Raw genomic sequence first — 57,671 nt, 5'->3', positions numbered from 1 at the left:
ATTCATATTTACCACTTCCTGTAGAGGTACAGGTAGGCGGAGCAACAGTATTCGTGCTTCCTGTTGATCGTTTTGAGCATTATTGAGCATAATACCGGTGCAATCCCATGATAAGGACGGTAGATACCTTTGAAAATCAATCCGGGCTACAGGCCCCTAAAAAGCGAGCTGCCGACTAACGAAGAAGGTAGAAGGCCCGTTCAGCAAAAATCATTCACTGATGTATTCCATCAGCAGGGTGAACAGAAAACGATAGATGAGCTTAACCGCCAGATTAAAGATATCCAGCAGCAGGGCGATCGGCTATCCAAATCCATGACGGTCCGCGAGCTGGCGATTTACCGCAATATGATCAAAAAGTTTCTGGAGGAGACTGCGCGCCGCGGAGTCATTCTGAAGGATACGAAGGGCTGGGACCGTCGCGGCAGGAGTAAAAGGTATAAACTGCTGGAGGAGATCGATGCCGCGCTGCTGAACTTGGCGGATGACTTGCTGGAAAGTGAGCATGGCCGTATTGATCTGCTGGGACGGGTTGGAGAGATCCGCGGAATGCTGATTAATCTTGCTTTTTAAAAGAGTTGGAGGAATTTATGCCTTTTCATGATATATTAGGCCAGGAGGATGCCAAACGCCTGCTGCAAAATGCATTGCGCAAAGAAGCGGTCAGTCATGCCTATCTGTTCACCGGACCTTCCGGGAGCGGACAAATGAAGACAGCACTGATGTTCGCGCAAGCCATATTTTGCACCGTACTCCAGGACGATGCCTGTGGTGAATGCCTGGAATGCCGCAAGGTTGAGCATGGCAACCATCCGGATTTAACCCTGCTGAAGCCCGAAGGGGCAAGTCTTAAGATCGATCAGATCCGTGAGCTGCAGCGTGTTTTTTCTTACCGATCGGAAGGAATTAACCCGAAGGTTTATATTATAGAAGGAGCGGATAAAATGACGGTGCAAGCCGCCAACAGTCTGCTCAAATTTTTGGAGGAGCCACCTGCTCCGGCAGTAGGCATTTTAATCTCCGATAATAGCAGTTCCCTGCTACCAACGATTCAGTCAAGGACTCAGCGTATTCCGTTTAGCCCGCTGCATCCGGATATTATGCTCCAGGCGTTATCCGGCGAGGGGGTTCCTGTGCCGCTAGCCCGGTGTGCAGTATCGCTGACTTCAGGTCTTGATGGCTGCAGGGAACTTTTGGCACAGAATTGGTTTGCAGAAATGAGAAATCTAGTGTTACAATTAGCTAAGGAGTCTTTGGGCAAAGGCAGCACTGCGGTAGCAACCGTAGGGCAGAAGCTGTTCAAGGCCGGGCTCGGTGAACATTTGGATATTCTTTTCAGCATGTTCCATCTTTGGTTTAAAGATATGCTTTACTTCCTGTACCGAAGACACGAAAGCATCGTTTTCATAGATCAGTTAGACTTTATTTCCAGACATGCCCGTCAGCGGAGTACGGAACAATGGGTGGCTTATATGGAATTCGCGGCGGAGAGCAAGCGGAGGCTCCGGTCCAATGCCAATGCCCAACTGTGTCTGGAGCAGTTCTTAATCCGACTGGAAAGTTAAAGGGTTAGTTATGATATATCCTCTATATGTCGCTTCAGCCTGGAAGTATGGGTTTAACGGATAAGGAAGGACAAGCATGGATCATCAGAGAGCGGACTTGCTTAAGGGTTCCTTTACCGGCAAACAAGGGGGTTAATTTTTGTACAGCGTAGTAGGTGTCCGCTTCAAAAAAGCGGGTAAAATATATTATTTTGATCCGCTTGATTTCCCGATTGAACGCGATCAATGCGTTATTGTTGAGACGGCAAGAGGGGTTGAATACGGTAGAGTTGTCGTTGGCAAAAAAGAGGTGCAGGAAGCGGATGTTGTATTGCCTCTCAAGAAGGTCATGCGTATTGCCGGAGAAACCGACGCACGTGTGGTTGAAGAGAACAAAGGTGCAGCCAAGGAAGCTTTTACCACCTGTTTAAATAAAATTCGCGATCATGGGCTCAAAATGAAGCTAGTGGATGTGGAGTTCACGTTTGACCGCAATAAGATTATTTTTTATTTCACTGCCGAGGGACGCGTCGATTTCCGCGAATTGGTCAAGGACCTGGCAAGTATTTTCCGTACCCGGATCGAGCTGCGGCAGATTGGTGTGCGTGATGAGGCTAAGATGCTGGGTGGTCTGGGGCCTTGCGGACGAGTATTGTGCTGCTCCTCCTGGCTTGGAGATTTCGAGCCGGTGTCGATCAAGATGGCTAAGGATCAGAACCTTTCGCTTAATCCGACAAAGATCTCGGGTTTGTGCGGACGGCTGATGTGTTGCCTGAAGTTTGAGCATGATAATTACGAAAGCACGAAGGAAGAAATGCCGGCGGTAGGCAAGATTGTCGTAACCTCACTCGGTGACGGCAAGGTGGTAGGAATTAATGCCGGAACCCGCACGGTTCATGTACAGCTGTTTGAAGTGGGCAAAGTTAAGGAACTTCCAATGGATGATGTTGTCGTCAAGTAAACCATATAAGGTTACTTTCGGGGTGGAAACTTGGAGAAGATAAATATATTTGCACACATGCAGGAGATGGAAGCGCAGATGGAAAGCATGCGCGCAAGTCTCGGAGATTGGAAACAGACGGTTAAGGAACTGATGGAAGCCAATCAAAGGCTTAGTCTGGAGAATGAACAGCTCCGCAAAATATTGAAGAGGGACGCACCTTTGGACCCTGCCGTTGATACTGCGGAGGCGGAAGCTCTTTTGGCCGCCAGAGAGGGAACAGAAGAGGTAGTTGGGGAAGGTTATGACAATCTGGCCCGGCTGTATCATGAAGGCTTTCACATCTGCAATGTCTATTTCGGCCATTTGCGCACAGAAGGTGATTGTCTGTTCTGTCTTTCTTTTCTTAATAAATGAGGATATCCAGCCGTAGGAGATTTACGCCTACGGTTTTTTTTGAATTTAAGGGCGTAGACTGATGAAAGAAAGGCACAGGCTCAGGCAAAACTAAGCGTATGCTTCCGAAGCGAGTTTTGTTTCGCAGGATTTCATTGAAGTATATGCTCAGGCAAAACTAAGTCTATGCTTACGAAGCGAATTTTGTTTCGAAGAATTTCATTGAAGCATAGGCTCAACAAAACTTTTAGGAGATTACAATGACGAATTTTTCTAACGAAATACCTGTTCCTCTACTGCTGCCAACAGAGCGGGTGGATGATTTATTGACTCATGATCTGCGGATTATTCAGAGTGATGAAGTGTTCAGCTTCTCAATGGATGCCGTACTGCTGGCCCGGTTTGCGGGTATACCGCCACGCGGCAGAGTACTTGATCTTTGTACTGGCAATGGAGTTATTCCGATACTGCTCACTACACGAACCAAAGCTTCTATAGAAGGTATTGAAATTCAGCCGCGTCTGGCGGATATGGCACGCCGTAGTGTAGCCTTAAATGGACTGCAGGAGCGGATTAAGATACAAGAAGGGGATTTACGCGAACTGCATAATGAGGCTGGATACGGTGTATACGATGCGATTACCGTTAATCCGCCGTACATGCCGCTTAACGGAAGCGATCTCAAGTTGAATACACATCAGGCGATGGCCCGCCATGAGCTTGGCTGCACGCTGGAAGAGGTGATTCAGGCATGTGTAAGACTGGTTCGCACCGGAGGCAAGGTAAGTATGGTACACAAGCCACAGCGTCTGGTAGATATTATCAGCCTGATGAGACAAAACAGACTGGAGCCGAAGCTGATTCGTTTCGTGCATCCAAGAGCACATTTGGAAGCCAATATGGTATTGATTGAAGCTGCACGCGATGGAAAGCCTGAGGTGCGTTTACAACCGCCGCTGATCGTATATAATGAGGACAATCAATACTGTCCAGAAATTATGGATATTTATTATGGAAACAAAGAGGGTAAATGATGACTATAACATGCCAAAGCAGCTTTCAAAACAACAATGATGGAATTAAACCGCCAGGATGCGGTTGTCTTTATCTGGTCGCTACGCCAATCGGCAATCTGGAGGATATGACTTACCGTGCAGTCCGCACTTTAAAAGAATGTGATATTATTGCCGCCGAGGATACAAGACAGACGCGTAAGTTACTGAGCCATTTTGAAATTACGCCTTCCATGCTGTTCAGCTATCATGAGCATAATAAGGCTGCCAGTGGACCGGAACTGATCCGCTATATAATAGAAGGTAAAAATTTGGCGCTTGTCAGCGACGCCGGTCTGCCGGCAATTTCCGACCCTGGAGCAGATCTTGTAGCATTGGCTGTCAGCCACCATATTCCGGTCATTCCAATTCCCGGAGCTAACGCGGCTTTGTCAGCTTTGATTGCCTCCGGCTTGCCGACTACAAGCTTTACCTTTGTCGGGTTCCTGCCCAGGGAGCGTAAGGATATCCGTAGTGTATTATCCGCTGTTCGTTCTGTGCAGGGGACTTTGCTGTTTTATGAATCTCCGCACCGGGTAGCCAAAACCTTGGTTCATCTGCAGGAGGCATTCGGCAACCGCCGGGTGGTGCTGGCCCGTGAACTGACGAAGCGTTATGAGGAGTTTCTGCGCGGCACGATTGAGGAATGTTCTGCTTGGCTGGCCGAACATCCGCCGCTTGGCGAATATGTAATCGTGGTTGAAGGGGAAAGCAAAGAAGAGGCTGAGATTGCTGAATCCTCCTGGTGGCGTGAGCTCAGCATTGAGCTGCATGTCGCTCACTATGAAAACGCAGGAATGGCACGGAAGGAAGCTATGAAAAAAGCCGCCGCAGACCGTGGCTTGGCCAAACGCGATATTTACAATGCATTGTTGGACAGGGAGTAAAGGGCGTTTGCCTCCGTAAGCGATTCCCGCAGGGAGAGCGGGCAAAAGCAGAAAAAGCAGCTCACCAGCCAGCAGCCAGTAACCGCTAAAGTCACTGGCCCGTGCCACCGTAAAGCGATTCCCGTAGGGAGAGCGGGCAAAAGCAGAAAAAGCAGCTCACCAGCCAGCAGCCAGTAACCGCTAAAGTCACTGGCCCGTGCTACCGTAAAGCGATTCCCGCAGGGAGAGCGGCTTTATCGCCCAACCGTTGCAGGGCAGCGCCTTCGCGCAGCCGCCATAGGCGCACGGCCTATGGCGAAATCCCTCGGATGGCAAGGCCCTGAGGGCGTGCCCGAAAGAGGGCCGGTCCACCGTCACAGTTACTCCTTTACGCGCGGCCACAAATTAGACAAGCTTCCGGGTGTCCAGAGGGCCGGGGCCCTTGGGGCCCTCCCTGTAGGGAGGGTTTGGGAGGGTAAAAAAGCATAAAAAATACCTCCCGCATCAACGGGAGGCCAAGGAGATATAAAAAGGTTAGAATTAACAATTTGATTAGTTCCTATTATAACCTATTTGTTCTAGTTTGTCACAGGGGTAGGGATAGCAGAAATGCATTCATGACAAACTATTTTTCCTTTGAAATAGGTTACATTCTCAGCATTGCCGCAGAAAATGCAAGCTGGCTCGTATTTTTTAAGCATGATCCGCTCACCGTCCACGTAAATTTCGAGCGCATCTTTTTCTCCAATGCCCAGGGTACGGCGCAATTCGATCGGAATAACAACCCGTCCAAGCTCATCTACTTTTCTTACAATTCCTGTTGATTTCATCATTACAATCGTTGCTCCTCTCAATGTTCAAAAGCGTCATTATTCGACATTGTTCACCGTTTTATGATATTTATAATACCAACCATTCCCAAAACAGTCAACCTTTTTTGAGGCTAATTTTAAGGAATTTTTTAATAAAACTTTTATATCGCCTACATTACACATAAATTCATACAAATGCAGATAAAATTAAATTGTCGATTTGTAAAACGATAAAATGACACAATTCGACAAAGTGCGACATAATTCATTATTATACTACCTATTACCTCTTATTTCTAATTATATTATTCGAAGGAGTTGAACACATGAAGCAACCGCTGACAGAAGAGAAGGTTTTCAAAGATCCGGTTCACAACTATATTCACGTGCAGGACACAATTATCTGGCGATTGATCAATACCAAGGAATTTCAGCGTCTGCGGCGCATCCGTCAGCTTGGCACCTCCTATCTAACCTTTCACGGTGCAGAGCATAGCCGATTTTCACACTCCCTGGGTGTCTACGAAATTACACGCCGTATCATTTCGCAGTTCGAGCGAAGCGGGTATAAGGATTGGATGCCGGAGGAGAGCCTGCTTACTCTATGTGCAGCGCTGCTGCATGATTTGGGGCATGGCCCGTTCTCCCATTCTATAGAAGAAGCCTTTGAAATGAACCATGAAGACTGGACCTGCCGGATCATTCTGGAGGACACGGAGATCACCGCGATTCTGCGGGATGTGGCAGAGGATTTTCCCGGCAAGGTAGCATCGGTAATCTCCAAAACTTATGAGCATGAAATTGTAGTCAACTTGGTTTCCGGCCCTCTGGATGCTGATCGCATGGATTATCTGCTCCGCGATGCATACTACACGGGAGTAAACTATGGGACGATTGATATTGACAGGATTCTAAGAATGCTGCGCCCATACCATGGAAGGGTAGTGGTTAAGGAGTCAGGGATGCACGCCATCGAGGATTACTTAATGTCGCGCTATCAAATGTACTGGCAGGTATATTTCCACCCGGTCACACGCAGTTCCGAAATTATTTTGCGGCAAATTTTCCGCAGAGCCAAAGAACTGTACCAGAGCGGTTATGAATTCCGGTTCATGATTGATCCTTTAGGTGATTTGTTCCGCGGAGAGGTCACGGTGGAGCAATATCTGCTGCTAGACGAAGCTATGATCCAGACCGCCTTCATGCAGTGGACTTTGGAGAAGGATGAGTTGTTAAGCGACTTGTGCAGCCGGTTTATTCATCGTAAACTGTATAAATATGTAGAGATGGAGAACCTTGATTCCGAGACGATTGACGAAATACGTCGCAGCTTTGCCGTGGCAGGGCTAGATGCCGATTATGATCTGGAAATTGATTTTCCAACAGATTTGCCCTATGATGTGTTTCGTCCGGGACAAGGCTTTGACAGCAAGCAGATTCTGCTGCTTGACCGCCATGACAAACTGAGGGAGATCTCTGAAGTTTCAGATATCGTACGCTCCATCAGCGGAATTCACCGCGGCCGTTATCACCTGTATTTTCCACAGGATAAGCTGCAGAAAGCCCTTCCAATGCTGCCTACTTCAATCGCAGAAATCTTTGCAAAGTAATCCAAAAATACTTGGAATTCATCATAGAAATTATGACAGAAAAGGGGATGTAACATGCAATTGTTCGACACGCACACCCATCTGGATGCTCCGCAATTCGACGAGGACCGCGAAAGGGTAATCGCCAATGCGCTCGAGGCAGGAGTTACCAAAATGATTAATATTGGCTTTAACAGGGAAACAATCCCAACGACCATGAAGCTTGCTGAAACCTATGACTATATTTATGCAGCCGTCGGCTGGCATCCGCAGGATGCCATAGACATGAGGGACGGTGATCTCGAGTGGATCGCCTCACTGTGCAGTCATAAAAAAGTAGTCGCCATCGGAGAAATTGGGTTGGATTACTATTGGGACACCTCTCCCAAAGAGGTACAGCATGAAGTGTTCCGCAAACAAATCGGACTAGCCCGTGAACTGAAAATGCCGATTTGTATTCATAACCGTGATGCTCATGAAGATGTGGTGCGTATTCTCCGTGAAGAGAAGGCTGATGAAATAGGCGGAGTGATGCACTCCTTCTCCGGAAGCTGGGAAATAGCCAAAATGTGCCTGGATTTAGGCTTTCACCTGTCCTTCGGCGGCCCGATTACATTCAAGAACGCCAGAGTGCCAAAAGAGGTGCTGGCCCAGACTCCGATGGACCGGCTGCTGATTGAAACGGACTCGCCTTATTTGACACCGCACCCTTTCCGGGGCAAGCGAAATGAGAGCGCACATGTGAGATTAGTAGCAGAGGCTGCCGCGGAAATAAAAGGGATTGATTTACAGGAATTGGCGGAAATTACGTATGCGAACGCACTGGAACGATTTGGAATTGTCTGAAATCGGGAGTAAAAGCGGTGAAAAATGAAGTATAGCCGATATATTAAACTTTTTTAATTTAAAAACGGCTGAATATTACAATATTTTAATCATTTTTTTGCGTAAACGTGGTTGAATCGTCCTTTACAACATGCATCAAAACAGGATATCATCTTTTCAGTGCAGTGAGCTGTTGTTACTGTGACAGTCACTGAATCATGGATCGTCTCGCTGAGTCTCCGTATGGAGAACGGGGGAACCAATAATGCCTGCCGCATGTCCGTACATAGAGTACAACACAGAAATGCCGCAGAATTTATTTGATTTCTTCACGTGGTCTTTGGGGTGAATTTGAGGGCAACCGCCGTGAGCGGGTGACCTAAGATAGGGCGTCTCTCTTATGCCCGAACCCGACAGCTAACCCCGTAAGCGCAAGTAAGAGAGGAAACCTCGTGCATAAACATTCCCGCGTATTCTGACATCCGGAGAAGCCACGAAAGAGTCCTCTGTGAACTCTTTTTTGGGCTTTTTTTGTTTTGAATAATGCGAATGTTCCCAGCATACTGTTATATAACAGGTATCTGGAGTAATTATGCCGGGCAGGCGATCCATGAGCAGGAAACGCTAAAGCAATGCGGGCGTATCCTGTTGCAATCTCAAACCTAGTTTCGTCAGCAATCATTCAGTCACCTTGATATACAACTTGACGACGGGGCTATGTAAGGAGGATGGAGAGAGTGGGCGTATTCCAACCAGAAGTATCCCATGATTCGCAATCATCCAGCAGGTCTTTCGCATTACGGTGGAAGCAAGTGAATCCTCGCTTACTTTCGCTTGCAGGTGCGGTATCAATCGTTATCGCGCTGCTCATTCTGCTGTACGTACACGGTCAGAGCAAGAAAGAGATATTTTTAGTAATAGACGGGAAAGTACAGACGCTGGAAACGCGCGAAGCGCTGCTCAGTGATGTGCTGGCTAAGGAACAAATTTCGCTGCAGCCGCATGATGAATTATCTATTGGCCTTAGTGATGAGATACAGGACGGCGACCGTGTCGTGATCAATCGTGCACAGAAGTTTAGTCTCACTGCGGATGGAGCAACAAAAACAATGTACACCACCGAAGACACTATCGGTGACGCCATTAGCAAACTGGGTTTAAGCCTGGAGAGCAGTGACAAAATATACCCTTCGCTTGACACCACAGTATCGGCCGGCATGGAAATTAAAATTGTCCGCATCAACAAGCAAATTGTAGAGCGGAAGCATAATTTGCCATTCCAGGTCATTAAGACCTCAGATCCTTCCCTGAACAAGGGGACCGTAAAAGTGGCACAGTTAGGCGCACCAGGCGTCATGGTCCAGCATATCGAGAAGGTCTACCAAGATGGAGAACTGGTCTCTATGCGCATGATTGGCAAGGAAGTACAGACGGTTACCAAACATAAAATTGTTTATGTTGGTACGAAGCCCCTGCCAAAGCCCGTTGTAGCTGCTGTGACAACTTCCAAAAAAAGTACGGCATCCAAAACAACCAAAGTTTCCGCAAAAAGCAGTAACGTCGTGCACAAGGCAGGCGTAGATTTCCAATACAAGAAGATGATCAAAAATGTGTCGATGACAGCCTATTCTTCGGAAGAGCCAGGCATTGGGACCCGCACGGCTTCTGGCACACGCGTAACAGAAGGCCGGACAATAGCTGTGGACCCGAATGTAATTCCTATCGGCTGGTGGGTGTACATTGAGGGATTAGGGTTTCGCCGAGCAGAGGATACCGGCGGTGCCATCAAAGGCAACAAGTTAGATGTTTATTACGATTCACTGAGCCATGCCCGTAATTTCGGCCGCAAGTCCCGGACTATTTATGTGATCGGTCCAGTGAAGCCGGAGTTGAATTAACGTGGTCCGCTTTTGCAAATTAACGGTTTATAAGCTATAGTGAGGGTAGCACTGACAGAACGGGCTGCCGCTCATCACTTATACATTCTTTAGCCAAAAAGAAGGGGAGCGAATCCTCTTCTTTTTGTGTTTTACAGGAAGGAGCAACGTGTATGATTAAGGAATTAATTGTGGTGGAAGGCAAGAGTGATACGGTTGCCGTCAAGCGGGCGGTGGAGGCCGATACGATAGAGACTGGCGGTTCAGCGGTAGACCGCAAGGTTATCGCCAAGATAGCGCTGGCAATGGAACGCAGAGGCGTGATCATCCTTACGGATCCCGATCATGCCGGCGAACGCATCCGCAAGATTGTTTCCTCCAAGGTGCCAGGCTGCAAGCATGCATTCATCCCGGAGAAGGATGCCACACGCAAGGGGGATATCGGTGTTGAGAATGCATCACCGGAAGCGATCCGTCATGCGCTGCAGCATGTACATACCTCCTTTGAGGGGGCCCCTGCCCTTATTGGGCTGGAGGATCTTATGGAGGCGGGCATGCTGGTGCATTCGCGAGCGGCTGAGCGCAGGATGGCGCTTGGCAACGTGCTTGGCATCGGGTATTGTAACGGCAAACAGCTATACAAGCGGCTGGCTATGTTTGGCATCACGCGGGAAGAATTCTCCGGAGCTCTCGCACAAATTGATCAGGGAGGCATTACCTCATGAGTGGCAATAACAAGATCTCATCGCCAGTACGGACCAAAGAAATTATTCAGCGCTACGGTTTTTCGTTCAAAAAAAGTCTGGGACAGAACTTTCTGATCGACCAGAATATCCTTGATAAAATAGTGGACGCAGCAGAATTAACTGACTCTGCGGGCGCCCTGGAGATTGGTCCGGGTATCGGAGCACTTACTGAACGGCTGGCCATGGCTGCGGGTGCGGTGACTGCTGTAGAGATCGACCGCAGACTGATTCCGATTCTGCGGGATGTACTGTCTCCGTACCCGCATGTCAAAATTCGCAATGATGATGTGCTGAAGGTAAACCTCCAGGAACTGTTCACAGAGGATTTTGCAACCGTCGACAAAGTAAGTGTGGTTGCCAACCTGCCGTATTATGTGACAACTCCTATACTGATGAAACTGCTGGAAGAGAAACTTCCGCTGGATAATATCGTGGTAATGATCCAGAAGGAGGTTGCTGAGCGTATGGCGGCTTCTCCGGGCGGCAAAGAATATGGAAGCCTCAGCATAGCCGTGCAGTACTACAGTGAGCCTGAGCTGGTCTGTATTGTGCCGCGTACGGTCTTCATCCCGCAGCCGAATGTGGAATCTGCTGTAATCCGGCTGAAGGTCAGAGAACGTCCTCCGGTGGATGTAGCTGATGAGAAGCATTTCTTTGAGGTGGTCCAGGCTTCCTTCACCCAGCGGCGTAAGACAATAGCAAACAATCTCAAGGCCCGCTTCTTCCCTGGAGAAGGCCGTGAACGCCTGGAGGCGCTGCTGGCTGAGGCTGGCATAGAGCCAACCCGCCGCGGGGAGACGCTGAGCCTTGCGGAGTACGCCCGGCTTAGCGCTGTGCTGCTGGCGGCAGGAATCGCCTAGAGTATGCAGCGTGAAACATCGCGCTTTATCTTTTGAAAATGCGGCTGTTGAAGAACCAACCATGACCTTTGCCCATACGATGGGGATAGAGGTGGTGTTGTCATGAATTTAGGAGACTTGGTCGTCCGCAAATCTTATGGTGGAGATGTAACTTTCCGGGTGGAGAACATCGTGCAGAGTGGAGCTGTAATCAAAGGCACAGAATTCCGCCTTTTGGCGGATGCTCCCCTGGACGACTTGGTTCAAGTGCCGCCTACCCGTATTACAGAACGGGGACAGCAGGCACAGATCAAAGCAAAGGAATCATTGACAAGGTTGCGTAAGGACCGTCAGGAACAGAGCCAGCGCAGCGGAGAAACTGTTGCCGGAGGCTGGCCGCAATCCCCCAAGGAGGCGGCTTATTTCGAGGTGCCGGGCAAAGTGCTGCATTTGGACGGCGATGCGCTTTATTTGAACAAAAGTCTTAGCTTGTATGAACAGCTGCGGATTCCCGCGGAAGGGCATCATGTTCATGAGTCCAAAATGGCGGAGACATTATACCGGCTTCTGCCTCGTGTGCGTCCGGATATCGTAGTTATAACTGGCCACGACGGGGTGCTGAAACAGCCGCATACTTATGATCTCTATAGTCTTAGCAGCTACAAAAATTCGCAGAACTTTGTGGCTGCTATTGGGGTTGCAAGGGAATATGAACGGAACTTTGATGCCCTGACCATTGTGGCGGGAGCCTGCCAGTCGCATTTTGAGGCACTGCTGGGGGCGGGGGCCAATTTTGCCAGCTCACCGGGGAGAATCCTGATTCATGCGCTGGATCCGGTCTATATAGCAGCCAAAGCCTCTTTTACCTCGATCCGTGACACTGTCAGTCTAGGCGATGTACTGAATCATACCATCAGCGGCAACCAGGGAATGGGCGGAATAGAGACACGCGGCAGCTTCCGGATTGGAATGCCTCGCCTGCAGAATCTTTCCGCGCTGAAAGTTACCCCGTCGGCGATATAGTATCATGGTCCCGGAATAGCCGTACGCAATAATTTTCCAGAATGGCAGGAACAAAAAAAGGAAAGGATAAGCATAACGCTTTTCTTTTCCTTTTTTTGTTGTGGAAGCCGGACAGGCGGCGACAGCCTCCGGTATATTATTACCGATAACAAGGCGCCTCGGCTGGGAGTCTTTCGTTCTAAAAAAATTCCGTTGACAACTTTTTTGGCATCATCTATAATTATTTATTTGCTTTGACAATGTTTGTGAAAAGTTGTATAATGGACAAGGAAAGAGGTGGTCGTCAGGTAATGGCTAATAACGCGCTGTTGGAAATTAAACGCAGTCTCGAAGCTCACGTCGGTCATAAGATCACGTTGCGTGCAAACGGTGGACGTCGTAAGACCGTTGAACGCACCGGTGTCCTGGAAGAAACGTACCCTTCTGTATTTATTGTCAAACTGGATCAGGAGCAGCAAACCTTCAAGCGTGTCTCCTATAGCTATGCCGATATTCTTACGGAGTCTGTGGAGATCACAGTTTGCGAAGACGATGGGCAAATGCGAATTATGTATATTAAGGCTTAAGTGTTACGGACAGTCTCCTATGGGGGCTGTTTTTTGTTTTGTGAATATAACAACAGTGTGAACGGTTTCTTCGCGGGTTGAATGATCATTGCCCCGGTACAGCATACTAAAGGAGCAATAAGCTAATCATCTACTACCCTAAGGAGGAATTCCGCTAATGAGCCGCAGAAAACGAGGCATGATGTCGGAGGAACTGAAGACGGAATTGGCTAAGGAGCTTGGATTCTACGAAACGGTAGAGCGGGACGGCTGGGGTGGAATCCGGGCCCAGGATGCAGGGAATATGGTGAAGAGGGCGATTCAGCTTGCCGAGCAGGCTGCCCGGAAGTCTTAACCGCTTATGTGCTGAAAAATGGTAATAAAAAAGGGGAACCGTCCTTGCGGCGTTTCCCTTTTTGGCCTGTCCAAACTTTTGATAATGGACTTCGTTACAAGTTTCTCATATAATATGTTAAGTTGTTTTTACGGGAAAAGCTGAAGGTGGGTGAACGCCTTGAAAATGTATGAGAAAGCGCCGGCCAAGATCAATTTGATGCTGGATGTGCTTCACAAGCGGCCTGACGGATTTCACGAAGTGGAAATGATTATGACCATGGTGGATCTGGCGGACCGTTTGGAGCTATCAGAGATGAAGAGAGACTCGATTATTATATCAAGCCAGGCGGGATATATTCCGCTCGACGAGAAGAACCTTGCCTTTCAGGCTGCGAGGCTTATTAAAGACCGTTATAATGTGAAGAGCGGTGTACATATCCATCTGGACAAAAGAATTCCGGTCGCTGCCGGCCTTGCCGGCGGCAGCAGCGATGCGGCAGCAACGCTGCGCGGCCTGAACAGGCTCTGGCGCCTTGGTATCCCGGCGCAGGAGCTGCAGGAACTGGGCGCCGAGCTGGGCTCGGACGTGCCGTTCTGCGTCACAGGAGGCACTGCCCTGGCAACGGGGAGAGGCGAGCGGCTGACTCCGATTGAGAATCCGCCGCAGTGCTGGGTCGTCCTGGCGAAGCCACCGATTAATGTATCGACGGCTGAGGTGTACGGACGTGTACGGGCGAATGACATTGCGGTGCATCCGTCGGCAACGCGGATGCAGGAGGCCATTGCAGCGGGCGACTTCAACGCAGTCTGTGCGGGGCTAGGCAACGTCCTGGAGGATGTGACGCTGAAGCTCCATCCAGAGGTGCAGCAGCTGAAGGAAGCCATGATGAAGCTGGGTGCAGATGGAGTGCTGATGTCCGGCAGCGGACCGACCGTCTTCGGTCTGGTATCCAAACAGTCGAAGGTAGCCAGAATTTACAATGGACTGCGCGGATTCTGTAAGGAAGTTTACGCGGTACGTTCGCTGAGCTGAAGAGCTTCCAGAGAAACGGCTAGCAACTGTCAAAGGCAGAGCAGCCGTTTCTTCTTGTGTAAATCCGTACAAAAGTGATATTATTTTATAATAATATTCGGTTTTGGCGAGGAGCATTCCGTGAAAAAACTTAAAAGAAGCCAACGTTTGGTAGACATGACCCAATTTTTGCTTGAGAAACCGCATGACCTGCTGTCGCTGTCAACATTTGCAGACCGGTATGGTGCGGCAAAGTCATCCATCAGCGAAGATTTGGCTATTATAAAAGAAGTATTTGAAGGCGAAGGCATGGGTGAGCTGCAGACACTGGCCGGAGCGGCAGGCGGGGTGCGTTATATTCCTAGAATGCCAACAGAGATGGCGCTGGCTTTCGTTAACCGTTTGTGCGGACAGCTGGAGCAGAGCGACCGGATTCTGCCCGGTGGTTATTTATATATGTCTGACTTGCTGGGGCTGCCTTCTCTGATGGAACAGGCCGGAAAGATCATTGCAACGGCTTTCTACGGGGTAGAGATTGATGTAGTGATGACCGTGGAAACCAAAGGCATTCCGCTGGCTTATGCAACAGCTGCACAGCTTGGGCTGCCGGTGGTGCTGGTGCGCCGTGACCATCAGGTGACCGAGGGCTCTGCGGTTAGCATCAACTATGTATCGGGCTCGCACAAGAGCATACATACGATGTCGCTCTCGAGGCGGGCGCTGCGTGAGAAGTCGCGGGTGCTGATCGTGGATGATTTCATGAAGGCCGGCGGTACCGTACGCGGTATGGTCGATCTGCTTGGCGAGTTCAATGCCGAAGTGGCCGGTGTAGGTGTACTCGTGGAATCAGGTGCGGTGGAGACGGAAGAACGTCTTTTGCATGACTATGTATCTCTGGTGAAGCTGAATGAGGTGGATTCCAAGGTGCGGCGGATTTCAGCGTATCCGGGTAATTACTTCTCCTCCTGAGCTGGACAGTTACTTTGCGTTAAGAAACAGTAAAATGTCGAAATCGTAAGGGATTATTAGAAAACCCCGCGAATGGTGTCGAAATCAATGGTTGCGCAAAAATAATCTTCATTATCAGGCATTTTTTGGAATCAAAAAGAAGGAATTCGCTTTGCTGTGTGGAATTATACACCAAGTCTCTGATGGAAAAAGGTGGTGAACACACACATGCAAATTACGGATGTCAGACTCCGCCGCGTCAACTCTGAGGGGAGAATGAAAGCAATCGCATCCATTACAATCGACAACGAGTTTGTTGTTCATGACATTCGAGTCATCGACGGTAATAACGGGATGTTCGTTGCTATGCCCAGCAAGCGTACACCGGACGGCGAATTCCGCGATATCGCACACCCGATTTCTTCGGGAACACGCGAGAAGATTCAATCTGCGGTTCTGGCCGAGTACGATCGCGCCGCTACGGAAGAAGAAGAGGTCATCGAAGAGGGAGCTTAAGCCTTAAGCTGACTCTGATGTCCAGCTGCCCTCCCAGGGCGGCGTAAGGTCAAGCCGTTTTTAATTGGGGTTCGAAGAAAAGGGAACCATGCTCACATGGTTCTCTTTTCTTTTTTCCCGATATGAGATATATTCAGTAGTGAGCTCAAGAAGTGGGAGGTTGGCATTCTTGAAAAGAATGGCTGTTGTACTTGCCGCAGGTCAAGGCAAGCGCATGAAATCTAAATTATATAAAGTGCTGCACCCCGTCTGTGGCAAACCGATGGTAGGGCACGTACTTGATACAGTTAAAGCGACCGGAAGCCAGCGTACCGTCGTTATTGTCGGATATGGCGCAGAGCAAGTAAAAGCCCATATAGGCCAGGATGCGGAATATGTGCTGCAGGAAACCCAACTGGGTACCGGTCATGCCGTCAAACAGGCTAAGGATCTTATCGGCAGCGAGGAAGGCACAACCATCGTGATTTGCGGTGATACACCGCTGGTCATGGCGGAAACGCTGGAAGGGCTTATGACACTGCACGAAGGGCAGCATGCGGCAGCAACTGTACTGACTGCTGTGATGGATCAGCCTGCAGGCTATGGACGGGTTATCCGCGGGGAAGACGGCGGTGTACTGAAGATTGTGGAACAGAAGGATTGCACCGCTGAGGAAGCAGCTGTAGGCGAAATTAATACAGGTACCTATTGTTTTGATAATGCCAAGCTGTTCGCGGCGCTGGAGAAGGTCACCAACAGTAATAACCAGCAGGAATATTATTTAACAGATGTAATCGGCATACTTCGGGCACAGGGTGATATCGTTCTGGGATATCAGGCTCATGACGCTGCGGAGTCTATCGGCGTTAACGACCGTTTGGCTTTATCCGAAGCAGAAGGTTACATGCGCCAGCGCATCAACCGGCAGCATATGCTGAACGGTGTAACCATCATTGATCCGGCTTCCACCTATATAGGAGCCGATGTCATCATTGGATCAGATACCGTGTTATATCCGGGTACCCAGCTGAAAGGCAAAACCGTCATTGGTGAAGATTGCGTGATCGGGCCTTCCAGTGAAATCGAAGACTGCGTGATTATGGACGGCGCTGAGGTGAAGCATTCCGTACTGAATCAGGCACAAGTCGGCGCACGGACTACCGTTGGGCCTTTTGCCTATTTGCGTCCGGGCACTGTACTTGGTGAGGAAGTCAAAATAGGCGATTTCGTGGAAATTAAGAATGCAGTGATCGGCGACGGCTCCAAAGTATCGCATTTGAGCTATGTCGGCGATGCCGCTGTAGGTAAGAATGTAAATGTTGGCTGTGGTGCAATTACTGCCAATTATGACGGATTTAATAAATCCAAGACGACAATTGAAGATAATGCCTTCATCGGCAGCAATGTGAATCTGATTGCACCGGTCACCGTAGGCAAAGGCGCTTTTGTTGTTGCAGGGTCGACAATCACAAGATCTGTTTCGGAGAATGATTTGGCCATTGCCAGAGTAAGACAGGAGAACAAGCCGGGATATGCCGAGAAGATCCGCTCCCGGGCCAAAGCAAAGAAAGACCAGTCAAGTCAATCGTAAGGGCCACTGCCAAAGCGCCGGATAGAGCTGAGATCTCTTTACCGGCGCTGCTTGGAAGCTAAATTCCGTCACGGAGGGTTTATATTTTATGACTTATTGCGATTCCAAATTAAAGATTTTCACCTGTAACTCCAATCCTAAGCTGGCTAGTCAAATTGCTGATTATATCGGAATTCCGATGGGTGAATCACATACCACAAGCTTCAGCGACGGGGAGATTCAGGTCAAGCTGTCTGAGAGTGTCCGGGGCTGCCATGTCTATATCGTACAGTCGACTTGTGGTCCGGTTAACGACAATTTGATGGAGCTTCTGGTTATGGTAGACGCGCTCAAACGCGCTTCCGCGAAAAGCATCAATGTGGTTATTCCTTATTACGGATACGCTCGTCAAGACCGCAAGGCGCGTTCCCGTGATCCAATTACGGCCAAGCTGGTAGCGAACCTGATCGAAAAAGCAGGAGCTCACCGTGTTATCACGATGGACCTTCATGCCATGCAAATTCAAGGCTTCTTTGATATTCCGGTGGATCATCTGCTGGGTGTCCCGATTCTTGCCCAGTATTTCCGTTCGAAGCAGATCCAGAATCCGGTTGTGGTCTCCCCGGACCATGGGGGTGTTGTGCGGGCTAGAAAGCTTGCCGATTTCCTTAACGCACCTCTGGCGATCATCGACAAACGCCGTCCGGAACCCAATGTCAGCGAAGTCATGAATATTATCGGTAACATCGAAGGCAAAACAGCGATTCTGATCGATGATATTATCGACACGGCCGGAACGATTGTACTGGGAGCCAATGCCTTGATGGAAGGCGGCGTGAAGGAAGTTTATGCTTGCTGTACCCACCCGGTATTGTCTGGACCTGCGCATGAACGTCTGGAAAATTCACCAATCAAAGAAATTATCGTGACGGATACCATTCCAATCCGCAGCAGCAATCCGACCTCGAAGCTCAAAGTGTTGTCCGTGGCTCCACTTATGGGTGAGGCGATTATTCGTGTTCATGAGGAGCTGTCCATCAGCAAATTGTTCGAAATCGAATAGTATTCGGGTAGTGCTCTTGTAGTGATATGACTGCCGTTCCCGCCTATATTCAAAAAGGGTTACACCTCCGTAACGGAAGATGTAACCCTTGTCGGCGTGATGACCCCCAGCTTTGCTGCGGCATTAATACCCTGGCCGGGAGATAAAGGTGAACAGGCTGCGGTTGTAAAGAGTTCCTTGCAGCTCAACAAAGCCTTCATCCGCCGCTGTAACTACACCGATGGCTACGTGCACATTGTCTCTGTAAATTTCGACAGGCACAGCATATTGGATGTGGTACTGGAAATGGCGCTGAAGCGTTAAGATGTCGCCCTGATGTGGCATCGTTCATCACCTGTCTTTGGAGTAAAGTGGCCCTAGGCTGCTCTAGAAGTAAGCCTAATAAAATTCATTGTACCAAAAACGGAACTCTTCTGCTTAAGAGAACCGGATGGAAAGGATAGGCCATCATGAAATGGATTGTTGGACTCGGAAATCCGGGACCGCAGTACGCCAAAACCAGGCATAACGTCGGTTTTATGGCGCTTGACGAGCTAGCGGCCAGAAACGGAATCACCTTTAACCAGAATAAGTGCAAGTCCGTAATCGGTGAGGGCGTCATCGGGGGAGTCAAGACAGTTCTGATCAAACCCATGACCTTTATGAACCTGTCCGGAGAAGCGGTTCGTGCATATATGGAATATTATAAAGTGAATTTAGAGGATATGATCGTTGTCTATGATGATCTTGATACAGAAATCGGCAAAATCCGGCTGCGTTATCAGGGAAGTGCCGGAGGCCATAACGGAATCAAGTCGATCATACAGCATACAGGCACGCAAAGCTTCAACCGTGTGCGGATGGGGATCTCCCGTCCTGAACCGGGCTTTGCTATTGTAGATTATGTGCTTTCTACCTTTCCCAAGAAAGACGGAGACAGGCTGAAGACCATGATCCTGGATACCTGTGATGCCCTGGAGTTCAGCCTGCAGCATACCTTTGAACAGACCATGGCCAAATTCAATGGCTAGCCGCCCGCTCCCGCCGCATCTTTAGGCTAAATACGGCCGGGCCGGGGCATACTGAAGGGTATATACTAACTTCAGGAGGCATATAGATGGCAATACACTACGTATGCAGGCACTGCCGGACATTTCTGGGAAGCATCAATAGAAGTAATATCACAGAAGCGCAGCTTGGTCTGCATTCTTTGACCCCTGCGGAGCGCAGAGATATCATAGCGTATGATTCAGAAGGTGAGATCACGGTAAAGGTTACTTGCGATTACTGCAAACAGGCCTTGGAGAACAACCCTGAGCTCAGCCTGCTGTCCAGTCCGCTTCAGTAAGGTGGAAGCGCCTGTCTCTATCGTCATCCGCAAGCCTTGGCCTTATCGCTGAGGCTTGTTTTCAATTCTAATCATAATAGGTGCGGCGGCTTAGGCTGCTGTCAGCCTGTTCAGTAAGAGAGGTGTCTTTTGTTGTTACAAGGTCTTATAGAAGCTTTTTCCAAAGATCCTGATTTTCAGTCTGTCACCCGCGGTGTTGCCGTAGGGATGAAGGAGCAGCTAATATCAGGTTTGTCCGGTTCGGCCAGACAAATTATGCTGGCGGCGCTGCATGAAGAAACCGAACGGCCGCTGCTTATAGTCACCCATAATATGTTCTCGGCCCAGAAGATGGCTGAGGATTTGCAGGAAGCGCTTTCTCCGGATCGCGTGCTGCTTTACCCTGCCAATGAGCTGGTTGCCGCTGAAGCGGCTGTCTCCAGCCCTGAGACGCTCGCTCAGCGGATAGATGTCCTGACCAAATGTGCGCAGGGCTTCCGTGGCGTTGTGGTTGTGCCTTATTCCGGCGTCCGGCGTCTGCTTCCATCGCCGCATGTGATGGCAGAGGCACAATTAACCGTTTCACAGGATGGAACCCTCTCTCTCGATGATTTTCTAATGTCAATGATTATGATGGGTTATGAACGGGTTGAACGGGTAGAGAACCGCGGTGAGCTTAGTGTTCGGGGGGGCATTGTCGATTTCTATCCAATGACCTCTTCACTGGCTTATCGGGTAGAGCTGTTTGATGATGAGATCGATTCGATCCGAACCTTTGATCCTGCAGACCAGCGATCCATCGACAAGGTGCGCAGTGTGAAGATCACACCGGCTAAGGAGATCATCGCAGACCAGTCCCGCCAGGATTCGGCAGCCTCTGAAGCGGCTGCGATGCTGGAACGCCAGCTTGAGAAAATGACCGACCGGCAGGCAAAGCTACGTTTGCGTGAGGAAATGGGCCGGGAGCTGGAGATGCTGCGGCAGGGCACCTATTTCCCTGAAGTCTATAAATATATCAGTCTGTTATATCCTGAACGCTGCCATTTATATGATTATATGGCACAGGATACTCTCCTTATTATGGATGAGCCGGCCAGACTGCTGGAAACGGCGAAACAGCTGGAGCGGGACGAGTCAGAATGGAACCTGCATTTGCTGCAGAACGGCAAGAATCTGCCTGATCTTCATCTTTCTGTAGATAATGAGGCTATCATGTACCGCCGCCCATTCCAGAGTCTGTTCATGTCGATTTTCCTGCGCCAGGTTCCACATATCCAGCCGCAGAACATCCTTGGATTTATCAGCCGCGGCATGCAGGATTTCCACGGCCAGATGAATGTGCTGAAATCGGAGATGGAGCGCTGGCATAAGTCGGGTGTGCAGGTCGTGATGCTGGCGAGCAGCGAGGAGCGGATGGAACGGGTCCGCCGGGTGCTGTACGATTATGGCATCGAAGAGCCTACTATTGTCCACGGGAATCTGGGCTCCGGTTTTGAGCTGCCTTCCATTCATCTTGCCGTGATCACTGAAGGAGAGATGTTCTCCCAGAAGCAGCGCAAGGCGCGCAAGGTTTCCAAAGGAATTGACAATGCAGAACGGATCAAGAGCTATACCGAGCTCAAAATCGGCGATTACGTGGTACATCAGAATCACGGTATCGGCAAATATATGGGGATTGGCACACTTGAGGTCAGCGGAATTCACCGGGATTATATGCATATTCTATATGCCGGTGGCGATAAGCTATCTGTACCGATTGACCAGATAGATCTGATTCAGAAATATGTCGGATCGGAAGATAAAGAACCGAAGGTATACAAGCTTGGCGGAAACGAGTGGACGCGAGTTACTAATAAAGTGCGTTCTTCTGTTCAGGATATCGCGGATGATCTGATTAAGCTGTACGCCGAACGCCAAAGTGCTCTGGGTTATGGTTTTGAGAAGGATACGCAGGAGCAGCGTGAATTCGAGGAAATGTTCCCGTATGACGAAACCCGAGATCAGCTGCGTGCTATCGAAGAGATCAAGAAGGATATGGAGCAGAACCGTCCGATGGACCGGCTGCTATGCGGAGACGTTGGCTATGGCAAGACGGAGGTGGCGATCCGGGCAGCCTTCAAATCAGCGATTGAAGGCAAGCAGGTTGCCGTGCTGGTGCCGACCACAATCCTCGCGCAGCAGCATTATGAAACCTTCCGTGAGCGGTTTGCCAATTATCCGCTGAACATTCAGGTGCTGAGCCGCTTCCGCAGCCGCAAAGAGCAGAATGAGACCATTAAGGGTGTCCGGCAGGGAACGGTAGATGTAGTAATCGGCACACACAGGCTGTTGTCGCAGGATATGGTCTTTAAGGATCTCGGTCTTTTAATTGTTGATGAAGAGCAGCGCTTTGGTGTAACCCATAAAGAAAAACTCAAGAAGCTCAAGACCAATGTCGATGTGCTCACCTTGACTGCAACGCCTATTCCACGGACCTTGCATATGTCGATGCTTGGCGTGCGGGATTTGTCAGTCATTGAGACACCACCGGAGAACCGCTTTCCCGTGCAGACGTATGTGGTTGAACATAGTCAGACGCTTACCCGGGAAGCGGTGGAACGTGAGCTGGCCCGTGGAGGACAGGTCTATTATCTTTATAACCGCGTTCAAGGCATTCAGGAAATGGCCGCCCAAATCTCCATGCTCGTTCCGGAAGCAAGGGTCGGCATTGGCCACGGCCAAATGTCGGAATCGGAGCTGGAGAAGACCATACTCGATTTCCTTGACGGAGAATACGATGTGCTGGTGAGCACAAGTATCATTGAGACTGGGGTGGATATTCCGAATGTCAATACGCTTATTGTCCATGATGCCGACAAAATGGGGCTATCGCAGCTCTATCAGCTGCGTGGACGTGTAGGACGCTCTAACCGGATTGCCTATGCCTATTTCACGTATCAGCGGGACAAGGTGCTGACTGAGGTCGCGGAGAAGCGCCTGCAATCCATCAAGGAATTTACGGAGCTTGGCTCCGGCTTCAAAATTGCCATGCGCGACCTTTCCATTCGCGGAGCGGGCAATCTGCTTGGTGCGGAGCAGCACGGGTTTATCGCTTCCGTCGGTTTCGACCTGTATTCGCAAATGCTGGCGGAAGAAATCCGTAAGCGTAAGGTCACTGTACTGGGAGAAGAGGATACTTCGCTGAAGCAGGGCAATACGGTCATTGATTTGTCAATTGATGCGTATCTTCCATCCGAGTATATCTACGACAGCATCCAGAAGATCGAAATTTACAAGAAGGTTGCGGCGGTTTCCACTTTTGAGGACGCTGGGGAATTGGAGGATGAACTGCTTGACCGCTTCGGAGAATTGCCGGAGGCCGTAGTCAATCTGCTGTCCGTAGCCCGTCTCAAGGTATATGGAAAGCTCTATGGATTGGAATCAATGATCCGTCGTGGTGACGATGTTTCGTTGAACTTCCATGAAGGGAGCACCGGGGCCTTTGATACGGCCAAGCTTGCCAAAGTTGGAAATAGCTTTGAAAGACGTGTACAATTTGATAGGGATGCAAAAGCCAGTATCCGCATCAAGTCGAAGGATCTTGACGATAAGGCGCTGCTTGATCTGTTAGAGCAGTTTCTGGCAGCGGCCAAACAGTCTCTAAAATTGAAGGGAGAACTACATGATGTCGTTAAATAAAACAAAATCCTGGAAAGTGCTGCTGGTCTCACTGGCAGCGGCTCTTTCTTTCTCTATGCTTTCTGCTTGCAGCAGCAACAACAATAATAAAAATAATAATGCAGCTGATGATAGCAGCACAGCGTACGCTACCTACAAAGGGGGAACCATTACTGAGAAGGAATTCGATTTAGACACCCGTGTCATGAAATTCCTCTCCCCGCAGCAGGCCCAGTACCTGGAGATTGATACCTTCAAGGAATCTATTCTGAACCAGGAAGTGGCCTTTGAGCATCTGGCCGGCAAGGCAACAGATGAGGCTAAGAAGCAGGCCGAGAAGGAAGCCGATGTGCAATTAGCTGATCTTAAGAGCCGTTTGGGTGACACCTTTGATAGCGTATTAAAGGAGCAGAATCTGAAGGAAGACGATGTGCGGACTTATATGGTGCGTGTGCTTACGGTTTTTCAGGATATGCTGCTCAAAGTAACCGATGACCAAGTAAAGAAGGAATTTGAAGTAATCAAAGGCGATTTCACTGTAGCTACTCTTCGTCAGGTGTTGATCGGACTGACCGACGCCAACAAAAAAGAGCGTACCGAGGAAGACGCACTTAAGCTGGCTAAGGAGGTAAAGGCTAAGCTTGACGGTGGAGCGGACTTTGCGGAAATCGCCAAGCAATACACCGACGATACCGCGTCTAAGGAAGCTGGCGGCCAGCTGAAGGAAGTATTTCTGGGCAATTATTCGGAGGAGTTCAAGGCAGCAGCCCAGACACTGCCGCTGAATACAATCAGTGATCCAGTGCTAACAAAATTGGGTTATTACATCATTAAGGTGGAGAGCCGTACAGAAGCAACCTTTGACAAGCTGACCGGTGAACAAAAGGAAGCAATCAAAAGCTCGCTGGCTTCGCAGAGCGTGGAGTCCTTCCTCGAAAACAATCTGAAAGACCTGGAAATCAAAATCAATCTGCCGAAAAGCTCCGCTGCTGCCTCTGAGTCCGGAACAAACAGCGGAACTAAAGCTACAGAAGCTCCAAGTGCCTCACCAGAGGCTACACAAGAAGCCAAATAAACCATTTGCACGGACAAGCCATCCTGACGCTTCAAAGCGAGGGATGGCTTTATTTTGTAAATTATAATGTATAATTATGTTAAAAATAGCACATAACGGGGAGGGGTGCGCCGGAAGTCTGCGGATTAAGGATATTTAATGTTATACCTTCCAGAGGATGTATAAGGAACTGGGAAGAGATGAATACTATGGTCAGATATTACGATAAATCACTGGGATTATCCATTCCCTTAATGGACAGTAGTTGGACCATACTTCTTAAGAAAGCGGGGCAACATGTGAAATGAAAGCTACTGGAATTGTACGTCGTATTGATGACCTCGGTCGAGTTGTTATCCCTAAAGAAATCAGACGCACACTACGTATTCGTGAAGGGGATCCGTTGGAAATTTTCGTCGATCGCGACGGTGAAGTCATACTGAAGAAGTATTCCCCCATTGGTGAGCTGGGCGATTTCGCCAAGGAATATGCAGAGTCGCTTTATGAAGGCACCGGGCATATTACAATGATTACTGACAGGGACACTTTTATCGCCCTTGCCGGAGGCTCCAAAAAGGATTATCTCGAGAAACAGGTGGGTGTGCTTCTGGAGAAGGTAATGGACAGCCGCAAGACCGTGCTCGAAACGAATGCAGGCAGCTATGACATCGGTAAAGATCATGCAGAATTAATATCGAGCTATGTAGCTGCTCCCATCATCTCAGGCGGGGACCCCATCGGTTGTGTAGTGCTGCTGAACAAGGATGATTCGGTAAAAATGGCGCAAATGGAAATCAAAATGGCCGAAACGGCAGCCGCTTTTCTGGGCAAGCAGATGGAGCAGTAACAGCTTTGATACTATGGACCCCGCTTTCCTTTTGGTATGATACAAAGGGAGGGCGGGGTTTTGACATTCCATTTTGGAAAAGATAAGAAGATGCGGATTGCAGAAAAATGCGGCCGTCCGTGTAAATGCAACCAAAACCGTTTCTACTTACGCGCCTCCATGCGTTATAATATAGAAATTCATCCCATTATGGCAGTTATCGCTGTAGAAGCAGGTACTTTTATGAAATCTGGTACACAAGGCTCTAAATTACTGCAAGGCGCATTTATTCTCAGCGCAGCAGCCATTCTCTCCAAACTGATCGGTACGCTGCAGAAAATTCCGCTGCAAAATCTGGGGGGAGACGCCGTGTTCGGCATATACAACACGGTTAATCCCCTGTACACGATGCTTATAACGATAGCTATGCTGGGTCTGCCGTCTGCAATCGCCAGATTCGTGGCCGAGTCCTCGGCCGACAGAGATGAAAGCGAAGGCCGGAGGGTTCTGCTGCTGTCAGCGGCCATTACAGTCATCAGCGGCCTTGTGATCGGGGCCCTTGCCTATCTTGGGGCTCCGGTTATCGCCGGGTGGGTCGGCAACTCCCATGTCATTCCCGCGCTGCGCTGCAGCGCATTAGGGCTTGCTGTTGTTCCGCTTATGGCCGCATTGCGCGGTTATTTTCAGGGACTGCATAATATGGTCCCTACCGCGGTGTCGCAGGTTGTCGAGCAGTCGGTGCGGGTAGCTGTTATGATCGCACTGCTGCTGTATCTGACCGGGAAGGGAGCAGATGCGGCCACCATCGCGGCGGGTGCGCTGATTGGCTCGGCTGGCGGCGGAGCGGCCGGTCTGATTGTCATGCTGCTGTATTGGCAGAATTACCGCCGCCGTGTGAGCGTAGCGCAGCAGTCGGCTGAGCTGGCGATATCAGCTGCCGCTGAAACCGCCTGGACCCGGAGTTCTGCTGCGGACAATATCCGGGAGCAGACAGGAGCCAAGGCCCGCAAGCTGCTGGGCTATGGTATTCCAGTCATGCTCGGAACGCTGGCTATACCGCTTATCGGGCTGGTCGATGTATTTACCGTCCCCCGTTTGCTGTCGTCAACTGTCAGTGAAGCGGCGGCGATGGCGCAGTTCGGCATCTACAATCGCGGCCTGCCGCTTGTTCAGATGGTAACGATGCTGGCCACTTCGTTATCAGTGGTCTTCATCCCGGCACTCGCGGAGGCGAAGCACCGCGGAGATCTAGGGCTGATCCAGACCCGCTGCAGCCTGTCGCTGCGCTGGTTCTGGCTGCTGGGCCTGGCCGCTTCGGTTGGCCTGGCCGTCCTTGCAGAGCCGGTCAATGTGGCTCTGTACGGTGATGCTGTCGGCAGCGGCACGATGACCTGGCTGGCCTTTACCGCCGCTGGCGGTACGGTCAGCATCATCTCCTCCGCGCTGCTGCAGGGCCTGGGCGCCGTGCGCGCGCCGGCGATACATCTCTTGGCCGCCGCGGTGCTCAAGGCGGCCCTTAACCTGCTGCTGATTCCGCAGCAGGGCATTACCGGCGCAGCCATCGCCAGCGTGGCCGCACATCTCTTCGCAGCAGCGCTGAATGTGCTGCTGCTGTACCGTATGGGCCATCTGCGGCTGCGCTTCGCAGATGCCCTGGTGAAGCCCGCGCTGCTGCTCGCGGGCCTTGGCCTGGGCGCCGCAGCCGTAAGCCTCGGCGTTGGCAGTGCGGCCGCAGCCATCGGCTTCGGCGGCGGGCGTACCGCAGCCCTGGCGCAGAGCCTGCTCGGCGTGCTGGCAGGCTGCGCCGTCTTCGCGGCCGGCGCTGTTGCCCTGCGGCTGCTCAGCGAAAGCGAGCTGCGCCAGCTTCCGGGCTTTGGCCCGCGGCTTGCGGACAAGCTGAAGAAGCTGCGCCTGTTCCCTTAAGGCGCAGCTAGGGGTTCCAACCGTTATCTCTTAAGCATGAGATTACTATATTGCAGTACATACAAAGCTGCCTTAGCCTCAGCGGCAAGGCAGTGCAGAAGGAGTGGAGACAGGTATGAGCGCAACATTAACCGTGGTTGGCCTCGGTTCCGGCAATCCCGACCGGCTGACCCTGGGCATTATCAAGAAGCTGCAATCCGCATCCGCCGTTTATGTCCGGACCGCAGAGCATCCGGTGATGGCAGCTTTAACAGAGCTTGAAATAGCTTCCCAGTCCTTTGACGGGCTGTATGAATCGCTGTCCTCGTTTCCTGAGGTGTATGAAGCCATTACGGCGAAATTAATCGAGGAAGCGCGTTCCGCACCGCAGGGTACGGAAATTGTCTATGCCGTCCCGGGGCATCCCATGGTTGCAGAATCGGCGGTATCCCTGCTGCGGGAGCGCTGCCCGGGCGCGGGAGTAGAACTGCACATTCTCGGCGGGGAAAGCTTTCTCGATGAGGCATTCGTACGGCTTGGCTTCGACCCGATTGAAGGGTTTCAGCTTCTGGATGCTTCCGGTATCCGCAGTTCCCAGCTTCAGCCGGAGCTGCATACGCTGATCGGCCAGGTCTACGACAGCTTCACGGCTTCCGAAACCAAGCTCTGTCTGATGGATTGTTATCCGCCGGAGTATGAGGTAATCGTAGGACATGCTCTTGGAGTGGATAAGGAAGAACGTATTCTCCGGGTACCGCTGTATGAGCTGGACCGCCTGGAAGGGTACGGCAATCTCTCGCTGATTTATGTTCCGGCCAACCGCGCTGAAAGTGCACGAAAACGCACATTCGCCCGCTTACATGAAATTGTCGATACGTTGCGCAGTCCGGAAGGGTGTCCATGGGACCGGGAGCAGACGCATGAATCACTGCGCAAAAATCTGATTGAGGAAACCTATGAGGTTCTGGAAACGATTGATGAGGATGATCCGGACCATATGAAGGAAGAGCTGGGCGACCTGCTGCTGCAGATCCTGCTTCATTCCCAGATGGAGGAGGAGCAGGGCACCTTTAATGTCTATGATGTCATTGAAGGATTGAATGACAAGCTGATCTTCCGCCATCCGCATGTCTTCGGCGATAAGAATGCTGCAGATGCCGAGGAAGCGCTCCAGAACTGGGAGGGCATGAAGGCCGAGGAAAAACGGCTTAAAGGCGTAACACCGGAAGCAGAATCCGCGCTGAGTGGTGTTCCCCGTGATTTGCCTGCGCTGATGAAGGCCTACAAACTGCAGAAAAAGGCCTCAAAAGTAGGATTCGATTGGGACAACGTTGGCAATGTGCTGGCTAAAATCCGCGAAGAGGTTGATGAGCTTCAGGAGGCTATCGAATCCGGCGCACCGGCGGAGGAGCAAATGCTGGAGCTGGGGGATTTGCTGTTCGCCGCGACCAATGCTGCACGCTTCATCGGTGCGGACCCGGAAGAGGCGTTAACCCGTACCAACCGCAAGTTTGTATCTAGATTCCAATATATTGAGCAGCAGCTGCTAAGCCGGAACACCCGTCTATTGGACAGCAGTCTAGAAGAGATGGAAGCGTTGTGGCAGGAGGCAAAGGTCAAGGAGCAAAAAAATTGATTCTGAGCATCTCTAATATAGGCGTCGCTTTCCCAGCCTTTTGCAGTATAGGGGCTGCAGGAAGAGGCAATGATGTGAATGGGGCTTAACTCTCTGGTTTGGAATGCGGTGAGAGGTTTATAATGTAATAGTGCCTGAGCCTGGACTGCTCTCTTAATTTTAAAAAAATAGAGTGTTTGCGGCAGGAATTTCGGGCGGCATCCAGAATATCTTAAAGACGAAATGACGATTCGCGGCATATCCTAGCAGCTTATCGCGTTTCATTTATTTTTTTGTATCCTAGGAGGAACTTCAAATTATGAACAAGACAGATTTGGTAAACAACATTTCCGAAAAAAGCGGATTGGCAAAGAAAGATGTAGAAACCGTATTGAACGGCGTGCTGGGTGAAATTACAGATGCACTGTCCAAAGGCGATAAGGTCCAATTGATCGGCTTCGGTACTTTCGAAACCCGCAAACGTTCCGGCCGCACCGGCCGCAACCCGCAATCGGGCACACCTATTGAAATTCCTGAATCCACTGTACCGGCCTTCAAGGCTGGCAACAAGCTTAAAGAAGCCGTCAACTAATGCGCCTGGACAAATTCCTGAAGGTATCCCGTTTGATTAAGCGCCGCACTGTGGCCAAGGATGTGTCCGAACAGGGCCGGGTGCTGATTAATGGGAAGGAATCGAAACCGAGCAGTACGGTAAAGATCGGCGACGAGATTACAGTGCAATTCGGTCAAAAGCTAGTAACGGTCAAAGTGGAGAAACTGGTGGAAACGACCCGCAAGGATGAGGCCGCCGGCATGTATACGCTGCTCCGAGAAGAGCCTGTTGCCAAAAGCAACGGTCTCGACTGGTAAAAGCGCTGTAAGGATAAGCAGATCACAAGCAAGAGGGTGTTCCTGTAGCCAGAAGTGGCCGGAATACCCTCTTTGTTTTTAATAATAATAGAACTCTGTTGGCTTCGTGCAGGAGTTCTATCGGTCTTTTGAAATTCTAAAAGCCTCTGTTCTATAACCTCTTCTTCCACCATAGATTAGAAACAAGAAGGAGGGGTACATGCTATGATCGAGCCAGTCAAAGTCAATAAACAGCACGATCTGCACATGCGCAGTCGCAAGCAATTGGAGCTAACAGGCGTGCAGAATGTGGAGAGCTTCGACAGCGAGGAGTTTCTGCTACGCACGGAACTTGGCCATCTCACCATTCGCGGAAATCATTTACATATCAAGAATCTAAGTCTGGAGAATGGGCTTTTGTCTCTGGAGGGCAACGTCCATTCCCTGATTTACCTTGATCCCGGAGCACAGAGTAAAAACAAAGGCATCCTCGGCAAACTGTTTAAATGAATCCCGCGATTCAGTGGATCACCCTGCTTTACATGATGCTGGCCGGCACAGCCATGGGACTGGCCTATGACAGCTACCGGGTGCTGTCGCTGAAATTAAGCTTTCCCAAATGGCTGAATGCGCTGCTGGATCTGCTGTATTGGATGTGGGCGGCACTCCTCGTCTTCCGGATGCTTTATGCCGGGAATCAGGGACAATTGAGGTTTTATGTCTTTCTTGGCCTCTTTCTAGGCGTATGGATTTATTTTTTACTCTTCAGTGTTACGGTGCGGCATTTTGTGGTAATGTTAATTCAGTCGATTCAGTATACGTGCAGGCTGCTATGGAGAGCTGTAGAAATCGTAATAGGCATGCCGCTTCGCTGGCTTTGGCGCCTCCTGAGGGGGACGCTGCTGCTCTTGTGCCGGATCCTGTTATTTATCCTGAAGCTGCTGCTGCGTCTAACGAAGCCAATTTGGGTACTTCCAGTAAGATGGATCTCTCCGTCTTTGTCCCGGCTCTATCACAGTGCCTGGATGGTGAGATTGTCTGAGTGGTTGACTGCATGGTGGAAACGCTGAGATTGAACTGGGGGTAGGCTGCATGAACAGATTTTCTGCAGAAGAGAAGAGTAGCAATAACAAAGGCTTGGCTGCAGGCGCGAAGAGAAGAAGATTCATATGGGCGGTCATGGTTACAGTTTTTTTGGGCTGGGCCGGTTATATTTTCTTTGCCCAGAGTGCGGCAATTGCGGACAAGAGTGAACAGCTGGCCAAGAAGCAGGCGAGCAGCGAGGGAGTTACGGCTTCTCTCAATCAACTGAAATACGAAGTGTCACGACTTAACGATGACGAGTATATCGGCCAATTGGCGCGTAAATGGTACAATATGTATCCGTTAGGGGAACAGCCTATTCGTCCCGAACAATCAGGACAATAAAGCAGGCCAAAAGAGGCTTTCGCTGTGTTGCCTTGCTTTGCTCTTTACTGTATAATCAAATCACCGCAGACTGGATGGACTTTATATTCGTCTGTATATTTTTAAGGGAGGATCATTTTATTCTATGGCAATTGAAGTGGGCACCAAGTTAGAAGGCAAGGTGACAGGCATCACGCATTTCGGAGCATTTGTGGATCTGTCAGGAGGTGTCACAGGTCTCGTTCACATTTCGGAAATCGCCGATAACTACGTCAAGGATGTTAACGATCATTTAAAGATTGGTGATGTAGTAACTGTCAAGGTGATCAACGTTGACAAGGACGGCAAGATCGGGCTTTCCATCAAGCAGGCTGTAGATAAGCCGGCATCGGAAGTACGTCCCCCTAGAGCTCCAAGACCAGAACGTCCAAGCGGTGGAGACCGTTTCGGCGGCGGTGGCGGCAGTGGTGGAGGCGGCGGCGGTGGTGGTGGTTTCAATCGTGAACGGGGAGGGCGTCCATTCAAGCCTGCAGCCGGTAAACCTTCATTCGAGGATAAAATGTCACGCTTCCTGAAAGACAGCGAAGAACGGATATCTTCGATCAAGAAGAACACAGAAGGAAAGCGCGGAGGCCGTGGAGCCAAACGCGTATAATCTACTTGCACATCATAAATAACCGCAGGGGCTTTCGCCCTTGCGGTTTTTTTGTCGTTGCCCGGCAAATTGCCGACAGCATCTATCTCATTCTCACATAACACCAGAGCAATCGCTGACGAAAATCTGCCGCTGGCCTCTGCACAGTCTTGCGGCAATCCGATGGTCGAGTCTATCAATCCAATGCCCCGCATGGGATCGAGAGGCTTCGCGGGTGCTTTGTCGGGACAGGCTTTTTTGTCGGAAATTTTTTACAGTTTGCTCTCTGTTTCTGACAAACTTTCTTAAGACCCCCGCTATATAATGAGAACCATAAATTCTTAAACGGGTGGTGCAGAGGAATGGATAAAAGCAATGTGGTCAATTTGCCGGAGTGGACAAAAGCGGGAAGCAAAGACAAGGAGCAGAAGGAAGCCTGGGGCATGCGTCTAAAGAGCTGGGGTAGGAATCAACCGCTGCTTCAGTTTTTAACAGTGAAGAAATGGATGTTCCTGTTGAGCTTAATGGGCTTTATGCTGGGACGGGCAATGATTTTGGACGAGCTGTCACCCTTTGCTGTAGCTTACTTTGCTGTCATTGTGTTTATGCGTAAAGACTCCATACTTCCGGTGGCTGCAGCCACGATCCTCGGCAGTCTGTTCACCCCGTTCCCCGGAGCTGTAGTGATTGCCGCAGAGCTAATTATCTTCTACCTGCTGTACAAAGGTTTTGAGAGCTTCCAGCGGATTGATCTGTCCTATGCGCCGCTGATGGTATTTGTATCCTCATTTATGGTCGGACTGTTCCGGATTATTATGGGTCCCTCGATTGCCTGGTACCCGCTGATGATGTCGACACTTGATGCGCTGCTTGGCTTTGTGCTTACACTGGTATTTTTGCAGGCGCTTCCTTTGTTTACTTACAAGCAAAGGAGCCGGGCGCTGCGGAATGATGAAGTTCTCTGCTTGATTATTCTGCTGGCTTCCGTCATGACCGGCCTTGTGGGCTGGACCATAAACGGCTTGTCGCTGGAACATATTCTGTCACGCTTTCTTATTCTATTGTTTGCTCTCGCCGGTGGAGCTCCGCTCGGTGCTGCCGTCGGGGTAGTCACCGGCCTGATCCTCAGCCTGGCTGATATCGGAGCCATTTATCAGATGAGTCTCCTGGCTTTCTCCGGAATGCTGGCCGGGATGATGCAGTCCGGGCGCAAAGGGGCAGTCTCGATCGGGATGCTGCTGGGCTCAACTATACTTTCGGTCTACTTCTTGGGCCCGGGTGATGTGATGGCTTCAACTTGGGAGACTTGCGCTGCCGTGCTGTTGTTTCTTCTAACACCAAAGGGGATTATTTCTGCCATCGCCAAATATGTGCCGGGCACACCGGATCACAGCCGGTCACAGCATGAATATGCCCGAAGAGTGAGAGATATTACAGCAGACCGGGTAACCCAGTTCTCGCAGGTATTCCAGCAGCTGTCGAGCAGCTTCGGGCAGATTCCCCGGGCTGGGGAAGCCGGTAAAAGTGAACGTGAAATGGAAGACTTCATGAGTACCGTAACTGAGGGTGCCTGCGCCGGCTGTATCCGGCGTTCGCATTGCTGGGACACGAAGTTTTATCAGACGTACAGGTATATGACAGATATGATGACGACCGTAGAAGAATGCCCGGACATCACCGCAGCCCAGCTTCCGCCCGAGTGGAGCCGGATTTGCGGCAAGACAGGGGAGGTGCTGGAAGTGATGAAGGGCCAGTATGAGCTATACCAGCATGATATGCGCTGGAAAAGACAAATATACGACAGCCGCCAATTTGTTGCCGAGCAGCTTTCGGGTGTATCTCAGGTGATGGAGGATCTGGCGAAGGAGATCAAACGTGAAGGCCAGGCAATGTACCGGCAGGAGGCCCAGATCCGTGAGGCGCTGGAGAAACTGGGGTTGTCCATTCATTCGATTGAGATTTTAAGCCTTGATCCCGGCCGGGTAGAAATAGAAGTGGTTCATGCTTATACCCGCGGCTTTGATGAGTGCCGCAAGATGGTTGCGCCGCTGTTATCCGATATTCTGGAGGAGAATATTGCAGTCGTAAGTGAAACCGCAGTGCATCCCCGCGAGGGACTGTCGATGGTCACCTTTGGATCTGCCAAAGCTTATGAGGTGAATACTGGAGTTGCGGGGGCAGCCAAGGGAGGCGATATGTTCTCCGGCGACAGCTTCAGCACCGTAGAGCTTGGAAATGGCACATTTGCTGTTTCCATCAGCGACGGGATGGGTAACGGAGAGCGTGCCCGGATGGAGAGCAGTGCCGCGTTATCTATGCTGGAAAAGCTGCTGCAGTCCGGTATGGACGAGAAGCTGGCGGTAAAGTCCGTAAATTCCATTCTGCTGCTGCGTTCTCCGGATGAGTTCTATGCGACGGTGGATATGGCGCTGATCGACCAGTATTCGGCGCATACTACTTTTATGAAAATCGCGTCTGCGCCTTCCTTTATCCGCAGGGGGAGCGAAGTTATCCCGATTACTTCGAGCAATCTTCCGATCGGAATCATAAAAGACATTGAGGTGGATCTGATCAGCATGCAGCTGCGTCCGGGTGATATTCTCATTATGATGACCGATGGTATTTATGATGCGCCCGGATATGCCGTTAATAAAGAAATATGGATGAAGCGGTTAATCCAGGAGCTGGAGGGAGATGATCCTCAGGATATGGCCGACAGCCTGCTGGAAAAGGTTATCCGTTATCAAGGCAATGAAATCCATGATGACATGACCATTATCGTCAGCCGGGTCGATCATTATCATCCGGAATGGTCCAGCCTGCATATGCCTGGCATCGGCCGGATGGAGCGGCCGCGCACGGTCAGCTAGTAAGGTAATCTATCATCTAACTCACGTTATTCTTTCGTGAGCTATATATGGAAGCAATGGAGTATCCTAATTCGGCGGGGCCTCATCTACTCCGCCGCCCTTTGCGCAGCCCCGTTTCAAAAGCCGCTGGCTCAGCGGCGTTCTTTTTCAGATTTCAAACATAACGTGAATCTATGGGACGGAGAGGAATTTTGGAGCTGGAGAAGCGTCAGCGTTCGCCTTTGTCCCCGGATTTGCACCATGTGGCCAATTCAATAAATCCGGGGACAACAGCGATCGGAAGCCCAAAAGTTCCTCGCAGTTCCCCGAGTTCACTATTGTTTTTATCTGAATATCTCCGCTAAGCGGCGTTTGAAATCTCTCAACCTTGGATATGCTAGAAACAGATAACAAGGCAAAGGGGAGTGAACGGTCATGAAGCAAATTCTGCTCATTACGGACGGATGTTCCAATGTGGGGGAGAGTCCGGTGATGGCTGCGGCGCATGCCCGGCAGGAGGGAATCACCGTTAACGTGGTTGGCGTGGTCGATTACGGAACCATTGGCGAGCTGGGAAGCCGGGAGATTTCCGATATTGCCAAAGCAGGGGGCGGACTGAGCCGGATTGTCGGAACGCCGCAGCTGGCGCAGACCATCCAGATGATGACCCGCAAAACTGTGGTTCAGACCATTCAGCAGGCGGTTAATAAAGAGGTAAAAAAAATACTCGGCGAAGGCTCGCTGGAAGAGCTGCCGCCGTTGAAACGTTCGCAGGTCGTTACCGTCGTAGATGAGCTGACAGAAACTTCGCCGCTGCGCATCGCACTGCTGATTGACGCAAGCGCAAGTATGAAGCCTAAACTGGGAGCCGTAGAGGATGCTATCCGTGATTTGGCCCTCAGCCTGGAAGCGCGGGAAGGAAGCAGTGAGATTTCCGTGTTCCATTTTCCCGGGCGCTCGAGCAGTGAGGAGGCCATGCTGGATATGGACTGGACGAGTAATGTGTCGCAGGTCCGCTCGCTGTTCTCCAAGCTGAAAATGAGGGGAGCCACGCCTACAGGTCCGGCTATTTTCAAGGTGCTCGAATATTACCGTTGTGATACACTGGATGAACACCGTGACCGCCTTCCGGGCAGGGATCACGATGAAAGAGAAGGGATGATTGGTGGGTATGTCGTCTAATCCGCCCTACCCTGCCGGTACCGTTATTAGCGGCAAATGGCGGGGGAACCGTTATGTCATTGAACGGATGCTGGGAAGAGGGGCCAATGGAACCGTATATCTCGTGCAAAGAGAAGGCAGACGGGAGCGGTATGCGCTCAAGATCGGAAACGATACGCTTGAGCTGCAGTCGGAAATCAACGTGCTGACCTCGCTGCAATCCTGCCGGAAGCGAAGTGAGTTTCGCGCCCGCCGTGAATCTACGCTGTCCTCTTACCTGCTGGAGTCGGATGATTTCAAAGATGGAGAGCATACCCCTTTTTATGTGATGCGCTACGTTGAAGGTAAACAGCTGCACCATTTTTTGGCTAAAAACGGGATCTCCTGGCTGGGTCTGGTTGGACTGAAGCTGTTAGAGAAGCTGCAGACGCTGCATGAATGCGGTTTTGTGTTTGGTGATCTCAAGCCCGAGAATGTAATGGTATCACATTACGGCGAAGCCGAACTGATCGACTATGGCGGCGCAAGTCCCATGGGACGCAGTGTGAAGCAATTTACCGAATGGCATGACCGGGGATTCTGGAATGCAGGCAGCCGTACCGGCGACGAGAATTATGATCTGTTTGCTTTTGCCGTTCTCTGCCTTCGTTTGCTTAATGAAGACGGGCTGAAAGCCGCTGCCCAGCAGCTGCCGCAGACAAGAAGCGTCGATGAACTGATTAAGCTGGCCAAAAGTTTGCCTGACAGGAAGCTCTCCTCTTGGCTGTGTCTTGCACTAAAAGGCGGATTTCCCGGTTCGGCGCAGGCTGCTGAGATCTGGAAGGTTCATATATACGGAACGCGCAAACAGCCGAAGGATGCCATGGCGACCCCGCGCTGGCTAAAAAGTGCGTTTGGGTTATCGTTATTTGTGCTGGCTTTTACGATTTATTGGGTATTGCGTTTTTGATCTCATACATATACCGGAATGCTGGCCATGCCGGTCAAAGATTGTGTAAATGATAGGGCAAGAAAGGGAGCACCGTATGGAGCAAATGAATGAGCTTGTGGAATCCGTATTGGAGTCTGCAGCCGAGCACAGGCTGTGGGCGCCCCATGACACCATAGTAGTCGCAGTTTCCGGAGGGTCGGACTCTGTGGCTCTTTTGCGTATTCTGCATGAAATATCTGTGAACCGGATACCGCTAAAGCTGGTATGTGCCCATGTAAACCACGGGTTCAGGGCTGAGTCGGTTGAGGAGGCGGAGTTCGTCCGGCAAATGGCCCGGGAGCTGGGGGTGCCTTTTGAGCTGGCCGAATTTGATATCCCTTCCCTCGCCAAAGGCAGCGGGCTTGGCCCCGAGGGGACGGCACGCGAGAAACGATATCAGTTTTTGATCGAGACTGCGCACCGCTATGGCGCACGCTCTGTTGCGCTGGCACATCATGCCGATGATCAGGCGGAGACGGTGCTTATGCGCCTGTTGCGGGGCAGCGGACCTTCCGGTCTGGCCGGAATGCGCTGGAAGAGGACAGAAAAAAAGGTGGAACTCATCCGCCCCTTCCTGCGTATTAACAAAACGGCTCTTGTCGGGTTATGCCGGGATGAAGGGTTTCCCTACGCCGAAGATGCCAGCAATCTGCTGACCAAATATAAGCGGAATGTCATCCGGCTGGAGGTGCTGCCTTCACTGGAAAAGTACAACCCGAAAGTCAAACAGTCGCTTCTGCAATTGTCCGAAATTGTCGGAGCCGAAGATGAATTTATGGAGGCGAACGCAGCAAGATGCTTCGATGAGCTGGTTTTGATGAAGCATGGAAAATACACCTTTAAGAGAGCTTTGTTCGCGGCCATACCCTCCGCTTTACAACGGCGTTTGATTAAACTAATATTAAATTATCTGTCGGCGGATTCATCGACCCTGGATTTTTCCAAGATCGAGGCTGTACGCCGGGGAACGCTGCAGGAACACCCCACCGTATGGAGTTTAGATTTGGGTGGAGGTCTGATCTGTGTGCGGCAATATGATACAATTTTGTTCTCGTCCAAGCCTCCGCAGCGGAAGGTTAGTTATACATATCGGATGTCTTTGCCTGATTCCCGGCTTTTGCTGACGGAACTAGGAAAAGTAATGACGATGACGGTGCTGGAGAAAGAAACTTTTTTAGTACAGGGGGAGGACTATGGGAAGATGTCGGCTTGGTTTGACAGCGATGAGCTGGTCCTGCCGCTGACCATTCGTTCCCGATTGCCTGGAGATACCATAAGGGTTATGGGATTAAACGGAAGCAAAAAGGTAAAAGATATTTACATTGATGATAAAATACCTTCTTCCGAACGCTCTGAGATTCCCCTTGTTTGTGATGGTTTGGGCAATATCGTCTGGATTCCGGGCGTTAGGCGCTCGATGCATGCCGCAGTAGGGCGGCACACGGCCTCGGTTCTTCTCTTGTCTCTGGAGGATATGGAGCAGCACGAAGAAGCGTAATGGTCGAAGTTAGTCTTTCATAGTATAACTTAGGAGGTTCGCAAGTTGCAGAACGATATTCAGGAAATCTTGATCAGCGAAGAAGAAATCCAACAAAGAATCAGGGAGCTCGGCGCCCAGCTGAGCGCAGAATATGCAGGACGTACGCCATTGGTAATTTGTGTGCTGAAAGGCGCGTTTATCTTTATGGCGGATTTGGTTAAAGTCATTACAGTACCTGTTGAGATGGATTTCATGGCTGTATCCAGCTATGGAGCATCCACCAAATCTTCCGGTGTAGTCAAAATCATCAAAGATTTGGATGCGTCAGTTGAAGGACGCGATGTTCTGATCGTCGAAGACATCATCGACAGTGGTCTTACACTCAGTTATTTAATTGAAATGCTTCAAGGACGCAATGCTGCTTCCATTTCTGTGGTTACCCTGTTTGATAAACCGACAGGACGCACCGTTAATCTCGAAGCTGCCTATACCGGCTTTGTGATTCCTGACGCTTTCGTAGTCGGCTACGGACTCGACTATGCCGAGCTGTATCGGAACCTCCCTTACGTCGGTGTACTGAAGCCTGAAATTTATTCCAAATGAACTAATCGACAGCCTTAGATCCACGGATCAGATTTCCGGAGCACTGAGCATTTGAGGACTCTGGGCAGGCTATGGTACAATAACTTGAGCGTTGTGAGAGGAGGTAGGGGATGAATCGGTTCATCCGGAATTCTGGTTTTTATTTGATTTTATTTTTAGTCGTGGTGGGCATTGTCCAGTTTGTGAGCAATGGAAATGAATCCGCCGATTTCCCTAGATACGATGAGTTAAGGCAGGAATTGAAAGACAATAATGTGAAGAGTATGACGATTCAGTTTGAAGGCAATGCTTTTGCCGTTACTGGTGAATATAGAGAGCAGCCGTCAGATGCCAAATCGAAAAATTTCTCCACATTTGTTCCTCCTACAGACAAGGCTCTTGATGAGCTTATTGGGGCCAGCGACCTCAACGGTGTAGAGCTGGTTACGAAAAAAATGGAAGGTGACAGCATTTGGCTGACATTCCTTTCTTCCATCATTCCGCTGGTTATTATGTTCATCCTGTTCTTCTTCCTGTTCAATCAGGCACAGGGTGGCGGCGGCAAAGTAATGAATTTCGGCAAGAGCAAGGCCCGGTTATATAATGAAGAGAAGAAGAAAATCAGCTTTGAGGATGTTGCAGGGGCTGATGAAGAGAAGCAAGAGCTGGTGGAAGTCGTGGAATTCCTCAAGGATCCGCGTAAATTCGCAGCTGTTGGCGCGCGTATTCCTAAAGGGGTTCTCCTTGTAGGTCCTCCAGGGACCGGTAAAACCTTGCTGGCCCGCGCAGTTGCCGGTGAAGCAGGCGTTCCGTTCTTCAGTATTTCCGGTTCCGACTTTGTGGAAATGTTCGTGGGTGTCGGTGCTTCCCGTGTACGTGACTTGTTCGAAAATGCCAAGAAGAATGCACCATGTATCATCTTTATTGATGAGATCGATGCAGTGGGTCGTCAGCGCGGCGCCGGACTTGGTGGCGGACATGATGAACGCGAACAGACACTTAACCAATTGCTTGTAGAAATGGACGGTTTCGGCGGCAACGAAGGCATTATTATTGTCGCAGCTACCAACCGTGCAGATATACTTGACCCGGCATTGCTTCGTCCGGGACGTTTCGACCGTCAAATTACAGTTGACCGCCCAGATGTTAAAGGCCGTGAAGCTGTACTTAAAGTTCACTCCCGCAACAAGCCGCTTACGAAAGACGTAAGACTTGATGTTATCGCCAAACGCACTACCGGATTTACCGGTGCCGATCTGGAGAACCTGCTGAATGAAGCGGCTCTGCTCGCTGCACGCCGCAACCGCAAGGATATTACCATGCGTGAGGTAGATGAAGCGATTGACCGTGTAATTGTAGGTACCGAGAAACGCAGCCGCGTGATCAGCGACCGTGAGAAGCGTATTGTAGCTTACCACGAAGCCGGTCATACGATTGTGGGTTACTTCTTGGAGCATGCAGACATGGTTCACAAAGTTACGATTATCCCGCGCGGACGCGCAGGCGGATACGTCATTATGCTTCCTAAAGAAGACCGCATGCTTGTTACGAAGCAGGAATTGCTTGATAAAGTAACCGGACTCCTCGGTGGACGTGTTGCCGAAGAGATGTTCATCGGTGAAATCGGCACAGGCGCATACAGCGACTTCCAGCAGGCTACGCGTATTGTCCGCAGCATGATTATGGAATACGGTATGAGTGATAAGCTGGGACCTATGCAGTTCGGTACATCCCAAGGCCAGGTCTTCCTGGGCCGCGATATCGGGCATGAGCAGAACTACAGTGATTCCATCGCTTATGAAATCGACCAGGAGATGCAGAACTTTATCCGTAGCAGCTATGAACGCTGCCGGGAGCTGCTTACCAAGCACTCCAAGGAAATGCACCTCATTGCCAACACCTTGCTTGAGAAAGAAACGCTGGAACTGGATCAGATTAGAGAATTGATCGAGCAAGGCTATCTGACTGAAGACGGTAAACCGGAAGAGACTCCGGGTGTGACACACGAAGCCGGTGAACCCGTTATTGATTCTATTGGTGATGTGCGTGTCCGCATTCAAGGCAAGGACGACACCTCTTCTACAATTCCTGATCTGACCAAGGATATTCCGAATAATCCGGAGTCCGGGGATGGAAATGATTCTAACGACGGCAATAAAGACGGCGGCGGAGGCCTCGTCTAAAGAGCCCCTAAACTGAATGAAGCTACGTAAGCTCGTCCGGAGAACCTTAAAGTTCTCCGGATTTTTTTCGCCTTTAGGCTTCCTACCGTACAGCTTGATCGACTCCCGGTTACATTGACAGAGGGTGGAACCTTGTGTACATTAGTGATTAAATATTAAATAAATGGATAACTATCTATAGCAGAGCTGAGTGGCTGTGCAGATCCGCAAGGAACATATAATCTATTCGAAAGTAGAGCCGGCGTACGCCGTGAAGAAATAAGGGGGAGAATTAACCGTGGAAGCTCTGGCGCTTGAGCGCAAGCAGGAACAAAATCGCGAACTTCGTGTGCGCCTCGAACAGCTGAAAAAAGAACGGAATGCAATCATTTTGGCTCATTATTATCAGCGTGATGAAATTCAGGAGGTTGCCGATTTTCGGGGGGACTCTTTTTTACTCGCTCAAAAAGCAGCGGAGACCGATGCAGAAGTGATCGTCTTCTGCGGTGTTCATTTCATGGGGGAAAGCGCTAAGATTCTGGCGCCTAACAAAACTGTGCTTATTCCTGATGAACGCGCCGGTTGTCCGATGGCCGATATGGTCAATGTGGATGGCTTGCGCAAGCTGAAAGCACAGCATCCAAATGCTAAAGTGGTGACTTATATCAACTCGTCGGCTGAAATTAAAGCAGAGACTGATATTTGCTGTACCTCTGCCAACGCTGTGAAGGTCATCGAATCACTCGATGCGGAAGAAATCATCTGGGTGCCGGATAAGAATCTGGGTCAATACGTCCAGGACCAGACGGGCAAGAAGCTGATTATCTGGGAAGGCTATTGCAACACTCATGATATGCTTACCGTTAAAGATGTAGTGGAAATGAAAGCGAAATATCCGGAAGCCGAGTTTGTGGTGCATCCGGAATGCCGCCCTGAAGTGGTTGCCATGGGCGATTATGTAGGCAGCACCACCTCGATTCTTGAATATTGCCGGAAATCGGACCGCCGGCAGTTCATTGTTGGGACAGAAGACGGTACCGGATACCAGCTCCGCTTGGATAGTCCGGATAAGGAATTCCATTTTGCAACGAAATTTCTAGTATGCCCTAATATGAAGGTCAATAATTTAAAGAAACTGGTCAAATGCCTGGAGACGATGAAGCCGCAGATTTACGTACCGCCTGCTGTCGCCGACAAAGCCAGAACTTCCCTAGAGCGCATGCTACAAGTCCGGTAGCATGCGCTACTCTTTCGTTGAAACAGGTGAAAAGCGGTCATGATTCCACAGTATTTGGTTGATTTCGACCTTCGCGAGCTTCCTACAATAAAGACGGATTGCATTGTTATCGGTTCAGGTATCGCCGGATTGTTCACGGCTATTAAAGCGAGTGAAGACCGGCATGTCATTATGATTACTAAGAAATCGCTGATGGAGAGTAATACAAGATATGCTCAGGGAGGAATTGCCGCTGTAATAGCCGAAGATGACTCTCCGGCATATCACCGGCAGGATACACTAATGGCTGGTGCAGGGCTCTGCTCCTCGGCTGCTGTTGATGTATTGGTGAATGAAGGACCGGGCGGGGTACATGAGCTGATCCGGCTCGGCACCGTATTTGACAAGGAAGATGGCATATTGGCTTTGACTCAAGAAGGAGCACACAGCCACCGGCGGATTCTGCATGCCAACGGGGATGCTACGGGCTTTGAAATTGTGCGTGCACTCTCTGAACAGGTTACTGAACATGACAATATTGAGGTATGGGATGATCATTATGTCATTGATCTCGTTACCGAGGGCGGCGAATGCCTTGGGGCACTGGTACAGCGGCCGGGTGGAGGCAGATTGTTCCTGCAGGCTGATGCAACGATTCTATGCTCCGGGGGGGCGGGACAATTGTACCGCTATACTACTAATCCGGAAGTTGCAACCGGAGACGGCGTAGCCATCGCTTACCGGGCCGGAGCCCATGTGCGCGACATGGAATTTATCCAATTCCATCCAACGGCGCTTAGTTATCCGGGAGCCCCGAGGTTTCTGATCTCGGAAGCGGTACGCGGCGAGGGCGCTGTGCTGCGCAATATCAATGGAGAGCGGTTCATGGAACGATATCACGAGCTGCTGGAACTGGCACCCCGCGATATCGTGGCCCGGGCCATTGTCAATGAGATGGAGCTGACCAAATCAACCTTTGTCTATTTGGATATTACGCATGAATCGGCCGATATGGTCAAACATCGTTTCCCCACGATATATGAGACATGTATGGGCTACGGACTGGATATTACAACGGACTGGATTCCCGTGGCTCCTGCTGCGCATTATATGATGGGGGGCATTAAGACCGATCTCAACGGAGAGAGCAATATCTCCCGTTTATTCGCCTGTGGTGAGGTGTCTTCCACCGGGGTACATGGCGCCAACCGCTTGGCTAGCAATTCTTTGTCCGAGGCCATTGTGTTCGGACGGCGGATTATTGAACGCATTCGCCAGCTTCCTCCGCTCCGGCGGGAGACGATTTCGGCAGGTAGTCAGCAAGGCCGTGTTGAGTCTCCTACACAAGCTATTGTGGAGCGGCGGCTTAAGCTGCAGAAGGTAATGGTCCGTTACGCCGGATTGCGGCGGAATGAAGAGATGTTGTCTAAGGGGCTGGAGGAATTGAAACGGCAGCTGCCGATTTTTGCTTCGGCGCTGACCAAACGTGAGGAGTACGAGTTCGCCAATATGCTGACCTGCTGCCTGCTGATTACGGAATCGGCTTTGGCGCGGGAGGAGAGCCGCGGAGCACATTACCGTGAAGACTATCCGCTGCGGAATGATGCAGAGTGGCAGAAGCATCTGCTCCAGATTCGCGAACTGGGAATAGTGGAGGAATTAAGTGATGATGTTTAATGGATATAATGAAGAGCTGGTACAGGCAATTAAAGGCTGGCTGCAGGAGGATGTCGGTTCCGGGGATATAACGACCCGTACGACGATACCTGCAGGCCATGAGTCCAAGGGTATTATTCACGCCAAAGAGGACGGCATTATCTGCGGAATCCCTGTAGCGGAGCTTGTGTTTGAGATTGTAGATCCGTCGCTTGTGTTCACGGCACTGGTGCAAGAAGGCCAGAGTGTGTCCAAGGGAACGGTCATCGCAGAAGTTGAAGGCAGCACGCATGCGATCCTCACGGGGGAACGGCTGGCACTTAATTTAATGCAGCGGTTGTCCGGCGTGGCTTCACGTACCGCCTCCTTCGTTCAGGAGCTTCATGGCTTGCCGACGCGTCTGGTGGATACGCGCAAGACAACACCCGGTCACCGGATGCTGGAGAAATACGCTGTACGGGTCGGTGGTGGAGCGAATCACCGGTTCGGATTATATGATGCGGTAATGATTAAGGACAACCACATCAAAGGCGCTGGCGGAATCCGTCAGGCTGTAGGACGTGCACGGGCTAATATTCCGCATACAATGACGATTGAAGTAGAGACGGAAAACCTTGAGCAGGTGGAGGAAGCACTTGTTGCCGGAGCCGATATCATCATGCTTGATAATATGTCTCCTGAGCTGATGAAGGAAGCTGTGAGAAGAATTAAGGCCAAATCGCCTCATGTCAAGACTGAAGCATCGGGTAATGTATCTTTGGAAACGGTTCGCCGTATCGCGGAGTCCGGCGTTGATGTAATTTCAGTGGGCCGTCTCACCTATTCTTTCTCCAGTCTGGATATCAGTCTGGACCTGAATGCGAAGAAGGAGGGCCCGCTGTCATGATGCTCGCCGTCGATATCGGCAATACCAATATTGTTCTCGGGGTGTACCGGCAGCGTGAGCTGCTGCACCATTTCAGGCTTAATACTGCACGCCAGTCCACTGTGGATGAGTATGGAGTTCTGATCCATAATCTATTCAGCATGTCGGGACTTTCGGTGAAGGATATCGAAGGGGTTATTATCTCCTCGGTAGTTCCGCCGCTTGTTCAGGTCATCGTGGAGATGTGTGTGAAATATATTGGCAAGGATCCGCTGCTGGTAGGTCCAGGAATCAAGACAGGGCTTAACCTGCGCTATGAGAATCCGCGTGAGGTAGGTGCTGACCGGATTGTTAATGCAGTTGCTGCCATTGAGCAATATAAATGTCCGCTAGTTGTTGTTGATTTCGGAACTGCGACTACCTTCGATTGCATTGACGCAGGTGCCAATTATCTTGGCGGGGCGATTGTGCCGGGACTCGGCATTTCTACGGAGGCTTTATATCAGCGGGCTTCCAAACTTCCGCGGATTGAGCTGGAGAAGCCGAAGAAGGTAATCGGACGGAACACAGTCCACGCTATGCAGGCAGGGATTATTTTCGGCTATGCCGGGCAGGTTGAAGGGATTGTAAGGCGCATTAAGCTGGAAATGAATGCGCCGGTGCTGAAGGTCATCGCTACGGGTGGACTTGCCCCGCTCATTGCCGGTGAAACGGATTGTATTGATGAAGTGAATCCAATGCTGACGCTGGAAGGTTTGCGTATTATTTATGACCGCAACAAATAAAATAAAGAAGCCTTAAAGGGCAGGAGATAGGAGGAGTATGCACCCGATGGATAACAAAAAGGACCGGCTGGTCCGGGGAACGGCGCTGAATGGCAGAGTCAGAGCTTTTGCTGTGCGCACGACAGCGCTGGTTGATGAATTGCGGCGCAGACATGATACGTATCCAACGGCTACAGCCGCACTGGGCCGTACAGTTACCGCTGCAGCCATGATGGGCGCAATGCTCAAAGGTCAGGAGAAACTCGCCGTAATGGTCAAAGGCAATGGACCGATCGGACAGATTACTGCAGAATCAAATGCTTTTGGAGAAGTACGCGGTTATGTGACCAACCCGCATGTTCATCTGCCGAGCAATAGTCTTGGCAAGCTGGATGTCGCAGGCGCCGTGGGTACGGAAGGGTTTATTGATATCAGTAAGGATTTAGGCATGAAGGAGCCTTACCGGGGAAGTGTGCCGATTATTTCCGGTGAGCTCGGAGATGATTTCACGTATTACTTTGCAGTTTCCGAACAAACACCGGCTGCGGTGGGTCTTGGTGTGCTGGTTGAAACCGATAACTCCGTGCGCGTAGCCGGGGGATTTATTGTACAACTGCTTCCAGGGCTTACGGATGAAGAGATCACCGAGATTGAGCGGGCGGTAGGGTCGCTGCCTTCAGTAACCGCTTTACTGGAAGAGGGGCTGGAACCCGAAGAGATGCTCCGTTATCTTTTACCGGATGCAGTGATTATGGATGAGCTGGATATCAAATTTGTCTGCCAATGCTCGCGTGAACGGGTGGAGCAGACACTGGTCAGCTTGGGTGAGAAAGAGCTGGAGCGTTTGATTGAAGAAGATGATCAGGCTGAGGTTGTCTGCCATTTTTGCAACGAGGCCTATGTTTTTAATAAGGATGAATTGCAGGTTATCCTGGATCAAGCGAAATCGTAGGGCTGAGGATGATGACAAGACAGGAGCGCGCGCTGCGCAATGCCGTTATTCTACTGGCTGTCGCGACTTTGATGCTCGGAGGTCTTTTATTCTGGAGTTTGCGGGCGATGTCCATTCTTAAAGGAGAGCCGGCGGACGGCGAGTCCTCGGACATCGCCTCTGCAGGAGGCCAACCGGTAACGGATCAAGCCTGGGTGGATGAACTCAAAAAAAAGTACGGTAATGATGTGCTGCTGGGCATGCTTAATCATATTGTAGTCGACAAAGAAGCCAAGGCTCTTGGTGTTGCTGTGACAGATGTGGAGATTGAGCAGGAATTGAAGCGCAGCATGACCGGTTACGGTTCGGAAGAGCAATACTATGCCCAGATGCAGTCGGAGCTGGGGCTTTCCCGTCAGGAAGTGCGTGAAGAAGCAGTGTATCGCCTGACTCTTCAGGCAGTTGCAACTGCAGGCATTACCATTACTGATGCGGAAATTGATAATTATTTAGCGGAGAATTCCGAGCGGTTCACACCGAGGAAAGAAATGCAGCTCTCGATAATCAAAGTGGCCACCTACAGCGAAGCTGAGCGTGTAATGGACCGGCTGGAGCAAGGAGAGGACTTTGCTGCACTTGCCAAGGAATTATCCATAGATGAGGAAAGCCGGGGACGAGGCGGCAGCATCGGAACCGTGGAAGAGGAGGATCCCTTTTGGCCGGAGGATCTGCTGAAGACGGCAGCGCAGCTGGACGAAGGAGATATCGCAGGTCCCCTGCAGACGGGCGATGATTATGCCATTATCCGGCTGGAGAAAATGATTGATCCCAAAAGCCAGGATCAGACGGAAATCCGTGAGCAGGTTCGGCGGGAGCTGGCCCTGGAGCAGGCAGCTCCATTACAGCAGGTGGAGAGTGATTTGCGCGCTAAATATGATACAGCGATATATATTGACAACAGCCTGCAAGATTGATAATATGAAATTAAATGGAAAACCTACTGTTTTAGTCGGAAATAGATAGCGGCAGATCATATTTGACCGCGGAACAGCGCTATAACTTGGTGCTGCGGTGTTGAATCTCCTGGTGCACACCCGGAATTACAAGCTGAAGACTTATATATGTCACAAGTTATGCACCCATATATCATTTATCATTCCAAGGAGGTTTTTACATGGCTAAAGTCGTCAACAGTGTAACAGATTTGATCGGAGGCACACCGCTCGTTCGTCTCAATCGTATTGTTCCTGAAGGATCAGCGGAAATTTATTTGAAGCTGGAATACCAAAACCCGGGCTCCAGCGTTAAAGACCGCATTGCCCTCAGTATTGTAGAAGAGGCTGAGAAGGAAGGTCTTCTGAAACCAGGCGGCACGATTGTAGAAGCAACCAGCGGCAATACAGGTATTGGCCTTGCGCTTGTAGCTGCAGCCAAAGGTTATAAGGCTATTATTGTTATGCCGGAAACGATGAGCCTTGAGCGCCGCAATCTGCTGCGTGCTTACGGCGCAGAGCTGGTGCTGACTCCAGGATCGGAAGGTATGAACGGTGCGGTTAAGAAGGCGGAGCAGATCTTAAGCGAGAACCCAAGCTTCTTCCTGGCTGAACAATTCAAGAACAAAGCCAACTTGAAAATCCACCTTGAAACAACCGGCCCGGAAATCGTGGAAGCCATTGAATCCATTGGTGGACCGCTGGATGCTTTCATCGCTGGTGTGGGTACAGGGGGAACTATCTCCGGGGCAGGTGAAGTGTTGAAGGGTCAATATCCTGATGTGAAGATTTATGCGGTAGAACCAGCTGCTTCGCCAATTCTGGCCGGCGGCAAACCGGGACCTCACAAAATTCAGGGGATTGGCGCAAACTTCATTCCTGAAATCCTCAACCAGGACATTTATGATGAGATCATTCACGTAGAGAATGATGAAGCATTTGAAACTGCCCGTCGCGTGGCTAAAGAGGAAGGCGTGTTGTCCGGTATTTCTTCCGGTGCAGCTGTATTTGCGGCTCTCAAAGTAGCTAAAGAACTGGGCGCAGGCAAAAAAGTGGTTGTGATCATCCCAAGTAACGGCGAACGCTATTTGAGCACACCACTGTATAACTTCGAAGCATAATTGCTGACTAAGCAAATAACTAAGAGTCCTCGCATCCGCTAAGACAGGGATAACGAAGGCTCTTTTTTGTGCATGATGAAAGATATAATCCTTCCTGTGCTTCCACAGCAGATGAGGCTGGAGTCAGTTGAAGCAGATTTTTTCAGAAAATCCATGGTTCAGGCTTTTCAAAGCAGCACGAAGTACAGTATACTGACAGGCAATAAACTTTAGATTGCTTAATGCAAGCAGCGCAGCTTCATAGAACTTAAGCGAATGCTTACGAAGCAAGTTTTGTTACGAAGCAAATTGAAGAAGTGCAGGGCTTCACAAAACTTTTAGGAGGATGGCTTTGGAAATCATAACGGCTTGGCAGGATTGGGAGCAGTGGGCACAAGAGGACTGGAGCCTCCTCCCTTTAATTATAAAATCACCGCAGGACAAGGAGGGCTTGCCCTCTTCCTGGATGAAGGCCTGGCAGCTGGCCTCCCCCTATTCAGTGGTGCTGGAGAGCGGGAAAGGCGGACGATACACATACTTGGGGTTGCAGCCCGTTTCAGTACTAACAGGAAAAGGCGGGGATGCCGAGGTGCTCAGCTTGTCCCCGGAGGCAGCGGGAACGAATGAACCAGTACCGCAAGCTGTGGAGCTGCAGGGAGAGCCGCTGAAAGTGCTGCAAAACTGGATGAGCGGCTTCACTTCGCCCAAACTGCAGGTTGCCGGCCTGCCCCCGTTCCGTGGAGGCTGTGCGGGGTTCCTCAGCTATGATGTAGTCCGCTCTCTGGAGCAGCTCCCTGTGCTTGCCCAGGATGATCCCGAATTTCCGGACTATCTCTTCATGCGGCTGGAAGAGCTGTGGATCTATGATCATCTTGAGAACACGCTCTATTCCATCGTGCATGTGCCGGTTGCTGCGGCCAGCTCGTCTGAGCTTGCCGCTCTGAAGTCACTGTATCAAGACGCAACCGTCCGGGCAGAAGGAATGGTGGAACAGTGGCATCAGATCTGCTCTGCTCCCGGCCTGGAGGAAGACCGCGAAGAGGAACGTGGAATTATCGCTGCTGTTGAATCAAGCGCCGACCTGTCCGGTGAATGGCCAGGCATGACCTCTGCTTTCTCGCCCGGGCAATTCCAGCAGGCTGTGCTTCACGTTCAGGAATACATCCGCCAGGGCGATGTATTCCAGGTCAACCTGTCGCTGCGCAAGGAGGCGCAGCTGAATTCCTCGCCGGAGGATGTGTATGAATGGCTGCGCAAGCTCAACCCGTCCCCGTACATGGGGCTGCTTCGCTCGCCCGGCTTCGCTCTCTCCAGCGCTTCGCCGGAGCTGCTGGTCAAGCTGCACGGGGACAAGGTCAGTGCCCGCCCCATTGCCGGTACCCGGCGCAGGGGCCTGACTCCCGCGGAGGATGCCGCCATGGAGGCGGAGCTGCGCGGGAGCGAGAAGGAGACCGCCGAGCATATTATGCTTGTCGATCTGGAGAGAAACGACATCGGCCGGGTCGCGGCCTATGGATCGGTCAGCGTGCCGGAGCTGCTGACCGTGGAGCGATACTCGCATGTCATGCATCTCGTCTCGCAGGTCGAGGGCAGCATCGCCCCCGGCAAGGATGCTTATGATGTCATGGCCGCCTTGTTCCCCGGCGGTACCATTACCGGTGCACCCAAGGTGCGGACAATGGAAATCATCGAGGAGCTGGAGCCGGTACGGCGTGGTCCATATACTGGATCACTGGGCTGGATTGACTATAACGGTAATATGGAATTAAATATTATTATAAGAACACTGGCAGTGAAGGACGGAGTCGGTTATATTCAGACGGGCGCGGGTATTGTGATTGATTCGGATCCGTACCGCGAATACCGGGAATGCCATAATAAAGCCAAAGCGGTCGTGAAGGCGGTTCTCTGCAGTGAGCATCAGCAGGAATTGCGGACGACCGGCGGCGCCGAAGGGGGAGCAATACAATGATCTTGGTCATCGATAATTATGATTCCTTTACGTACAATCTGGTACAATACCTGGGGGAGCTGGGGGAAGAAGTGAAAGTATTCCGCAACGATGAAATCAGCATTCAGGAGATAGAGGCGCTGGCTCCGGACCATATTTTGATCTCTCCCGGACCTTGTACGCCGAACGAAGCCGGCATCAGTCTGGAAGTGCTGCAGCATTTTAAGGGGATCATACCGATCTTTGGAGTCTGTCTCGGACATCAGGCTATCGGACAGGCCTTTGGCGGCAATGTTATCCGTGCGGAGCGTCTGATGCATGGCAAAACATCGCCGATTCACCATCACGGCACATCCGTATTTGAAGGACTGGAATCTCCCATTACTGCAACCCGGTATCATTCTCTGATTGTAGAGCGTGAGAGTCTGCCGGAATGTCTGGAGATTACAGCCGAGACTGTGGAAGGCGAGATTATGGCGCTGCGCCATAAAGAGTACCCGATTGAAGGCGTGCAGTTCCACCCTGAATCGATCATTACGGATCATGGGCACATCATGCTGCGCAACTTTCTGAAACGGAGAGCCGGGGAAACGGCATGAAATATATAGGGCTCAACAATAGCGTAGTTGAGGCTAAAGACGCCGTGGTCTCCACCTTGGATCACGGTTTTTTATACGGTATGGGCTTGTTTGAAACCTTTCGCACCTATAACGGCGTCCCCTTCCTGCTGCGCCGTCATCTGGACAGACTGGCTGATGGCTGCAGGCAGCTAGGCATTCCATTTGTACCGGATGAAGCGTCCCTGCGGGACTGGATCACACGGGTGATGGACAAAAACGCACTAAAGGATGCCTATATACGGTATACAGTTACAGCCGGGGAAGACATTCTTGGTCTTCCGGCTGGTGACTATAGCCGCCCGAATCATTTGCTCTATATCAAAGAATTGCCGCGCCAGCCAGCCGCTCTCTACAGTGAAGGCAAAGGACTGCAGCTGTTGCAGCTGCGTCGTAATACCCCCGAAGGACCGGTAAGGCTGAAGTCACTCCACTATATGAACAATATACTGGCCAAACGGGAGCTTGCCGGATATGCCTCTGCGGCCGGCGGCACGGAAGGGCTTATGCTGACTGCAGAAGGGAACATTGCTGAGGGAATTGTGAGCAATATTTTTTTTATCTGCAATAAGGTGCTGCACACACCTGAACTGGCCACAGGCATCCTTCCGGGAATTACCCGGGAAATGGTCCTGAAGCTGGCTCCTGCCGCCGGACTCCGCGTGGAAGAGGGATTGTACCGCTGGGAACAGCTTCAGGCTGCCGATGAGGTGTTTCTCACCAATTCGGTGCAGGAGATTGTCCCGGTTACCACACTGTGGCACGGTGATGAGGCGCTGACTGTAGGCACAGGGCGCTGCGGGGCATACACGGGGCAATTGATTACTTTATACAGGGAAAGGATGGGAGAGCCGGTATGAGACCCGTAATCTATAAGCGGACCTACCGCTGGAACAACAGCGAGCTGATCCTTGGTGACCGGACGTTAATTATGGGCATTTTAAATGTAACCCCGGATTCCTTCTCTGATGGCGGACTATGGAATGAACCGGATCAAGCGGTAAGACATGCGCTGCAAATGGCTGCTGAAGGTGCCGATATTATCGATATAGGCGGAGAGTCAACCCGTCCCGGTCATCAACCGGTAAGCCTGGAAGAGGAGCTGGCCCGTGTACTGCCTGTTATTGAGAGCATTCACCGCGCTGCGCCTCAGTTGATATTATCCATAGATACCTATAAGGCGGAGGTGGCACGTCAGGCGATTCGGGCAGGGGCCCATATCATCAACGATATTTGGGGGTGCAAGGCTGATCCTGATATGGCGGCTGTGGCTGCTGAGGCAGACTGTCCGATTATTTTGATGCACAACCGCCACGACCGGAATTATCAGAATTTGGCCGCGGATATGGCAGCTGACCTCAATGGCAGCATCAGCCTGGCGCTCGAAGCCGGTGTGAAGCCGCATAATATCATCCTTGATCCAGGCATTGGCTTTGCCAAGGATTATGCGGAGAATTTGCAGGCGATGATGGTGCTGGATGAACTTACGATGCTGGGTTATCCCATGCTGCTTGCCACTTCCCGCAAAAAATTCATCCGTACCGTGCTGGACCTCCCGTCTGATGATGTGATGGAGGGAACCGCCGCTACCGTTGCATTCGGCATTGCCCAAGGCTGCCAGATTGTGCGGGTGCATGATGTGGCCACGATGAAACGTACCGTACTTATGTGTGATGCGATGCTCTATGCCGCCTCTCCGCGGGTGCATGAATAGATGGCTATTGCTGAACGAACTATTTTGTATTAGAAAGCAGGGATCAGGGTGGATAAAATGAAGCTGCACCGCATGGAGTATTATGGATATCATGGTGTGTTCGAAGAGGAACGCAAGCTTGGACAACGTTACTATATTGACCTGGAGCTGGAGCTTGATCTGCGGGGGGCTGGTCTTCAGGATGATCTGGACCAAACCGTAAATTACGCCGAAGTGCATGGGCTCGTCAAAAAAATTGTCGAAACAAAGTCCTTTAAGCTGATTGAAGCTTTGGCGGAACATATTGCATCCTCAGTACTGGACACTTATACTGTTATCAATGCAGTAACGGTCAAAGTGACTAAGCCGCATCCGCCGTTCGACATTCATTTTCAGGGAGTGACTGTAGAACTGCATAGAACGAGAAAGTGAGACAGGGCCCATGACTATACACTCCACCTCTGAGGGATCAGAGGCTTATATTGCTTTAGGGGCCAATTTGGGTGACCGCGAAGGCACCTTGAAGGAAGCTTTGAACAGGCTGGATCATTATGACGGGATTGAAGTTGTACGCTGCTCTAATGTATATGAGACAGAGCCTGTCGGCTATCTCGACCAGCCGCAGTTTTTGAATATGGCAGCCGCCCTCCGCACCACGCTTGGGCCGGAGAACTTGCTTCATGTGATGCTCGACATTGAAGCGCAGCTAGGCCGGGTTCGTGATATCCGTTATGGCCCGAGAACAGTGGATCTTGATTTATTATGGGTAGAAGGACAGAGCTATGATACGGCAGATTTAACGCTTCCGCATCCCCGGATGCTGGAACGGGCGTTTGTGCTGTTTCCGCTTAGTGACATCGTACTGCCGGATGAGGATTCTTCCGGACTCCGGGGAATCATTACAGCAGCGCTGCAGGATATAGACGGAAAGGAAGGAATGCGCTTGTGGACATCAAACGTTTGGGAACGCGGGTCAGAGCATTCCGAAAGCTGAAAGGATACACCCAGCAAGAGTTGGCGGATTCTGTCGGAATTTCACTGGCTGTGCTAGGCGCAGCCGAGAGGGGAAACCGGCATTTGGAAGATAAAATTTTAAATAAAATTGCGGATGTTCTTGAGGTTTCAGTCGAAGAATTGACCAATCCCTCTACTTAGGAAGACGTCCATTCATTAAAAATGGAACTAAAGGAAGTGAAGAATTGTGCTGAAAATTGGCGGCATTGAAATGAAGAACCAGGTCGTTCTGGCTCCTATGGCCGGTGTATGCAATCCAGCGTTCCGGCTGATTGCAAAAGAATTCGGCACCGGCTTGGTATGTGCGGAAATGGTCAGTGACAAAGCTATTCTGCACGGTAATTCTCGTACGCGTGAGATGCTGTTCGTGGATGAACGGGAGAAGCCGCTTAGCCTGCAGATTTTTGGCGGAGACCGTAAGTCGCTCGTTGAGGCGGCCAAAGTTGTGGATAAGGAGACCAATGCCGATATTATCGACATTAATATGGGGTGTCCCGTACCGAAAGTAACAAAATGTGATGCCGGGGCCCGCTGGCTGCTGAATCCGGACAAAATCTATGAGATGGTCTCGGCGGTTGTAGAGGCCGTTGACAAGCCGGTTACCGTAAAAATGCGGATCGGCTGGGACAGCGAGCATATCTTTGTAGAAGAGAATGCCCGCGCAGTGGAACGTGCCGGAGGCCAGGCTGTCAGTGTGCATGGACGTACCCGTGAGCAGCTCTACACCGGCCATGCCGACTGGAAGTATATTAAAATGGCTAAAGAGGCTGTTTCGATCCCTGTCATCGGCAACGGCGATGTTAACACACCTGAGGATGCCCGGGCCATGCTGGATCAGACCGGCTGCGACGGGGTTATGATTGGACGCGGCGCGTTAGGTAATCCATGGATGCTGTACCGGACCATTCAATATTTGAGCACAGGTGAGCTGACGCCTGAACCGGGAGCGGAAGAGAAGATCAAAGTGGCGATTCTTCACATGGACCGTTTGGTGGCCCTTAAAGGCGAGGCGGTAGCGGTTCGTGAAATGCGCAAGCATCTAGCCTGGTATTTAAAAGGTCTTAAGGCTGCTGCCCGCGTAAAGGATGTCATTATGGAAGAAACCAAACGCGATGAAATGGTGCGGATCTTGAATGATTTTGTCGCACAGCTTAAAGATGAAGAAGAACAAGAGGGCCGTAATCCGTCTCTCTCGGCAGTTTAATCACCGTCTCCACTGGCTTTAAGAGATAACACCGGAACATTATATGGGGCGTCATTGACATTTTGTAGCGGTTCCAATATAATTTCACAGTATAAAATCGCCGTTACAGCAAGGGCAATGCAGCATGGAGGGTTCTTATCCCTCTGGATTCGCATATAGTATGGTGTTTTCAATAAATGTATACGACAGGAGAATCGGTTGAGATGAGCGATAAAGAAGTCATCCTTACGCCGGACGGACTTAAGCGTCTGGAAGAAGAACTGGAGACCCTCAAATCCGTGAAACGCCGCGAAGTGGCCGAACGGATTAAAGTGGCGATTGGCTACGGAGATATCAGCGAGAACTCCGAATATGAGGACGCGAAGAATGAACAGGCCTTTATCGAAGGGCGTATTATCACTTTGGAAAAAATGCTCCGCAACGCTCGCATCATCAATAGCGATGAGATCGTTACCGATGTGGTAAGTATCGGGGTTACTGTAAGCGTTGAAGATATGGAATATGGCGATGTGATGGAATACACAATCGTTGGTACAGCCGAATCCGATCCGCTTAACAATAAAATCTCCAATGAAAGCCCGGTAGGCAGAGCTATTATCGGTAAGAAAATCGGCACTGTTGTAGATGTTAGTGTACCTGCAGGAGTCATTCAATATAAAATTCTTGATATCCGAATGAAGTAATCTACAGGCGCTTTGCGCCTGTGAATAGACATGCTGCCCTCGCACAGAGAACTGCACTGCACTGGCAGAAGAAGGAACAGGGCCCGGAAAGCTTCCTTAGGGAAGCTTTTTTCTAAATAAAGAAGAGATATCGCCCGAAAAATATGGCTGAACACATATAGCTTATATTTTGTACTGGAACGGACTGCCCTCAATTATGGAGGTGGAGCCGTTTCTTCTTGTGTATATGACATGAGGCATTAGAGAGGATGAGGAACATGACTGAGGAAATGAATACCGTGGAAACCACGGAAAAAGAGCTTAGTGAGCTGTTGCAGATTCGCCGTGCTAAATTGGACGAGCTGCGGGCACTGGGAATTGACCCGTTTGGCAAAAAATATGACCGCACAGCAGGTGCCGGGGACCTTCTGGCTAAGTATGACGGACAAACAAAAGAGGAATTGGACGAGCTGGCTCTGGAAGTCAGCATTGCCGGTCGGATTATGGCTAAACGTGTCATGGGTAAGGCGAGTTTTGCCCACATTCAGGATCTTAGCGGCAAAATCCAAATTTATGTGCGCCAGGACAGCATCCCTGAGGCACAATACGCAGCCTTTAATGTTCTCGATTTAGGCGATATTATCGGAGTGCGCGGTATCGTGTTCAAAACAAAAACTGGCGAAACCTCTATTAAAGTGTCCAATCTTGAGGTTTTGTCCAAATCTCTGCTGCCGCTGCCTGAGAAGTATCATGGCCTGAAGGATGTTGAGCTGCGCTACCGCCAGCGTTATGTAGATCTGATCATTAACCCTGAAGTACAGCAGACCTTTATTGCCCGTTCGCGGATCATCCAGTCGATGCGCCGTTACCTGGATTCCCTTGGCTACCTTGAGGTTGAAACCCCAACACTTCATGCGATTGCCGGCGGAGCCGCTGCACGTCCGTTCATCACCTACCACAATACGCTGGATATGCAGCTGTATATGCGGATTGCGATTGAACTGCATCTGAAACGTCTGATTGTCGGCGGACTCGAAAAAGTTTATGAGATCGGCCGTGTATACCGCAATGAGGGCATTTCGACGCGTCATAATCCGGAGTTCACCATGATTGAGCTGTATGAGGCTTATGCCGACTACAAGGATATTATGCATTTGACCGAGAGCATGATCGCCCATATCGCCCAGGAGGTTCTTGGCAGCCAGAAGATCAACTATCAAGGCCAGGAAGTGGACCTCTCACCAGGATGGCGCCGTGTGACCATGGTTGACGCCGTTAAGGAAGTAACGGGTGTGGACTTTGGTGTTCAGATGACGGATGAGGAAGCACAAGCTTTGGCTAAGGAGCACCGTGTACCGGTTGAAAAACATATGACCTTCGGCCATATCCTGAATGCCTTCTTTGAGCAGTTTGTTGAGGAAACATTGATTCAGCCTACATTTGTAATGGGTCATCCGGTTGAAATCTCGCCGCTGGCCAAAAAGAACGATCAAGATCCGCGGTTTACCGACCGCTTTGAGCTATTTATCGTCGCACGCGAGCACGCGAATGCCTTTAGTGAGCTGAACGACCCGATTGACCAGCGTCAGCGCTTTGAAGCGCAGATTCAGGAGAAGGAGCAGGGCAATGATGAAGCCCATGAGATGGACGATGACTTCATCCGTGCTCTGGAATATGGTATGCCTCCTACAGGCGGACTGGGAATCGGTGTAGACCGTCTGATCATGCTGCTGACCAATGCTGCTTCAATTCGTGATGTTCTGTTGTTCCCGCATATGCGCAACAAGACTGAATAATTTCAATGTTTTATTTCACAGAGCCAAGGGCCGCTGTATTATACAGCAGTTCCTTGGGCACTGTGGGTTTAGAATTGGTGTAATGGACTACAGGGTATGCGGGAAGCGGTGTATCCAACCTAGTTTAAAATAATGCTTGCAATGCAGAACCATACATGATATATTCTATTTCTGGCCGCGAAACATCAACGCCTGGCTCGGAAAAGAAGTTAAAAAAAGAGCTTGCATTGATCGGCTGGATGTGATATATTATAAGAGTTGCTGGTGACGAGATAATC

General features: G+C 50.6%; 58 protein-coding genes and 1 riboswitch (1 of these 59 running past the window's edge). Of the genes, 56 read left to right on the top strand and 2 right to left on the bottom strand.

The features are described 5' to 3' along the window. The 7 genes from darA to rsmI form a co-directional block, all read left to right on the top strand. On the top strand, positions 1-86 hold the end of the coding sequence (gene darA / locus AC3WT9_RS32680) for a cyclic di-AMP receptor DarA (RefSeq protein ID WP_038584327.1). Its footprint begins 244 nt before the window's first position; only the last 86 of its 330 coding nucleotides appear in the window; its start codon lies off the left edge, out of view; it ends in the stop codon at positions 84-86. 43 nt (positions 87-129) lie between these two features. Further along, positions 130-573 carry a YaaR family protein gene (locus AC3WT9_RS32675; RefSeq protein ID WP_341089007.1) on the top strand — a complete coding sequence of 148 codons (444 nt, stop codon included), beginning with the start codon at positions 130-132 and terminating at the stop codon, positions 571-573. A 17-nt stretch (positions 574-590) separates the two neighbouring features. Then, a complete protein-coding gene (gene holB / locus AC3WT9_RS32670; protein ID WP_341089008.1) occupies positions 591-1,565 on the top strand; it encodes a DNA polymerase III subunit delta' in 975 nt (324 codons plus the stop codon). Between the two features lie 139 nt (positions 1,566-1,704). After that, entirely contained in the window at positions 1,705-2,505 is an 801-nt protein-coding gene (locus AC3WT9_RS32665) for a PSP1 domain-containing protein (protein ID WP_341089010.1), read from the top strand. A 30-nt stretch (positions 2,506-2,535) separates the two neighbouring features. Beyond that, the gene (gene yabA / locus AC3WT9_RS32660; RefSeq protein WP_341089011.1) at positions 2,536-2,901 is read left to right on the top strand and encodes a DNA replication initiation control protein YabA; all 366 of its coding nucleotides are present in this window, start codon (positions 2,536-2,538) and stop codon (positions 2,899-2,901) included. 239 nt (positions 2,902-3,140) lie between these two features. Next, positions 3,141-3,914 carry a tRNA1(Val) (adenine(37)-N6)-methyltransferase gene (locus tag AC3WT9_RS32655; RefSeq protein WP_341376979.1) on the top strand — a complete coding sequence of 258 codons (774 nt, stop codon included), beginning with the start codon at positions 3,141-3,143 and terminating at the stop codon, positions 3,912-3,914. Beyond that, positions 3,914-4,819: a 16S rRNA (cytidine(1402)-2'-O)-methyltransferase gene (gene rsmI / locus AC3WT9_RS32650; RefSeq protein ID WP_038584344.1), complete on the top strand. Its 906-nt coding sequence runs from the start codon at positions 3,914-3,916 to the stop codon at positions 4,817-4,819. Before AC3WT9_RS32655 ends, rsmI begins: the two co-directional genes overlap by 1 nt. 557 nt (positions 4,820-5,376) lie before the next feature. Here the strand turns inward: rsmI and AC3WT9_RS32645 are convergent. Next, positions 5,377-5,631: an AbrB/MazE/SpoVT family DNA-binding domain-containing protein gene (locus AC3WT9_RS32645; protein WP_019914502.1), complete on the bottom strand. Its 255-nt coding sequence runs from the start codon at positions 5,629-5,631 to the stop codon at positions 5,377-5,379. Between the two features lie 305 nt (positions 5,632-5,936). On the opposite strand from AC3WT9_RS32645, the gene AC3WT9_RS32640 reads away from it, so the two are divergent. The 13 genes from AC3WT9_RS32640 to AC3WT9_RS32580 all read left to right on the top strand — a co-directional run bounded on the left by AC3WT9_RS32640 (position 5,937) and on the right by AC3WT9_RS32580 (position 18,478). Beyond that, positions 5,937-7,220, top strand: coding sequence for an HD domain-containing protein (locus AC3WT9_RS32640; protein WP_341089014.1), 1,284 nt, complete (start codon positions 5,937-5,939; stop codon positions 7,218-7,220). 54 nt (positions 7,221-7,274) lie between these two features. After that, complete coding sequence (locus AC3WT9_RS32635; RefSeq protein ID WP_341089016.1) at positions 7,275-8,045, top strand: TatD family hydrolase; 771 nt, start codon at positions 7,275-7,277, stop codon at positions 8,043-8,045. A gap of 198 nt (positions 8,046-8,243) precedes the next feature. Beyond that, positions 8,244-8,471: riboswitch (cyclic di-AMP (ydaO/yuaA leader) on the top strand. 290 nt (positions 8,472-8,761) lie between these two features. After that, positions 8,762-9,922: a resuscitation-promoting factor gene (locus tag AC3WT9_RS32630; RefSeq protein ID WP_341089017.1), complete on the top strand. Its 1,161-nt coding sequence runs from the start codon at positions 8,762-8,764 to the stop codon at positions 9,920-9,922. A 152-nt stretch (positions 9,923-10,074) separates the two neighbouring features. After that, the gene (gene rnmV, locus AC3WT9_RS32625) at positions 10,075-10,626 is read left to right on the top strand and encodes a ribonuclease M5 (RefSeq protein WP_341089019.1); all 552 of its coding nucleotides are present in this window, start codon (positions 10,075-10,077) and stop codon (positions 10,624-10,626) included. Continuing rightward, on the top strand, positions 10,623-11,507 hold the full coding sequence (gene rsmA / locus AC3WT9_RS32620) for a 16S rRNA (adenine(1518)-N(6)/adenine(1519)-N(6))-dimethyltransferase RsmA (protein ID WP_341089021.1): 885 nt from the start codon (positions 10,623-10,625) through the stop codon (positions 11,505-11,507). The genes rnmV and rsmA overlap by 4 nt, the downstream gene beginning before the upstream one ends. A gap of 102 nt (positions 11,508-11,609) precedes the next feature. After that, positions 11,610-12,509 carry a sporulation peptidase YabG gene (gene yabG, locus AC3WT9_RS32615; protein ID WP_038584361.1) on the top strand — a complete coding sequence of 300 codons (900 nt, stop codon included), beginning with the start codon at positions 11,610-11,612 and terminating at the stop codon, positions 12,507-12,509. Positions 12,510-12,799: 290 nt separating this feature from the next. Beyond that, entirely contained in the window at positions 12,800-13,075 is a 276-nt protein-coding gene (gene veg / locus AC3WT9_RS32610) for a biofilm formation stimulator Veg (RefSeq protein WP_019914493.1), read from the top strand. A 157-nt stretch (positions 13,076-13,232) separates the two neighbouring features. After that, the gene (locus tag AC3WT9_RS32605; protein ID WP_019914492.1) at positions 13,233-13,409 is read left to right on the top strand and encodes a small, acid-soluble spore protein, alpha/beta type; all 177 of its coding nucleotides are present in this window, start codon (positions 13,233-13,235) and stop codon (positions 13,407-13,409) included. Positions 13,410-13,568: 159 nt separating this feature from the next. Further along, on the top strand, positions 13,569-14,423 hold the full coding sequence (gene ispE / locus AC3WT9_RS32600; RefSeq protein ID WP_340895699.1) for a 4-(cytidine 5'-diphospho)-2-C-methyl-D-erythritol kinase: 855 nt from the start codon (positions 13,569-13,571) through the stop codon (positions 14,421-14,423). A gap of 120 nt (positions 14,424-14,543) precedes the next feature. Continuing rightward, the gene (purR, locus tag AC3WT9_RS32595; RefSeq protein ID WP_038584367.1) at positions 14,544-15,371 is read left to right on the top strand and encodes a pur operon repressor; all 828 of its coding nucleotides are present in this window, start codon (positions 14,544-14,546) and stop codon (positions 15,369-15,371) included. Positions 15,372-15,578: 207 nt separating this feature from the next. After that, positions 15,579-15,866, top strand: coding sequence for a septation regulator SpoVG (gene spoVG / locus AC3WT9_RS32590; RefSeq protein WP_020425826.1), 288 nt, complete (start codon positions 15,579-15,581; stop codon positions 15,864-15,866). A gap of 169 nt (positions 15,867-16,035) precedes the next feature. Beyond that, positions 16,036-17,436 (top strand): bifunctional UDP-N-acetylglucosamine diphosphorylase/glucosamine-1-phosphate N-acetyltransferase GlmU, encoded by a 1,401-nt coding sequence (gene glmU / locus AC3WT9_RS32585; RefSeq protein WP_341089023.1) that lies wholly within the window; start codon positions 16,036-16,038, stop codon positions 17,434-17,436. 88 nt (positions 17,437-17,524) lie between these two features. Then, a complete protein-coding gene (locus AC3WT9_RS32580) occupies positions 17,525-18,478 on the top strand; it encodes a ribose-phosphate diphosphokinase (protein WP_019914487.1) in 954 nt (317 codons plus the stop codon). 123 nt (positions 18,479-18,601) lie between these two features. Here the strand turns inward: AC3WT9_RS32580 and AC3WT9_RS32575 are convergent, their stop codons facing one another. Beyond that, entirely contained in the window at positions 18,602-18,802 is a 201-nt protein-coding gene (locus AC3WT9_RS32575) for a hypothetical protein (RefSeq protein WP_038584374.1), read from the bottom strand. Positions 18,803-18,927: 125 nt separating this feature from the next. On the opposite strand from AC3WT9_RS32575, the gene pth reads away from it, so the two are divergent. From pth to lysS, 36 genes are all read left to right on the top strand, one after another. Continuing rightward, positions 18,928-19,488, top strand: coding sequence for an aminoacyl-tRNA hydrolase (gene pth / locus AC3WT9_RS32570; protein WP_341089024.1), 561 nt, complete (start codon positions 18,928-18,930; stop codon positions 19,486-19,488). 86 nt (positions 19,489-19,574) lie between these two features. After that, positions 19,575-19,805 carry an anti-sigma-F factor Fin gene (fin, locus tag AC3WT9_RS32565; protein WP_341089025.1) on the top strand — a complete coding sequence of 77 codons (231 nt, stop codon included), beginning with the start codon at positions 19,575-19,577 and terminating at the stop codon, positions 19,803-19,805. 132 nt (positions 19,806-19,937) lie between these two features. After that, positions 19,938-23,462 (top strand): transcription-repair coupling factor, encoded by a 3,525-nt coding sequence (mfd, locus tag AC3WT9_RS32560; RefSeq protein WP_341097493.1) that lies wholly within the window; start codon positions 19,938-19,940, stop codon positions 23,460-23,462. Beyond that, positions 23,446-24,516 carry a peptidylprolyl isomerase gene (locus AC3WT9_RS32555; protein ID WP_341376980.1) on the top strand — a complete coding sequence of 357 codons (1,071 nt, stop codon included), beginning with the start codon at positions 23,446-23,448 and terminating at the stop codon, positions 24,514-24,516. The genes mfd and AC3WT9_RS32555 overlap by 17 nt, the downstream gene beginning before the upstream one ends. A 283-nt stretch (positions 24,517-24,799) precedes the next feature. Continuing rightward, entirely contained in the window at positions 24,800-25,342 is a 543-nt protein-coding gene (gene spoVT, locus AC3WT9_RS32550; protein ID WP_038584386.1) for a stage V sporulation protein T, read from the top strand. Positions 25,343-25,564: 222 nt separating this feature from the next. Next, positions 25,565-27,244, top strand: a complete 1,680-nt coding sequence (locus tag AC3WT9_RS32545; RefSeq protein ID WP_445935376.1) for a putative polysaccharide biosynthesis protein — start codon at positions 25,565-25,567, stop codon at positions 27,242-27,244. Between the two features lie 115 nt (positions 27,245-27,359). After that, positions 27,360-28,859: a bifunctional methyltransferase/pyrophosphohydrolase YabN gene (gene yabN, locus AC3WT9_RS32540; RefSeq protein ID WP_341376982.1), complete on the top strand. Its 1,500-nt coding sequence runs from the start codon at positions 27,360-27,362 to the stop codon at positions 28,857-28,859. Positions 28,860-29,157: 298 nt separating this feature from the next. Beyond that, a complete protein-coding gene (locus AC3WT9_RS32535) occupies positions 29,158-29,430 on the top strand; it encodes an HU family DNA-binding protein (RefSeq protein ID WP_038584392.1) in 273 nt (90 codons plus the stop codon). Beyond that, on the top strand, positions 29,430-29,708 hold the full coding sequence (locus AC3WT9_RS32530) for an RNA-binding S4 domain-containing protein (RefSeq protein ID WP_150275633.1): 279 nt from the start codon (positions 29,430-29,432) through the stop codon (positions 29,706-29,708). Before AC3WT9_RS32535 ends, AC3WT9_RS32530 begins: the two co-directional genes overlap by 1 nt. A 204-nt stretch (positions 29,709-29,912) precedes the next feature. Continuing rightward, on the top strand, positions 29,913-30,197 hold the full coding sequence (yabP, locus tag AC3WT9_RS32525) for a sporulation protein YabP (protein WP_076113635.1): 285 nt from the start codon (positions 29,913-29,915) through the stop codon (positions 30,195-30,197). Next, positions 30,194-30,757 (top strand): spore cortex biosynthesis protein YabQ, encoded by a 564-nt coding sequence (gene yabQ, locus AC3WT9_RS32520; protein ID WP_341089033.1) that lies wholly within the window; start codon positions 30,194-30,196, stop codon positions 30,755-30,757. The genes yabP and yabQ overlap by 4 nt, the downstream gene beginning before the upstream one ends. A 22-nt stretch (positions 30,758-30,779) precedes the next feature. Beyond that, a complete protein-coding gene (locus AC3WT9_RS32515) occupies positions 30,780-31,115 on the top strand; it encodes an FtsB family cell division protein (RefSeq protein ID WP_341376983.1) in 336 nt (111 codons plus the stop codon). 124 nt (positions 31,116-31,239) lie between these two features. Further along, positions 31,240-31,749, top strand: coding sequence for a S1 domain-containing RNA-binding protein (locus AC3WT9_RS32510; RefSeq protein ID WP_341089036.1), 510 nt, complete (start codon positions 31,240-31,242; stop codon positions 31,747-31,749). 341 nt (positions 31,750-32,090) lie between these two features. Next, complete coding sequence (spoIIE, locus tag AC3WT9_RS32505) at positions 32,091-34,598, top strand: stage II sporulation protein E (RefSeq protein WP_341376984.1); 2,508 nt, start codon at positions 32,091-32,093, stop codon at positions 34,596-34,598. A gap of 414 nt (positions 34,599-35,012) precedes the next feature. Beyond that, the gene (locus AC3WT9_RS32500) at positions 35,013-35,759 is read left to right on the top strand and encodes a vWA domain-containing protein (RefSeq protein WP_341089039.1); all 747 of its coding nucleotides are present in this window, start codon (positions 35,013-35,015) and stop codon (positions 35,757-35,759) included. Further along, positions 35,749-36,687 (top strand): serine/threonine protein kinase, encoded by a 939-nt coding sequence (locus tag AC3WT9_RS32495; protein ID WP_445744938.1) that lies wholly within the window; start codon positions 35,749-35,751, stop codon positions 36,685-36,687. The genes AC3WT9_RS32500 and AC3WT9_RS32495 overlap by 11 nt, the downstream gene beginning before the upstream one ends. Positions 36,688-36,763: 76 nt before the next feature. Continuing rightward, a complete protein-coding gene (tilS, locus tag AC3WT9_RS32490) occupies positions 36,764-38,206 on the top strand; it encodes a tRNA lysidine(34) synthetase TilS (protein WP_341376985.1) in 1,443 nt (480 codons plus the stop codon). A gap of 45 nt (positions 38,207-38,251) precedes the next feature. After that, on the top strand, positions 38,252-38,791 hold the full coding sequence (gene hpt, locus AC3WT9_RS32485; RefSeq protein ID WP_038584418.1) for a hypoxanthine phosphoribosyltransferase: 540 nt from the start codon (positions 38,252-38,254) through the stop codon (positions 38,789-38,791). 110 nt (positions 38,792-38,901) lie between these two features. Continuing rightward, positions 38,902-40,953: an ATP-dependent zinc metalloprotease FtsH gene (gene ftsH / locus AC3WT9_RS32480; RefSeq protein ID WP_341089042.1), complete on the top strand. Its 2,052-nt coding sequence runs from the start codon at positions 38,902-38,904 to the stop codon at positions 40,951-40,953. Positions 40,954-41,230: 277 nt separating this feature from the next. After that, positions 41,231-42,169, top strand: coding sequence for a quinolinate synthase NadA (nadA, locus tag AC3WT9_RS32475; protein ID WP_038584425.1), 939 nt, complete (start codon positions 41,231-41,233; stop codon positions 42,167-42,169). 39 nt (positions 42,170-42,208) lie between these two features. Continuing rightward, positions 42,209-43,825, top strand: a complete 1,617-nt coding sequence (gene nadB, locus AC3WT9_RS32470; protein WP_341376986.1) for an L-aspartate oxidase — start codon at positions 42,209-42,211, stop codon at positions 43,823-43,825. Then, a complete protein-coding gene (gene nadC, locus AC3WT9_RS32465) occupies positions 43,815-44,690 on the top strand; it encodes a carboxylating nicotinate-nucleotide diphosphorylase (RefSeq protein ID WP_038584428.1) in 876 nt (291 codons plus the stop codon). The genes nadB and nadC overlap by 11 nt, the downstream gene beginning before the upstream one ends. Then, positions 44,687-45,454, top strand: a complete 768-nt coding sequence (locus tag AC3WT9_RS32460; protein ID WP_038584431.1) for a type III pantothenate kinase — start codon at positions 44,687-44,689, stop codon at positions 45,452-45,454. The genes nadC and AC3WT9_RS32460 overlap by 4 nt, the downstream gene beginning before the upstream one ends. 46 nt (positions 45,455-45,500) lie before the next feature. After that, positions 45,501-46,385 (top strand): Hsp33 family molecular chaperone HslO, encoded by an 885-nt coding sequence (hslO, locus tag AC3WT9_RS32455; protein WP_341089044.1) that lies wholly within the window; start codon positions 45,501-45,503, stop codon positions 46,383-46,385. 8 nt (positions 46,386-46,393) lie between these two features. Beyond that, positions 46,394-47,338 (top strand): peptidyl-prolyl cis-trans isomerase, encoded by a 945-nt coding sequence (locus AC3WT9_RS32450; RefSeq protein ID WP_341376987.1) that lies wholly within the window; start codon positions 46,394-46,396, stop codon positions 47,336-47,338. A gap of 200 nt (positions 47,339-47,538) precedes the next feature. Next, entirely contained in the window at positions 47,539-48,477 is a 939-nt protein-coding gene (gene cysK, locus AC3WT9_RS32445; RefSeq protein WP_038584437.1) for a cysteine synthase A, read from the top strand. 325 nt (positions 48,478-48,802) lie between these two features. Then, complete coding sequence (locus tag AC3WT9_RS32440) at positions 48,803-50,428, top strand: anthranilate synthase component I family protein (protein ID WP_341376988.1); 1,626 nt, start codon at positions 48,803-48,805, stop codon at positions 50,426-50,428. Then, positions 50,425-51,006 carry an aminodeoxychorismate/anthranilate synthase component II gene (gene pabA, locus AC3WT9_RS32435; protein ID WP_341089047.1) on the top strand — a complete coding sequence of 194 codons (582 nt, stop codon included), beginning with the start codon at positions 50,425-50,427 and terminating at the stop codon, positions 51,004-51,006. The genes AC3WT9_RS32440 and pabA overlap by 4 nt, the downstream gene beginning before the upstream one ends. Then, positions 51,003-51,884, top strand: a complete 882-nt coding sequence (locus AC3WT9_RS32430; RefSeq protein ID WP_341089049.1) for an aminotransferase class IV — start codon at positions 51,003-51,005, stop codon at positions 51,882-51,884. Before pabA ends, AC3WT9_RS32430 begins: the two co-directional genes overlap by 4 nt. After that, positions 51,881-52,738, top strand: coding sequence for a dihydropteroate synthase (gene folP / locus AC3WT9_RS32425; RefSeq protein ID WP_341089051.1), 858 nt, complete (start codon positions 51,881-51,883; stop codon positions 52,736-52,738). The genes AC3WT9_RS32430 and folP overlap by 4 nt, the downstream gene beginning before the upstream one ends. 48 nt (positions 52,739-52,786) lie before the next feature. Next, on the top strand, positions 52,787-53,149 hold the full coding sequence (gene folB / locus AC3WT9_RS32420) for a dihydroneopterin aldolase (protein WP_341089053.1): 363 nt from the start codon (positions 52,787-52,789) through the stop codon (positions 53,147-53,149). 10 nt (positions 53,150-53,159) lie between these two features. Beyond that, positions 53,160-53,711 carry a 2-amino-4-hydroxy-6-hydroxymethyldihydropteridine diphosphokinase gene (gene folK / locus AC3WT9_RS32415; RefSeq protein ID WP_341089055.1) on the top strand — a complete coding sequence of 184 codons (552 nt, stop codon included), beginning with the start codon at positions 53,160-53,162 and terminating at the stop codon, positions 53,709-53,711. Further along, positions 53,663-53,872: a helix-turn-helix domain-containing protein gene (locus AC3WT9_RS32410; protein ID WP_341376989.1), complete on the top strand. Its 210-nt coding sequence runs from the start codon at positions 53,663-53,665 to the stop codon at positions 53,870-53,872. The genes folK and AC3WT9_RS32410 overlap by 49 nt, the downstream gene beginning before the upstream one ends. A 46-nt stretch (positions 53,873-53,918) precedes the next feature. Further along, positions 53,919-54,935 carry a tRNA dihydrouridine synthase DusB gene (gene dusB / locus AC3WT9_RS32405; RefSeq protein ID WP_341089057.1) on the top strand — a complete coding sequence of 339 codons (1,017 nt, stop codon included), beginning with the start codon at positions 53,919-53,921 and terminating at the stop codon, positions 54,933-54,935. 203 nt (positions 54,936-55,138) lie between these two features. Beyond that, the gene (gene greA / locus AC3WT9_RS32400) at positions 55,139-55,618 is read left to right on the top strand and encodes a transcription elongation factor GreA (RefSeq protein WP_038584463.1); all 480 of its coding nucleotides are present in this window, start codon (positions 55,139-55,141) and stop codon (positions 55,616-55,618) included. 257 nt (positions 55,619-55,875) lie between these two features. Then, positions 55,876-57,393, top strand: a complete 1,518-nt coding sequence (gene lysS, locus AC3WT9_RS32395) for a lysine--tRNA ligase (protein WP_341089059.1) — start codon at positions 55,876-55,878, stop codon at positions 57,391-57,393. Positions 57,394-57,671 lie beyond the last annotated feature (278 nt).

The sequence above is a fragment of the Paenibacillus sp. EB106-06-01-XG199 genome, from assembly GCF_058791575.1.
Note: the sequence above shows the minus strand (reverse complement) of the source record. Positions and strands in the feature narration are given on the sequence as shown.

What these genes read in the sequence shown, in the direction of transcription:
- spoVG (WP_020425826.1), top strand. Translation starts at nt 15,579, where the DNA reads ATGCAAATTACGGATGTCAGACTCCGCCGCGTCAACTCTGAGGGGAGA.
- AC3WT9_RS32430 (WP_341089049.1), top strand. Translation starts at nt 51,003, where the DNA reads ATGAAATATATAGGGCTCAACAATAGCGTAGTTGAGGCTAAAGACGCC.
- cysK (WP_038584437.1), top strand. Translation starts at nt 47,539, where the DNA reads ATGGCTAAAGTCGTCAACAGTGTAACAGATTTGATCGGAGGCACACCG.
- AC3WT9_RS32535 (WP_038584392.1), top strand. Translation starts at nt 29,158, where the DNA reads ATGAACAAGACAGATTTGGTAAACAACATTTCCGAAAAAAGCGGATTG.
- veg (WP_019914493.1), top strand. Translation starts at nt 12,800, where the DNA reads ATGGCTAATAACGCGCTGTTGGAAATTAAACGCAGTCTCGAAGCTCAC.
- tilS (WP_341376985.1), top strand. Translation starts at nt 36,764, where the DNA reads ATGGAGCAAATGAATGAGCTTGTGGAATCCGTATTGGAGTCTGCAGCC.
- AC3WT9_RS32640 (WP_341089014.1), top strand. Translation starts at nt 5,937, where the DNA reads ATGAAGCAACCGCTGACAGAAGAGAAGGTTTTCAAAGATCCGGTTCAC.
- AC3WT9_RS32510 (WP_341089036.1), top strand. Translation starts at nt 31,240, where the DNA reads ATGGCAATTGAAGTGGGCACCAAGTTAGAAGGCAAGGTGACAGGCATC.
- AC3WT9_RS32645 (WP_019914502.1), bottom strand. Translation starts at nt 5,631, where the DNA reads ATGATGAAATCAACAGGAATTGTAAGAAAAGTAGATGAGCTTGGACGG.
- yabN (WP_341376982.1), top strand. Translation starts at nt 27,360, where the DNA reads ATGAGCGCAACATTAACCGTGGTTGGCCTCGGTTCCGGCAATCCCGAC.
- AC3WT9_RS32545 (WP_445935376.1), top strand. Translation starts at nt 25,565, where the DNA reads ATGAAATCTGGTACACAAGGCTCTAAATTACTGCAAGGCGCATTTATT.
- AC3WT9_RS32635 (WP_341089016.1), top strand. Translation starts at nt 7,275, where the DNA reads ATGCAATTGTTCGACACGCACACCCATCTGGATGCTCCGCAATTCGAC.
- AC3WT9_RS32580 (WP_019914487.1), top strand. Translation starts at nt 17,525, where the DNA reads ATGACTTATTGCGATTCCAAATTAAAGATTTTCACCTGTAACTCCAAT.
- greA (WP_038584463.1), top strand. Translation starts at nt 55,139, where the DNA reads ATGAGCGATAAAGAAGTCATCCTTACGCCGGACGGACTTAAGCGTCTG.
- yabP (WP_076113635.1), top strand. Translation starts at nt 29,913, where the DNA reads ATGATCGAGCCAGTCAAAGTCAATAAACAGCACGATCTGCACATGCGC.
- AC3WT9_RS32500 (WP_341089039.1), top strand. Translation starts at nt 35,013, where the DNA reads ATGAAGCAAATTCTGCTCATTACGGACGGATGTTCCAATGTGGGGGAG.
- AC3WT9_RS32450 (WP_341376987.1), top strand. Translation starts at nt 46,394, where the DNA reads ATGATGACAAGACAGGAGCGCGCGCTGCGCAATGCCGTTATTCTACTG.
- folK (WP_341089055.1), top strand. Translation starts at nt 53,160, where the DNA reads ATGACTATACACTCCACCTCTGAGGGATCAGAGGCTTATATTGCTTTA.
- yabQ (WP_341089033.1), top strand. Translation starts at nt 30,194, where the DNA reads ATGAATCCCGCGATTCAGTGGATCACCCTGCTTTACATGATGCTGGCC.
- AC3WT9_RS32605 (WP_019914492.1), top strand. Translation starts at nt 13,233, where the DNA reads ATGAGCCGCAGAAAACGAGGCATGATGTCGGAGGAACTGAAGACGGAA.
- AC3WT9_RS32460 (WP_038584431.1), top strand. Translation starts at nt 44,687, where the DNA reads ATGATGCTCGCCGTCGATATCGGCAATACCAATATTGTTCTCGGGGTG.
- spoIIE (WP_341376984.1), top strand. Translation starts at nt 32,091, where the DNA reads ATGGATAAAAGCAATGTGGTCAATTTGCCGGAGTGGACAAAAGCGGGA.
- nadC (WP_038584428.1), top strand. Translation starts at nt 43,815, where the DNA reads ATGATGTTTAATGGATATAATGAAGAGCTGGTACAGGCAATTAAAGGC.
- AC3WT9_RS32495 (WP_445744938.1), top strand. Translation starts at nt 35,749, where the DNA reads ATGTCGTCTAATCCGCCCTACCCTGCCGGTACCGTTATTAGCGGCAAA.
- rsmI (WP_038584344.1), top strand. Translation starts at nt 3,914, where the DNA reads ATGACTATAACATGCCAAAGCAGCTTTCAAAACAACAATGATGGAATT.
- holB (WP_341089008.1), top strand. Translation starts at nt 591, where the DNA reads ATGCCTTTTCATGATATATTAGGCCAGGAGGATGCCAAACGCCTGCTG.
- fin (WP_341089025.1), top strand. Translation starts at nt 19,575, where the DNA reads ATGGCAATACACTACGTATGCAGGCACTGCCGGACATTTCTGGGAAGC.
- ftsH (WP_341089042.1), top strand. Translation starts at nt 38,902, where the DNA reads ATGAATCGGTTCATCCGGAATTCTGGTTTTTATTTGATTTTATTTTTA.
- AC3WT9_RS32655 (WP_341376979.1), top strand. Translation starts at nt 3,141, where the DNA reads ATGACGAATTTTTCTAACGAAATACCTGTTCCTCTACTGCTGCCAACA.
- hslO (WP_341089044.1), top strand. Translation starts at nt 45,501, where the DNA reads ATGGATAACAAAAAGGACCGGCTGGTCCGGGGAACGGCGCTGAATGGC.
- rsmA (WP_341089021.1), top strand. Translation starts at nt 10,623, where the DNA reads ATGAGTGGCAATAACAAGATCTCATCGCCAGTACGGACCAAAGAAATT.
- AC3WT9_RS32555 (WP_341376980.1), top strand. Translation starts at nt 23,446, where the DNA reads ATGATGTCGTTAAATAAAACAAAATCCTGGAAAGTGCTGCTGGTCTCA.
- AC3WT9_RS32530 (WP_150275633.1), top strand. Translation starts at nt 29,430, where the DNA reads ATGCGCCTGGACAAATTCCTGAAGGTATCCCGTTTGATTAAGCGCCGC.
- pabA (WP_341089047.1), top strand. Translation starts at nt 50,425, where the DNA reads ATGATCTTGGTCATCGATAATTATGATTCCTTTACGTACAATCTGGTA.
- spoVT (WP_038584386.1), top strand. Translation starts at nt 24,800, where the DNA reads ATGAAAGCTACTGGAATTGTACGTCGTATTGATGACCTCGGTCGAGTT.
- AC3WT9_RS32575 (WP_038584374.1), bottom strand. Translation starts at nt 18,802, where the DNA reads ATGCCACATCAGGGCGACATCTTAACGCTTCAGCGCCATTTCCAGTAC.
- folP (WP_341089051.1), top strand. Translation starts at nt 51,881, where the DNA reads ATGAGACCCGTAATCTATAAGCGGACCTACCGCTGGAACAACAGCGAG.
- nadB (WP_341376986.1), top strand. Translation starts at nt 42,209, where the DNA reads ATGATTCCACAGTATTTGGTTGATTTCGACCTTCGCGAGCTTCCTACA.
- yabG (WP_038584361.1), top strand. Translation starts at nt 11,610, where the DNA reads ATGAATTTAGGAGACTTGGTCGTCCGCAAATCTTATGGTGGAGATGTA.
- rnmV (WP_341089019.1), top strand. Translation starts at nt 10,075, where the DNA reads ATGATTAAGGAATTAATTGTGGTGGAAGGCAAGAGTGATACGGTTGCC.
- lysS (WP_341089059.1), top strand. Translation starts at nt 55,876, where the DNA reads ATGACTGAGGAAATGAATACCGTGGAAACCACGGAAAAAGAGCTTAGT.
- AC3WT9_RS32440 (WP_341376988.1), top strand. Translation starts at nt 48,803, where the DNA reads ATGGCTTTGGAAATCATAACGGCTTGGCAGGATTGGGAGCAGTGGGCA.
- AC3WT9_RS32515 (WP_341376983.1), top strand. Translation starts at nt 30,780, where the DNA reads ATGAACAGATTTTCTGCAGAAGAGAAGAGTAGCAATAACAAAGGCTTG.
- pth (WP_341089024.1), top strand. Translation starts at nt 18,928, where the DNA reads ATGAAATGGATTGTTGGACTCGGAAATCCGGGACCGCAGTACGCCAAA.